Origin of the sequence: Paenibacillus sp. O199 (assembly GCF_001636635.1) — a bacterium.
Classification (GTDB): domain Bacteria; phylum Bacillota; class Bacilli; order Paenibacillales; family Paenibacillaceae; genus Paenibacillus; species Paenibacillus marchantiae.
This window is the reverse complement of the sequence record NZ_LGRP01000002.1, coordinates 173,015-230,685: the sequence shown is the minus strand read 5'-3', so window position 1 is coordinate 230,685 and position 57,671 is coordinate 173,015. Positions and strand designations below refer to the sequence as shown.

General features: G+C 47.6%; 49 protein-coding genes (2 of these 49 running past the window's edge). 18 read left to right on the top strand and 31 right to left on the bottom strand.

The genetic code is table 11. From position 1 onward, the window contains the following. A protein-coding gene (locus A6049_RS04295) for a sensor histidine kinase (protein ID WP_063563423.1) crosses the window boundary here: on the top strand, positions 1-189 show its final stretch. The gene continues 960 nt to the left of window position 1, outside the view; only the last 189 of its 1,149 coding nucleotides appear in the window; its start codon lies off the left edge, out of view; it ends in the stop codon at positions 187-189. Next, complete coding sequence (locus tag A6049_RS04290) at positions 186-785, top strand: response regulator transcription factor (RefSeq protein ID WP_063563422.1); 600 nt, start codon at positions 186-188, stop codon at positions 783-785. Before A6049_RS04295 ends, A6049_RS04290 begins: the two co-directional genes overlap by 4 nt. A 148-nt stretch (positions 786-933) precedes the next feature. Here the strand turns inward: A6049_RS04290 and A6049_RS04285 are convergent, their stop codons facing one another. The 3 genes from A6049_RS04285 to A6049_RS04275 all read right to left on the bottom strand — a co-directional run bounded on the left by A6049_RS04285 (position 934) and on the right by A6049_RS04275 (position 3,542). Further along, the gene (locus A6049_RS04285; protein ID WP_063563421.1) at positions 934-1,842 is read right to left on the bottom strand and encodes a hypothetical protein; all 909 of its coding nucleotides are present in this window, start codon (positions 1,840-1,842) and stop codon (positions 934-936) included. Between the two features lie 60 nt (positions 1,843-1,902). Continuing rightward, positions 1,903-2,643: a polysaccharide deacetylase family protein gene (locus A6049_RS04280; protein ID WP_063563420.1), complete on the bottom strand. Its 741-nt coding sequence runs from the start codon at positions 2,641-2,643 to the stop codon at positions 1,903-1,905. A gap of 395 nt (positions 2,644-3,038) precedes the next feature. Continuing rightward, on the bottom strand, positions 3,039-3,542 hold the full coding sequence (locus tag A6049_RS04275) for a ferritin (protein WP_063563419.1): 504 nt from the start codon (positions 3,540-3,542) through the stop codon (positions 3,039-3,041). Between the two features lie 174 nt (positions 3,543-3,716). Here A6049_RS04275 and A6049_RS04270 point away from each other — a divergent pair, with 174 nt between their 5' ends. Beyond that, on the top strand, positions 3,717-4,979 hold the full coding sequence (locus tag A6049_RS04270) for an amino acid permease (RefSeq protein WP_063563418.1): 1,263 nt from the start codon (positions 3,717-3,719) through the stop codon (positions 4,977-4,979). A gap of 55 nt (positions 4,980-5,034) precedes the next feature. Here the strand turns inward: A6049_RS04270 and A6049_RS04265 are convergent, their stop codons facing one another. From A6049_RS04265 to A6049_RS04250, 4 genes are all read right to left on the bottom strand, one after another. Further along, entirely contained in the window at positions 5,035-5,157 is a 123-nt protein-coding gene (locus A6049_RS04265; RefSeq protein ID WP_090805800.1) for a dihydroorotate dehydrogenase, read from the bottom strand. Between the two features lie 99 nt (positions 5,158-5,256). Then, positions 5,257-5,514 (bottom strand): YolD-like family protein, encoded by a 258-nt coding sequence (locus A6049_RS04260; protein WP_063563416.1) that lies wholly within the window; start codon positions 5,512-5,514, stop codon positions 5,257-5,259. Between the two features lie 162 nt (positions 5,515-5,676). Further along, positions 5,677-7,371 (bottom strand): DUF11 domain-containing protein, encoded by a 1,695-nt coding sequence (locus A6049_RS04255; RefSeq protein ID WP_063563415.1) that lies wholly within the window; start codon positions 7,369-7,371, stop codon positions 5,677-5,679. Beyond that, the gene (locus A6049_RS04250; RefSeq protein ID WP_481852216.1) at positions 7,368-14,069 is read right to left on the bottom strand and encodes a DUF7507 domain-containing protein; all 6,702 of its coding nucleotides are present in this window, start codon (positions 14,067-14,069) and stop codon (positions 7,368-7,370) included. The genes A6049_RS04255 and A6049_RS04250 overlap by 4 nt, the downstream gene beginning before the upstream one ends. 235 nt (positions 14,070-14,304) lie before the next feature. Between A6049_RS04250 and A6049_RS04245 the strand changes: the two genes are divergently transcribed. Beyond that, complete coding sequence (locus tag A6049_RS04245; RefSeq protein ID WP_063563413.1) at positions 14,305-15,423, top strand: GGDEF domain-containing protein; 1,119 nt, start codon at positions 14,305-14,307, stop codon at positions 15,421-15,423. 98 nt (positions 15,424-15,521) lie between these two features. Here A6049_RS04245 and A6049_RS04240 read toward each other — a convergent pair whose 3' ends face one another. Together A6049_RS04240 and A6049_RS04235 are read right to left on the bottom strand one after the other, a co-directional pair. Continuing rightward, a complete protein-coding gene (locus tag A6049_RS04240; protein WP_063563412.1) occupies positions 15,522-16,043 on the bottom strand; it encodes a hypothetical protein in 522 nt (173 codons plus the stop codon). Positions 16,044-16,095: 52 nt separating this feature from the next. Beyond that, positions 16,096-17,742 carry a sensor domain-containing diguanylate cyclase gene (locus A6049_RS04235; RefSeq protein WP_063563619.1) on the bottom strand — a complete coding sequence of 549 codons (1,647 nt, stop codon included), beginning with the start codon at positions 17,740-17,742 and terminating at the stop codon, positions 16,096-16,098. A 303-nt stretch (positions 17,743-18,045) separates the two neighbouring features. On the opposite strand from A6049_RS04235, the gene A6049_RS04230 reads away from it, so the two are divergent. From A6049_RS04230 to mnhG, 6 genes are read left to right on the top strand one after another with little or no spacing between them, the layout of a single operon-like run. Beyond that, on the top strand, positions 18,046-21,000 hold the full coding sequence (locus tag A6049_RS04230) for a Na+/H+ antiporter subunit A (RefSeq protein ID WP_063563411.1): 2,955 nt from the start codon (positions 18,046-18,048) through the stop codon (positions 20,998-21,000). Between the two features lies 1 nt (position 21,001). Beyond that, a complete protein-coding gene (locus A6049_RS04225) occupies positions 21,002-21,340 on the top strand; it encodes a Na(+)/H(+) antiporter subunit C (protein WP_024631879.1) in 339 nt (112 codons plus the stop codon). Next, complete coding sequence (locus tag A6049_RS04220; RefSeq protein ID WP_063563410.1) at positions 21,333-22,811, top strand: Na+/H+ antiporter subunit D; 1,479 nt, start codon at positions 21,333-21,335, stop codon at positions 22,809-22,811. The genes A6049_RS04225 and A6049_RS04220 overlap by 8 nt, the downstream gene beginning before the upstream one ends. Before the next feature lie 6 nt (positions 22,812-22,817). Then, the gene (locus A6049_RS04215) at positions 22,818-23,294 is read left to right on the top strand and encodes a Na+/H+ antiporter subunit E (protein ID WP_063563409.1); all 477 of its coding nucleotides are present in this window, start codon (positions 22,818-22,820) and stop codon (positions 23,292-23,294) included. After that, positions 23,294-23,578, top strand: a complete 285-nt coding sequence (locus A6049_RS04210; RefSeq protein WP_063563408.1) for a Na(+)/H(+) antiporter subunit F1 — start codon at positions 23,294-23,296, stop codon at positions 23,576-23,578. The genes A6049_RS04215 and A6049_RS04210 overlap by 1 nt, the downstream gene beginning before the upstream one ends. Then, positions 23,562-23,954 (top strand): monovalent cation/H(+) antiporter subunit G, encoded by a 393-nt coding sequence (mnhG, locus tag A6049_RS04205; protein WP_063563407.1) that lies wholly within the window; start codon positions 23,562-23,564, stop codon positions 23,952-23,954. The genes A6049_RS04210 and mnhG overlap by 17 nt, the downstream gene beginning before the upstream one ends. 138 nt (positions 23,955-24,092) lie before the next feature. Here the strand turns inward: mnhG and A6049_RS04200 are convergent, their stop codons facing one another. From A6049_RS04200 to A6049_RS04175, 6 genes are all read right to left on the bottom strand, one after another. Further along, entirely contained in the window at positions 24,093-25,265 is a 1,173-nt protein-coding gene (locus A6049_RS04200; protein WP_095205960.1) for a rhamnogalacturonan acetylesterase, read from the bottom strand. 40 nt (positions 25,266-25,305) lie between these two features. Beyond that, on the bottom strand, positions 25,306-26,325 hold the full coding sequence (locus tag A6049_RS04195) for an alpha/beta hydrolase family protein (RefSeq protein ID WP_063563406.1): 1,020 nt from the start codon (positions 26,323-26,325) through the stop codon (positions 25,306-25,308). 210 nt (positions 26,326-26,535) lie between these two features. Beyond that, on the bottom strand, positions 26,536-28,797 hold the full coding sequence (locus A6049_RS04190; protein ID WP_063563405.1) for an MMPL family transporter: 2,262 nt from the start codon (positions 28,795-28,797) through the stop codon (positions 26,536-26,538). 41 nt (positions 28,798-28,838) lie between these two features. Beyond that, the gene (locus tag A6049_RS04185) at positions 28,839-29,993 is read right to left on the bottom strand and encodes a type III polyketide synthase (protein WP_063563404.1); all 1,155 of its coding nucleotides are present in this window, start codon (positions 29,991-29,993) and stop codon (positions 28,839-28,841) included. Between the two features lie 212 nt (positions 29,994-30,205). Further along, positions 30,206-30,826 (bottom strand): flavin reductase family protein, encoded by a 621-nt coding sequence (locus A6049_RS04180; RefSeq protein ID WP_063563403.1) that lies wholly within the window; start codon positions 30,824-30,826, stop codon positions 30,206-30,208. A gap of 151 nt (positions 30,827-30,977) precedes the next feature. Beyond that, a complete protein-coding gene (locus A6049_RS04175; RefSeq protein ID WP_240321304.1) occupies positions 30,978-31,973 on the bottom strand; it encodes an iron-hydroxamate ABC transporter substrate-binding protein in 996 nt (331 codons plus the stop codon). Positions 31,974-32,232: 259 nt separating this feature from the next. On the opposite strand from A6049_RS04175, the gene A6049_RS04170 reads away from it, so the two are divergent. Continuing rightward, entirely contained in the window at positions 32,233-32,826 is a 594-nt protein-coding gene (locus A6049_RS04170) for a hypothetical protein (RefSeq protein WP_063563402.1), read from the top strand. 131 nt (positions 32,827-32,957) lie between these two features. On the opposite strand, the gene A6049_RS04165 is transcribed toward A6049_RS04170, so the two are convergent. Further along, positions 32,958-34,193, bottom strand: a complete 1,236-nt coding sequence (locus A6049_RS04165; protein ID WP_063563401.1) for a multidrug effflux MFS transporter — start codon at positions 34,191-34,193, stop codon at positions 32,958-32,960. Between the two features lie 41 nt (positions 34,194-34,234). Further along, a complete protein-coding gene (locus A6049_RS04160; protein ID WP_063563616.1) occupies positions 34,235-34,981 on the bottom strand; it encodes a GTP pyrophosphokinase in 747 nt (248 codons plus the stop codon). Positions 34,982-35,368: 387 nt separating this feature from the next. Here A6049_RS04160 and A6049_RS04155 point away from each other — a divergent pair, with 387 nt between their 5' ends. Continuing rightward, a complete protein-coding gene (locus A6049_RS04155) occupies positions 35,369-36,094 on the top strand; it encodes an alpha/beta hydrolase family protein (RefSeq protein ID WP_240321303.1) in 726 nt (241 codons plus the stop codon). Between the two features lie 133 nt (positions 36,095-36,227). Further along, positions 36,228-36,953 (top strand): YoaK family protein, encoded by a 726-nt coding sequence (locus A6049_RS04150; RefSeq protein WP_240321302.1) that lies wholly within the window; start codon positions 36,228-36,230, stop codon positions 36,951-36,953. Positions 36,954-36,980: 27 nt separating this feature from the next. On the opposite strand, the gene A6049_RS04145 is transcribed toward A6049_RS04150, so the two are convergent. Beyond that, positions 36,981-37,877, bottom strand: a complete 897-nt coding sequence (locus tag A6049_RS04145; protein WP_063563398.1) for a LysR family transcriptional regulator — start codon at positions 37,875-37,877, stop codon at positions 36,981-36,983. Positions 37,878-38,015: 138 nt separating this feature from the next. Here A6049_RS04145 and A6049_RS04140 point away from each other — a divergent pair, with 138 nt between their 5' ends. From A6049_RS04140 to A6049_RS04130, 3 genes are all read left to right on the top strand, one after another. Continuing rightward, positions 38,016-38,720 (top strand): O-methyltransferase, encoded by a 705-nt coding sequence (locus A6049_RS04140; RefSeq protein WP_063563397.1) that lies wholly within the window; start codon positions 38,016-38,018, stop codon positions 38,718-38,720. A gap of 77 nt (positions 38,721-38,797) precedes the next feature. Next, positions 38,798-40,129, top strand: coding sequence for an MFS transporter (locus A6049_RS04135; protein ID WP_063563396.1), 1,332 nt, complete (start codon positions 38,798-38,800; stop codon positions 40,127-40,129). Between the two features lie 26 nt (positions 40,130-40,155). Then, positions 40,156-40,488, top strand: a complete 333-nt coding sequence (locus tag A6049_RS04130; protein ID WP_063563395.1) for an AbrB family transcriptional regulator — start codon at positions 40,156-40,158, stop codon at positions 40,486-40,488. Positions 40,489-40,566: 78 nt separating this feature from the next. Here A6049_RS04130 and A6049_RS04125 read toward each other — a convergent pair whose 3' ends face one another. From A6049_RS04125 to A6049_RS34340, 10 genes are all read right to left on the bottom strand, one after another. Beyond that, complete coding sequence (locus tag A6049_RS04125) at positions 40,567-40,770, bottom strand: hypothetical protein (RefSeq protein WP_063563394.1); 204 nt, start codon at positions 40,768-40,770, stop codon at positions 40,567-40,569. Between the two features lie 76 nt (positions 40,771-40,846). Continuing rightward, positions 40,847-41,110 (bottom strand): YkgJ family cysteine cluster protein, encoded by a 264-nt coding sequence (locus A6049_RS04120; RefSeq protein ID WP_024631858.1) that lies wholly within the window; start codon positions 41,108-41,110, stop codon positions 40,847-40,849. Positions 41,111-41,139: 29 nt separating this feature from the next. Next, positions 41,140-41,994, bottom strand: a complete 855-nt coding sequence (locus tag A6049_RS04115) for a hypothetical protein (protein ID WP_063563393.1) — start codon at positions 41,992-41,994, stop codon at positions 41,140-41,142. A gap of 274 nt (positions 41,995-42,268) precedes the next feature. After that, positions 42,269-44,281, bottom strand: coding sequence for a PTS system trehalose-specific EIIBC component (gene treP, locus A6049_RS04110; protein WP_063563392.1), 2,013 nt, complete (start codon positions 44,279-44,281; stop codon positions 42,269-42,271). 29 nt (positions 44,282-44,310) lie between these two features. Beyond that, positions 44,311-46,032, bottom strand: coding sequence for an alpha,alpha-phosphotrehalase (gene treC / locus A6049_RS04105; RefSeq protein ID WP_063563391.1), 1,722 nt, complete (start codon positions 46,030-46,032; stop codon positions 44,311-44,313). 312 nt (positions 46,033-46,344) lie between these two features. Continuing rightward, positions 46,345-47,697, bottom strand: coding sequence for a C4-dicarboxylate transporter DctA (gene dctA, locus A6049_RS04100; RefSeq protein ID WP_063563390.1), 1,353 nt, complete (start codon positions 47,695-47,697; stop codon positions 46,345-46,347). A 239-nt stretch (positions 47,698-47,936) separates the two neighbouring features. Continuing rightward, complete coding sequence (locus tag A6049_RS04095; protein WP_063563389.1) at positions 47,937-48,629, bottom strand: metal-dependent hydrolase; 693 nt, start codon at positions 48,627-48,629, stop codon at positions 47,937-47,939. An 89-nt stretch (positions 48,630-48,718) separates the two neighbouring features. Further along, positions 48,719-50,410, bottom strand: a complete 1,692-nt coding sequence (locus A6049_RS04090) for a glycoside hydrolase family 13 protein (protein WP_063563388.1) — start codon at positions 50,408-50,410, stop codon at positions 48,719-48,721. A gap of 120 nt (positions 50,411-50,530) precedes the next feature. Then, positions 50,531-50,989 (bottom strand): VanZ family protein, encoded by a 459-nt coding sequence (locus tag A6049_RS04085; RefSeq protein ID WP_095205957.1) that lies wholly within the window; start codon positions 50,987-50,989, stop codon positions 50,531-50,533. 43 nt (positions 50,990-51,032) lie between these two features. Continuing rightward, positions 51,033-51,167, bottom strand: coding sequence for a hypothetical protein (locus A6049_RS34340; protein ID WP_274566570.1), 135 nt, complete (start codon positions 51,165-51,167; stop codon positions 51,033-51,035). A gap of 291 nt (positions 51,168-51,458) precedes the next feature. Between A6049_RS34340 and A6049_RS33175 the strand changes: the two genes are divergently transcribed. Together A6049_RS33175 and A6049_RS04075 are read left to right on the top strand one after the other, a co-directional pair. Then, positions 51,459-51,647 (top strand): hypothetical protein, encoded by a 189-nt coding sequence (locus A6049_RS33175; RefSeq protein WP_063563387.1) that lies wholly within the window; start codon positions 51,459-51,461, stop codon positions 51,645-51,647. Positions 51,648-51,661: 14 nt separating this feature from the next. Continuing rightward, on the top strand, positions 51,662-52,471 hold the full coding sequence (locus A6049_RS04075; RefSeq protein WP_063563386.1) for a CPBP family intramembrane glutamic endopeptidase: 810 nt from the start codon (positions 51,662-51,664) through the stop codon (positions 52,469-52,471). A 111-nt stretch (positions 52,472-52,582) separates the two neighbouring features. On the opposite strand, the gene A6049_RS04070 is transcribed toward A6049_RS04075, so the two are convergent. From A6049_RS04070 to A6049_RS04060, 3 genes are all read right to left on the bottom strand, one after another. Further along, positions 52,583-55,015, bottom strand: coding sequence for a glycogen/starch/alpha-glucan phosphorylase (locus A6049_RS04070; protein WP_063563385.1), 2,433 nt, complete (start codon positions 55,013-55,015; stop codon positions 52,583-52,585). A gap of 362 nt (positions 55,016-55,377) precedes the next feature. Then, positions 55,378-56,481, bottom strand: coding sequence for a glucose-1-phosphate adenylyltransferase subunit GlgD (gene glgD / locus A6049_RS04065; protein ID WP_063563384.1), 1,104 nt, complete (start codon positions 56,479-56,481; stop codon positions 55,378-55,380). Positions 56,482-56,508: 27 nt separating this feature from the next. Next, on the bottom strand, positions 56,509-57,671 hold the 3' portion of the coding sequence (locus A6049_RS04060; protein WP_063563383.1) for a glucose-1-phosphate adenylyltransferase. Its footprint extends 7 nt past the window's final position; the window shows 1,163 of its 1,170 coding nt (coding positions 8-1,170); its start codon lies beyond the right edge, outside the window; its stop codon occupies positions 56,509-56,511.

Sequence of the window (57,671 nt, the reverse complement as noted above, 5' to 3'; positions counted from 1 at the left end):
AACGGAGTTGGAATCGAACGTACCCGCAAGCAAGAACGGCGCGGTACCGGAATCTTGGGAATGAAAGAACGACTTGAATTTGTGAACGGTTGTCTGGATATTCGTTCCGGAGCAAACATGGAAGGTACAGGCATTGTCATCCATGTTCCCAAGCTGGTCCGCAAACCGATAAAGGAGGTTGAACAATGATCAGGATCGTAATCGCCGAAGACCAGCGTATGATGCTGGGGGCCTTGTCTTCCCTACTCAATCTGGAAGAGGATATGGAAGTGGTAGGTCGTGCAAGCAATGGACAGGAAGCTCTTTCTCTCGTTAGGGAGCTTACACCAGACATCTGTCTGATGGACATTGAAATGCCCGTCAAAAGTGGCCTGGAGGCCGCTGAGGAACTGAAAGGTATGAGCTGTAAAGTCATTATTTTGACAACCTTTGCCCGGACCGGATATTTTGAACGTGCTTTGAAAGGCGGTGTACGCGGTTATCTGTTAAAGGATAGCCCGATCGAGGAACTGGCCGAATCAATCCGTCAGGTCATGAATGGGAGACGTATTTTTGCACCCGATCTGGTGGACGAGGCTTATGTACAGGAGAACCCGCTGACCGAACGTGAAAATGCCGTTCTCGGCCTGATGGCAGACGGTAAAAATACAAAGGAAATAGCCGGACATTTATTTATTACTACCGGTACGGTGCGAAATTACATCTCTATTATCCTCAACAAGTTAAATGCAAGTAACCGCATTGAAGCCATCACTCGTTCCAAAGAAAAAGGGTGGTTTAAATGAAAGTACCGCTTTAACCCAATGAAACATAAATAAGCAAGGTACACCTTCCCATCGGGTGCACCTTGCTTATACAAGGATAGGCTGGCCTGGAGTACTCACTCCGGTCCAGCCTATTTACTTTTGGAACCTATTTTAGTTCCCTACTATACTATTTTACAGAAACAACCATGCCCAAAGCTTCCAGTGGCACCTGCTCGGTCTGGAGCTGATGAATCTGCTTGCCATCTTGCCAGGAGATCGTTACATTAACGCTTTTACCACCGCTTGGGTACTGCACGTTCACGAATCCTTTATCCTTTGGTGCAGGCAGTGTATGGGATTCCAAGTATTCCACCATTCTCTTCGCAATCCCCGGATTATTCATGTTATCTTGGGAAACGGATCGAATTTGAAGCGTCCATCTACCTTCTGTCCATGTCAGATACTGACTGCCCGCCGCGCCTTCAGCCACACCCTTGATGTCATGTCCCAGATCCACAGTCATGTCCTTAGGAATGTCTTTCAAATCTGTCTCAGGGAAAATATCCGTACTGTTCGGGTCTTTATACGTCTTCACTTCATAGGATGCCAGAACAGGTACCTTGCTGCCAGAGGCCGTCAACGAAGCATCGTTAACCGCAACAGACTGGTCAGTGGAATAAAAGTTAATGTGGAACGCATCTGAAGTATTCGATGTGATCGCTGCAGTCAGATGTTTTCCTTTTTCCAAGGGAAATGAAGTAGGTAACGAAGCGTTCTTCATCTTCAGATGACTGCGAATGTCCTTAATGACATCGTTCGCACTTTTCTGGGTTTGATCGTTACTGCCCGTTTCCGAATTTGATGTCCCGCTTCCCGCAGAACCTTCCGTCCCCGTTGTTTCCGTTGTATCTGTTCCGCTATCTTTCGTTCCATTGGAGAAATCGGCTCCTCCACTGCCTGACTGAGCCTGTTCGCCAGCCGCGGGGGACGTGTTGTCCACTGATGATGGTTTGGTATCCTGACCACCACACCCCGCAAGAGCAAGCAGCACTGCTGTTGTCACAGGAATCGTCATCCATAATTTAGGTTTGCTCATGTTGTTGTCCTCCTTGAAGCCGTTATTGGAATCAGCTTACATTGTTGTCTCGCCTGAATTTTAACGTTTGTCATTCCAGAAATTCACGGGCTGCACTTTCTTGGTCAGCACTTCAAACTGGTAGCCTTCTGCTTTCAGTGTTTTTAACACTTGCGGAAGTACTTTCAATGTCGCTTCCTGGTCATGCATCAGGACCACAGGGGTGGTTCCGCTCTTTTGCACATTATGAATCTGCTTCATCACACTGTTGTAGACTTTCTGGTGATCCTTCTTGTATTTCCAATCTTCGGAGTCAACATTCCAATCCCACAGATGGAATCCACCCTGACCCAGTAGAACATTGCGATATGCCGGTTTGAGATACGGTTTGCTGCCGTATGGAGTACGAACGAGACTGGTTTTGACACCTGCCACTTTATTCAAGCTTTCATTGGCCTGCTGCATTTCTTTCAAGCCGCTGTATGCGGATTTATAAAATTTACCGGGAACATGCGTTACGCCGTGTAAGCCCAGTCCATGTCCATCTGCAACAATACGCTTGGTGGCCTTCTGAAACTTCTCCATCTGAGGTCCAAGCATGAAGAATGTCGCCTTGGCATTGTACTGATCCAGAATATCCAGTAATTGTCCCGTGTGGGCGGTCGGCCCATCATCGAAAGTTAGATATATGATCTTGGAGCTCGCTTTATTTCCAGCATTCTTGGATGCGGATGATGTAGCTGAAGCCGACTGCGGCAATAGCAATGGAATGATCAATAGAATAGCAAGTGCGGTGATGAATGTTTTACGAATATGTAGCATAATAAAAGTCTCCCTTATGTCTTGTATTTCCCCGGGTGTCTATATTTCTCTCAGTGCAGCCCTTGGCGATAATCCTAATACTATCAAAAAGAGTGCGTCCCATTCTCGCTTCAAATGCTACGTTCGAGTTACACTTTTGTCAGATTACCCAAAAAAATAAAACGAATTTGATAGATTTGCTCGAAAAAGAACATCCGTCGGGATAGATCAATGTTGACATATATTCTATTAACCCAAATTGTGGTTTCTGATAGATTCATTTCTGGAATTTATATGAAGAGAACAAAGAAGCTTAAAATGGTACAACAAAAAAGCCTGCCCGAGAGCAGACTTTTCATATGTAGATCGATTTACTTGTCGTTCGGATCAATCCTGTTGCTTTGCTTAGTCCCCTCTTACTCCGCAGGAGCTGTGAATGAACGTTTACCAAATTCGGCGTCCAGCATGTAGAAAGCATTGCTATCTTTTTCGATACGGCGCAACTTCTGGATGATATTATCAAACAGAGCTTCCTCTTCGACTTGCTCATCGATGAACCACTTCAAGAAATACATCGTGGCATGTTCACGCTCATTCAGGGCAATGTCAGCCAGATTGTAGAATTTCTTCGTGTTTTGCTGCTCGTGTGCATATCCGTGTTCAAACACATCCAGCATTGAAGAATATTCATTCTTCGGCTCTGGCAATGCAGCAAGAGTAGCGCGTTGTCCGCGGTCATTCAGGAATTTGTATATTTTCATGGCGTGGAACCGCTCTTCCTCTGCTTGTACGATGAAGAAGTTGGCAAATCCGTCCAAGCTTTCGCTGGAACAGTATGCGGCCATCGCCTGATATACGTGAGCCGAATAAAATTCGAAGTTCATCTGTTCGTTCAAAGCTTCTGTCAACTCTTTACTCATTAGGGATACACCTCAATCTTTCTCTAGGGATAGTTTTATTTTATCATAACGTCCGCACGACCGATATCGAAATTTCTACAAAATTCGCCAATGACTGATTGCCTCTCTTCCTATATAATTACATAGTTCTCGCTCTAAAATCATTTCTTTCTGGAAGGCAGGCCATTTTATTTCATGAACACATCTTCTTCGCAGCTCAAAAAAACGATAGGTATGCCGCAAGCTGTTGCGCTTTATATAAGTGCAGTTCTCGGTTCAGGTGTCCTGATTGTACCCGGACTTGCTGCCGAACTGGCAGGACCAGCTTCACTTCTCGCCTGGGGAGGCATGGTGCTGCTGATTCTCCCACTCGCCCTATCCATGGGATTACTCTCAGCCCGATACCCGGACGCAGGCGGTGTATCCCATTTCGTCACCCTCGCTTTCGGACAACGGGCAGGAGCCGTGGTTGGCTGGTTCTTTCTAATGTCCGTTCCCATCGGTGCTCCCGTGGCTGCCCTTACAGGTGCAGGCTACATGACGGCTGCGCTGGGACTCGGGGAAGGATATAGAACAGCGATTGCCGCCCTCATGCTGGCGGCTGGACTGATCATTAACATCGTGGGCATGCAGGTTGCCGGAAAGGTACAGATTGGCGTTGTGCTAGCGATTATTATCGTGCTAGTCATGGCATTTGTATTTGCTATTCCGAATATGCAATCCATACATTTCACACCATTTATGCCAAGTGGTTGGGTCAGCGTGGGTCAGGCTGGGGCCATTCTGTTCTGGTGTTTTATCGGTTGGGAAGCTGTATCTCACCTGTCTGAAGAATTTACTGATCCACGCAAGGCAGCTATCAAAGGCGTAACCATTGCTGCCATCATTGTAGGTGTGCTCTATTTCCTGACTGCACTGGCGACAGTCGGAACCCAAAGCTATCTTCATGGCGGAGCTGATGTCTCTCTCGTATGGATCATTAGTCAGGCTCTCGGTTCCTGGGGTGGATTACTTGCTGGGCTAACTGGCATATTCATTTGCACCGCTACGGTCATTGCGTATGCTGGTGCCGCATCCCGTGTCGCCTATGCACTGGCAAGACAAGGATCCGCCCCGCAATGGATGTCCCGCTTATCCAGTCGGTACCATACACCAATTGCTGCAATCGGCTTCCTGGCCATCTGCTTCACTCTCGTGTTAGGCATATACGGATCAGGTCTGGTGTCACTCACCACACTTATTCAGTTGCCTAATGCAACGTTCATTCTCACCTATCTTGGTGGATGCGCAGCCGGAATACGCTTACTCAAGGGAAGTCGTACTGGGGTAACCATCAGTTGGATTTCCTTTGTGGCGACAGCCATTGTGTTCCCTTTTGCCGGGTGGGCCGTTCTCTACCCTGTGGTGATCGTCGTTCTGTACGGACTTCTCAGCCGCAAACGACAACACAAAATATAAACAAAAAAAGCTCTGCCGCGATGGCAGAGCTTCCTTTATTCATCTGGAATAATAATTATACCAGGAATGCTTTGGAGATGATAACCAACAGGATAAACAAAACCAGAATGGCACCTACAGAAGTAAAACCTCCGTATCCGTAGCCTCCTCTTGCTTCTCCACCTAATACTTCGCTCATTGACCGTACCTCCTCTGCAACAGGTATGGGTTATCTTATGCAGGGAGAATGGATTTGACAGGGCGGATGCCCTGATTCAGATCCTGTTTATCATCTTTTTCAAAACCGTGGAGAATCAATGCGCATAATATCCAGGAACGGCACTTTGGCCGTAAATTCTTCCTCTGTATACTCCACATGCACTAGCCGGGTACGTGAGTCCAACTTCACAATCACCCCATGAACCTGATCTTCCTTGCCCCATACGGTCAGCAACACTTCCGAACGTTCTTGATACGCCTCAACCAGTTGGTTCCCCAGCTCTTCCAGTTCAAACTCATCCCGGGTAGGTCTTTTTGCAACTTTTGCTTTTGCCAATGTAGCGGCCTCCTCTATAGCTAATCCGACACCCGAATCCACGGGTTATTTGCCGAGGTCATATTTAATTAGTATACCATTCATTCACCTTCGTGTAATGTCATGACTCCATAAAGAAGCAAAAAATCCCTTACATTTACAGGAAAAAGCTAGTATCCCCCTTCATTCATCGCCATCTTCAACAATAATGGTGTATACATTCGAAATGGACTGTCCTGAATGCCTCTGACCGTTCCACTCGTAGGTATACATTGCAGTTACGGTACCCTGCTGGATTCCCAGTTGCTCAGCGGAGGATATTTGTGCAATGTAAGTGACCCATTTCTCCGCTCCAGGTTCCATCTCACCCAAATGTAAAAATCTTGGTGATGAATACTCTGAAATGATCGCTCGATCCCGTACTTCTTCTTCCCCAATCCATTTGGCACCTGGAGGGAGCACATCAGCCAACTGCACCCGCGCGGGCCAGGCCCCTGTGTTGGTCACATGTACATGAAAGGTTACATTTCCTCCCCTTTCGATCAAGTCTGGCTTCACTTCCACATGAACCGAGATGATAGGAAACTTCAACTGAATGACAGCCGTATTGGAGGAAATTATTCGTTGCACAGAACGCGAATCTGGCAAGCGAAATGTATAGATCAGGCGAGCCTGATTCATCAGTTCGAAGACTGCAGGTACACCCCGCTCCTGCTCTGTGAGATGCACTTCAAATTGGATATTAACCACGGAACGTGCAGTCAACGTTCCCAGATTGATGCCTTTGACTGGATTTGTTCCAAGCCGTTTCACACCGTTCCACCCCAGGCTCCCCTCAACATAGCGCATACCTGGCGGAAGAAAATCCGTCACGATAGCATCTACTGCAAAAGAACCTTCATTGTGTACCGTTATTTGGTATTGAACGGTATCCCCAGGAGTAGCGATGGCTGGATTCACACTTTTCGCAATCGAAATCCGAGGTTGAATGATTTGTAAAGTTGCTACGTTCGAGTATACATTCTCCAATGTGTCACCTGAAACGTACTCTAGTACTGCCTGAATTGTTAAATTCTCAGCTATGCTTCCTCCCGTGACCTGTACTCGAAATTGAATTGGAACAGATTCTTCGGGTAGTACCTCGCCTATCATAATCCCGGAGTCAGGCGTCGTCTCGGGAACAAAAATCTCATTCACAATGACACTTCCCGGAAGAAATTCAATCCCTTTGGGTAATGGGATCGTTACCCTGGCATCGTTTCCTATTATAAAACCCGGGTTACTCACCAAAAGGTTGTAAGTGACGATATCTCCGACAAAGGTTTGCACACGATCTGCATTCAAAACCAACGACAGACTTGACGAGACCAGATTTACTTCTACCACGTTGGATTGCTCTTCTCCCTCAACCATTCGTCCTTCCGGCGTCACAAATGTATAACGTATCTTCGCTTGATTCACCAGTTTCAAGTCCTGAGGAAGACCGACGATGATCACCTGAAAATGAATACGCAACGTCGCTCCAGGTACGATTTCCTGCGCAGGAATCCCTCTCTCCGGTGATACTCCTGGCAGCGGAGTTCCATCCAGGAGTACACTATTGGGGAGAAGTGAAGTTTCCGACGAGAGCGAATCCAATACATGGACCATGGCAGCACAATTACCCGAATTCAAAATTTCAATCAGATAGGTCAGTGTCTGCCCCAGAGCAGCCTCAGCAACGTTGCAAAACTTGTAAACCTCCAGCCTGGGGCCGATCCATGGTGTAACTACCGTATTTGAATAGGCCACCTGTTCCAGTTCAGTCGTACCCGAGCTGAATCGAACCAGTGACTGATTCTGTAGCGTGTGGGACAACGGACCGGAAGATTGGCTCATATCACTACAACCTCCACTCTGAATGTAACGGTAACTGAAGCACCGGCGGCAATTGAACCGAGTGTTATCCCTGTATTCGGATTCCCCGTAGGCCTTGCCACGCCATCCACCGTAACACTTCCCGCTACAAATACGGTGCCTGTTGGTACAGGGTCTACCATAACCACGCTATTGACTACCTCGATGCCACTATTGGTTACCACAACTGTATAGGTGATCACATCGCCGACAACAGCATCAACTGCACTTGTGCTTTTGATCACAACGACATTTGGTGCAGATACAGGAATCACCAGAACGTTGGAGGATACTGTACCCGTCAACTGACGTCCATCCGGCGGATTAAATGTATAATTGGCTACCGCCTGATTGACCAGCTGCTGATTCTGCGGCAATGAATCCACGGTAACTTCCAGAGTGACCGTTACATTAACGGACCCTCCTGGAGGTATCGTCCCAACAACAATCCCTGATTCCGGATTTGCACCTGGCTGTGGAACACCATCAATCAGGACGCTGTTGGGAAGCAGTACTGCTCCATTCGGAATGTTATCCGTAAGTGTCAAATTGGCTGCTAAATTCCCACTGTTGGAAATGGTAAAAGAATAGGTAATGATGTCTCCGATGGTGGCATTGGACGTACTCGCTGTTTTGGTTACAGCAATAATCGGCTGATAAATTGGTGTTACCACGGTATTTGAATAGGCCGCTCCCGAGAATACACCCGATGTGAAACTTACCGATGACTGACTACTCACTTGCGGTGGTGCAGGCAGCGTGTTGACCCGAACCGCATACGAAACGGATACAGATGCTCCAGGTGCCAAAGAACCAAGCGCTATCCCCAGTGTCGGGTTAGCCGTGAGACGTGGAACGCCGTCAACCAGGACACTGCCTGTGACAAAAGTAACAGCCGAACTGATTGGATCGGTTAACACGACATTGTTGACAGGATCAATCCCATTATTGGTTACGACCATCTCATATACAATCGTATCACCCACTACAGCATCAATTACTGGTGTCGTCTTGACGACACTGACATTCGGAGCAGACACCTGAATATTGAGAGAATTGGACGAAAGGCTTCCTCCCAGTGTTCTTCCATCCGGCAGCGTGTAGGAATAGGTTGCTGAGGCCTGATTGGTTATGGCCTGGCTTAAAGGTAGGGTGATGATCACGACCGAGAACATGATTACAGTTGTTGTGGAGACTACACCCAGTGGTATCCCTGAAGCCGGATCGGCTCCTGGTGCTGAAGCTCCATTAATAATGACGCTATTTGGCACAAGTTCTGTTCCTGCCGGAATGGTATCCGTTAACGTGACAGATGCCCCAAAGTTCCCTGCATTGGTAATCGCGATGCTGTAAACGACCGTATCCCCTACCGTTGCTATAGCCTGGTCTCCCGTTTTGACTGCCGACAGAATCGGTTGGTATACCGGGGTAGTGACCGTATTAGAAAATGTGGTAGCTGAAAAAACACCTGATGTAAAGCTCACTGTAGACTGATTGTTTAATACTGCACTGGATGGGAGTGCTGTAACCTGCACACTAAACACAACGGTCACGGTAACTCCAGGCGCGATGGAACCAAGCGTTATTCCGGTTGAAGGATTGACACCCGGTCGAGGAACTCCATCAATAAACACGCTGTTTGCTGTAAGAACAGTACTTGCCGGCAATGCATCCGTAAAGACCACATTGCTGACAGTCGCTATTCCGTTATTAGTTACTGCAATGCTGTACGTCACGACATCACCAACAGATACAGACGTAGATGTCGTAGATTTCACCACATCGACATCGGGAGCCGACACTGAAATGGTAAGTATATTAGACAAAACAGAACCCGTGATGTTGCGTCCGTCAGGCAGCGTAAAGGAAAGAGCAACCGAAGCCTGATTCACCAGCTGTTGCGGGGTCGGCAAAGTATCAATAACTACGGAAAAGGTAACCGTTGTTGTTGCCCCAGCAGCAACAGTGCCTGCCGGAATGCCTGTTGCAGGATTGGCTGCAGGTAATGGCTGACCATTTACAATCACACTGTTCGGAACAAGTATGGTTCCTGTAGGAATATTGTCCGTTAGGTTAATCTGGGCACCATAGTTACCCTGATTGTTGACGGTAATCGTGTAACTGACGGTATCCCCAACGGTAGCATTTCGTGTACTCGCCGTTTTTTGTGCTGATAGAATGGGCTGAAATACCGGTGTAACCACAGTATTGGAGAACGTTGTGCTTGAGAATGTCCCCGAGGTAAAACTCACTGTGGATCGATTGCTTAATTGTCCACTTGGTGGGATCGCATTGACATTGATACTGAAAGTCACAGTTGCAGACGTTCCGGGAGCGAGCGTACCTAGTGATATCCCCCCTGCCGGATTGGAAGCGGTCTGCACTACCCCATTTATAGTGACACTTCCTGCAACAAAAGAGGCCCCCGTAGGAATTGGATCCGAAAACTGAATATTATTTACCGGTGCTATTCCGCTGTTCGTTACCAAAATGGAGTAAGTAACAGTATCCCCTACGGCAGCCGCAGTAGAAACTGTACTTTTAACTACGGCAACGTTTGGCGACGAGACTGGAAACGTCAGTGTATTTGAGGTGGCTGTCCCTGTTAACGTTCGCCCGTCAGGAGGTGTGAAAGTAAAAGATGACGTCGCAAAATTGCTAAGTTGCTGCGGAGATGGAAGTGAATCCACAACAACGGCAAATGTAACAACAGCTGTCGCTCCCGCTGCCACAATGCCTACAGGAATACCCGTTCCTGGTGTTGCTCCAGGCTGTGGTACACCAGATACCACGAGACTATTGGGTACAAAAGTTGTGACAGTAGGAATCGTATCTGTCACTGTAACGTTTGCCTCCAGATTGCCTGTGTTACTGACAGTTACTGTATATATAACCGTGTCGCCTACGGTCGCATTAACTGTATTTGCTGTTTTGATGAGTGAAATTTGCGGTTGTATGACCGGAGTCTGTGTTGTATTGGATGATGATGACCCCGAAAATGAACCGGATGTGAAGCTGACCGTCGACTGATTGTTAATCTGTGAAGGGATCGGCATAGTAATCGTCACCTCAAAAGTTACGGTAACCTCGGCTCCTGGAGCCAACGTACCGATTGGAATGCCGGCGGTCGGATTGGAGAGCGGGAATGAAGTCCCGTTCACAATGACGCTTCCGGGTACAAATGGGGTATTCGGAGGAAGAGGGTTGACATATACCACATTGTTAACGGCTACTGTTCCGTTGTTACGAATAACAGATGTGTATCGAATGATATCCCCGACAACGCCATACTCTACATTGTCACTGTTTACTATCGTTACATTGGGCAAGGATACGGAAATGTTAATGGTGTTCGATAACGAAGAACCGGCAACCGTTCTCCCACTTGGAAGAGTGTAGGCAAATGATGCAACTGCTTGGTTAGTCAACTGCCTTGAATCAGGCAAACTTGTGACCATGGCAACAAAAGTGACCGTTACGTTCGAGCCTGCAGCGATCGGCCCCAAATTAATTCCTGTTACCGGGCTAACACCTGGTGTTGGTACGCCATTAATAATGACACTATTCGTACTGAATACAGCTCCCGCAGGAATCGGATCCGTCAAGGTAACCGTTGCGGCAATATTGCCTGAATTGTTGACCTGAATGGAGTAATTAAAGGAATCCCCTACTGTCAAATTCGAGGTGCTAGCTGTTTTAGCTACTTGGATGACTGGTTGATATATGGGTGTATTCACCGTAACAGACGAAGAAACGCCATTAAAACTGCCTGACGTAAATGCTGCACTTGCCCGGTTGCTGACTGAACCTGTGGACGGAACGGATGTCACTCTTGTTTGATAGGTCACCGTAACGCTGCTTGAACTGTTCAATGCACCGACAGCAATGCCCGAAAGCGGACTTGCATTCCTTGCAGCAGCTCCATTAATAGTGACACTGCCGGAGACGAATTCCGAACCGGTTGGCGTATCCGAGATCACCAGATTTTGTACCGCACTGCTCCCAGCATTTGTTGCAACAACCGTATAGGTAAGTACATCCCCTACGGTAGCGTCCGGCGTACTTACTGTTTTGCTAATCAATATATTGGGGCTTGATGCAGGTATACGAACGACATTGGACAAACTGCTTCCTGAAAGATTTCGTCCACTCGGAAGCTGGTACGTGTAACTAGCGGCCCCCTGATTCTCTAGTGTTGGCGGTGATGGGAGTGTAGTGAGTGAAGTTCGGAACACAATCGTTGATGTTGCTCCTGGCAGCAGACCCCCCAACGTTATTCCGGTTAATGGATTGGTCCCAGGACGCGCAGTACCATTCACGGTTACCGAATCCGGGTTAAATGTCAGGCCTGATGGTATCGTATCGGTTACATTTACTTGAGTCGCTATGGTTCCGTTGTTCGTTACCACAAGTGTGTATGAAATCTGATCCCCTAGTGTCGCATTGGTTTCGCTCGCCAACTTGTTAATGCCGATTGCCGCCTGGTATACAGGGGTTGTAATGGAATTGGAGTTGGAAATCCCCGTGAACGAACCCGAGCTATAAGACACTACGGCACGGTTAACTAACGAACTTGAAGCAGGCAGGGACTGCACATTAACCTGAAACGTCACCGACGCGGAACTTCCTGCTGCCAACGTTCCTAGCGAAATTCCACTGCTCGGATTGGCTGATGGTACGACAGTTCCTCTGACGATCACACTGCCCGCTACAAATGTGGTTCCAACAGGGATAGCATCCGTGAGCACCACATTGTTAATCACTTGGATACCACTGTTGGTAGTAACGATGGTGTACGTAAACGTCTCCCCAACTGCAACATCCGTGACCGATGCCGATTTTACCGTGGTTACATTGGGCAATGTGACGGGAATCGTCAAGGTGTTCGAAGCTACTGTGCCGTTAATAGTCCGACCATCAGGAGAGTTAAAGGAATAGGTGGCCGTGGCTTGATCCACAAGGGTTGGAGGCGTAGGCAAGCTTGTTACGAGTACCTGGAAGGTTACGGTATTTGTACTTCCTGCCGCGAGGCTCCCCAGATTAACGCCAGTCGCGGGATTAGCACCAGCAATCACATTTCCATTTAGTCGGAAGCTGCCCGCTACGTACGAGCTGCCGCTCGGGATGTTATCCGTTAATGTAACGTTGGCAGAAACATTCCCCCCATTGTTCACCTGAAGCGTATACGTGACCTGGTCACCTACTGTGGCGTTGGTTGTGCTCGCCGACTTCACAATGGACAGGTTTGGTGAATAGACAGGAAGTGTAGAGTTATTGGACGGAATGACTCCCGTAATCACTGAGCCCCCTGCCACACTTTGGAACGTAAAGGCGGCATTCGCTGAATTCACCAATTGCAGTATGCTTGCATCCTGGCCAATGAGCGCACGATAGGTTACAACGATACTGTTGGATAGATTTAATGAACCAAGTGGAATGCCGGCGGTCACATCGAGTGTTGGGCGGGACACACCAGCGACCGTTACACTCCCTGGAATGAAGGTGAGCCCTACAGGCAATGAATCGGATAGAACAACGCTGGCCGCACTGGCTGTACCTGCATTGCTGACAGTAACGGTATAAAGAATGCTATCCCCCGCTACCGCACCAGAGGCAACGGATGCTTTGGCCACTGTAATTTTGGGTGCATTGATATCAACCTGAATCGCATTGGCATTGACAATGTATGCATCCCCGGAGGTCGTTAACGTCAACACCGCAGAAGACTGGTTATTGATTAGTCTCGATGACACATCCACATTAGTAATATCCCAGCCTTGACGTCCGCCGATAATATTGGTGCCCGGAGCCCCGTTCGTCTGGTTCCGCGTTCCGAAAGTCCCTGTTGTATTAAGGGTTCCTGTATCGCCGTTGATTTGAGAAGCAAAAAAGTTTGCAGCCAGATTGTTTGGTCCGGACAAGGCAACCGAAGTTGCCGAGGTTGGCCCGAATAATGCCTGATCCCCGGTCCGGTTCGCGTCCCCTTCCTGTGCACTGAACAGGGCTCTGCCTCCCAATGCACCCGAAAGCGGAGTAGCAAATCCAGTCAGTGTGGTAACAACTGGCGCCGATGTAGACTGGACGAGTACTCCACCTGCACGTAAGGACATGTTGCGAAAGGGCAGGCTGGGGTTCTGATAAATGACTCCAAGTGTCCAGCCTGCATGATTGGCTGTAGCATCATTAGTGATGACAATCGTTCCTACAACTGCTCCGGTGGTATATGTACCCGCTCCCCCATTTTGTACAAGCGAAGTAACATTGGCTGAACGCACATAGCCGGCAGCGCCGTTCCCCAGATCAAATTGATTATAAGTAGCTGGATCAGGAGTAACACTGGATGTACCTGCTGGTGTAGTAAACGTAACCGGATTATTGATTGCAGCACTCAGATTGACTGTCCCATTGATGTAACTTCCACCCCAGATCAATTCTGCATACAAGACAGTGCTGCCAGCAGGAAGAACGAGTATTGCCGCTGAACTGTTGCTCTGATACAGGCTCGTGGTTCCTAGCGGATAGGTTCCGTACTGGACGGAAGCGTTGGTTGTCGTAAAAGCTCCAATACTGTCCTGTGTTCCGGGTACTCCGGCTGTGTCCGAACGACTCAGTCCAAGCGTGTTACCTGTAAATGTAATTGCTCCCGTAGCATTAACGGTTGAACGAACGACAAGAGGAATTGATCTCACCTCCCCTTCATCTTAATTGGAATCATATGAATTGGAGCCTTCTTACACAGTCTATGAGCCTATTTCAGATTTTTGTTTGTCCTCTATAAGAACTTTATGCGCTTTTATGTAAGCTTTGTTTTCATATTAAAATTAAATGATTTGCGTTTCGTGCAATGTGTTTTATAATTAAAACATACGAGAGCAATGCCTGTCGTATTATTATGATGCAGTCAGCGGTGATATATTGAAGAGTCCCAACTTACATAGCAACCATATCCCAACCGAGTACGAATTCAAGCATTCCAAATGGATCAAAAAAATGCTTCGTGCTTACTGGGTCGTCGTATTAACGCATGTTGTCATTCAAATAGGCTGCTTTCTGTTTCTCGATTATGATCGCACTCCAGAAGATTTCATGATTCATGTATTATTTTTGCCTACATTAGCCAGCGCTTTCGCCATTCTGATCGCCAGTTGGGTGGAACGCCGTTTCAGTTCGTTCTCCTTCTATTCCATGTCCGTGGCCAGCACAGTGATTGCCTGGACCATCATACGTGTCAATTACGACATTCGCATTATACTGGCCATATGTCTGTTGCCGATCTTTGCTTCGGTACTGTTTTTCAACAAGAAACGGGTATGGACGGTATGCCTCATGCAGATGATTGGCTATGTCATCGTACTCTGCGACCCAGCCTATCGGCTGTACTTATCTTCGTTTGATATGGTTTCCATTCCGGCTTTTCTCATTGTAGGTACATATGTTGCACAATTGATTGTTACGAGCGGCGTCGAGGTACTGGATGATCTTCAGGCCAGTATGCTTGCCAAGCAGGATCTGATTGTGCGAAACGCAATTATGAGCAAGCAGTCCAAGACAGACGGGTTAACCAATCTGTATAATCAAAGCTCCTTTAAGGACTACTATGAAAAAGCGTTTGAGTATGCCAATAATGGCATGAGTCTACATTTAGCTCTGATTGATATTGACAACTTCAAGTCAATTAATGATACATATGGGCATCGGGTGGGAGACACCATTCTGGAGAGAGTCTCTCTGATCATTCAGGAGAACATCACATCAAGCGATATCGCGGCGCGTTATGGTGGAGAAGAATTTGCACTGTTAATGTTTGAGCAACCCTTCGAGCAGGCTTATGCCTTGGTGGAGCAGATCCGCAAGAAAATTGCTCGTCTCGTTCATCTGGAGCTTGAAGGGCAATATATTACGGTAAGTGTCGGACTTAAAAGCTACAGCGCTCATCTGTCCAAGGACAAGCTGTTTGAGGAAGTGGATGCATGTCTCTATGCCGCCAAACGAACGGGGAAAAATAAAACGATGACGTCCCTTGATTTGGTTTAATCCTCCAAAAAAACGCAAAAAAGTAGTGCTGTTCACCGGGAATCCGGCTGTACAGCACTACTTTTTTTAACGCTAATCGTCACTCCGAATATATTGGTTCACTCTGCCCATTCCCAGCGATGTGCATTTTGCTCCAGCTTCGGGTGGAGCTTAACGGCATCTCCATCAATAATCAGACGTACTTCCTTAATCCAATCTTTGAACGAATCAAATGATGCGAACTGATTTGCCATCTCTACCGTGAGGTATAGGAAATGGGGAGCTGGATATTCTTCTGCCATATGACGCAGGGCTGCTTCGATCGGCGTATACTTCTTTCTCTTGCCTTCCCAGCCTTCCACCCGTATGCGGGAGGATGCATACTCCCTTCTCCAGTCATGAAGACGATCTTCCCTTTTGTAAAAAGGCTGCACACCATCCTTGCTCATCCGCTTCACTGTATTCTCATGCAGCGGATAGAGCACAAGTTGCACAAAAGAACGTTTGTCCGCAATAGCAGCGGCGCGTTCAAGCTGTTGATCCGTTACGTGTTCAAATGAATCATAGAAAATCAGCGTGCCTTTCCGGGTAGCCGGGGGCGGTTCATAACCATAGGGTACATTGGTATATTTTCCAGACATCTCATCGCTCCTTGCCTGTATGCGGATCAGTTAACTCTTACTTTATATTATATTATTCTCTAACTGTGTTCTTCAATTCTGGATAGAATGTCATTCTATTTTTGCCCGCACGTTTCGATTCATACAACGCCTCATCTGCCATGCGGATAATTTCACTCGGATTGCCACTGTTCGTAGGATACTCAGCTCCTCCAATGCTGCAGCCGATATGAATTCGCTCATATTCAATAATAAACGGCTTATTCAGGCTCTGGATGATATCTTCTGCATAGGTACGAGCTTCTTCTCTTGGATTGCTTCCCACAGAGCGAAGCACAATGAGGAACTCATCTCCACCAAGCCTTACCGTGATGCCCATATCATGACTGAGACTGGTCAAACGCTGAGCCACTTTCTTCAGCAGAACATCTCCGGTCTGATGCCCAAGCGTATCATTCACACTTTTGAATCCATCCAGATCAAGGTAAAGGAATGTTAATGTGTGATTTTCACTTTCCATCTCCAAGGATTCTTCCAGATAGAGCTCGAGCGCTGTTCGGTTCGGTAGTCCGGTCAATTGGTCGTAATGGGCCAGATTCTGCATAACAACCAGTTCCGAATCTTTATTCGTTAGCGAAGTCAACATATCTCCCAGTGAACGTGACAGTACTTCGATTTCCCTAAAGCCTCGATTTTCTGGAATCTGTACTTGCTCTCCAGCACCAAGCCGATTCGCCACTTGAGTTAGCCGTGCAATCGGGGCCGAGATCTGGCGGGAGATCAGCCAGCCAATCAGTGCAAATAGCACCGTAACCGAGAGCCCTGCCCACACATTGAACCAAAGCATGTCGGTCACGGAAGCAAACGCTGCTGACTTGAGCTGACGAATAACCACCGTCCACCCCAGACCCGGATAGTCCAAATGCCCTTGGCTAGTAGCAAATCCTGTTACATATTCTTTTCCATCCGGCCATTCTTCTATGGACCAGCTGCTTTTGTTCAGTCTTGCCCCTTCAATGCCCGATAGCTTTAAAGGACGACCAATCCATTCTTTTGGACCAAGCAGCACCGTATTTTCCTTTTGACTGACAATAAACATCTCGATGTCCTTTTCCTCATGTTTCAGCGGCTCCAGGACACTTTCCTCCATTTCCTTCGCCCAGGCCCAGCTCAAATGTGCGGCAAGCACGCCAGCAATCTCTCCGTTCTTGTATTTCACCGGGAAGCTGATATCAACAAATTGCAGTGGTTCGCCGGTTGGGTTCGAAAGCAGCTTCGCCAGAAGGACTGCATCATGGACATCTCCGATAAATTTACCCTTGATTCCCTCATGATACACAGGTCGTTCCGATAAATTTTCACCACGCAATATGCCTTCTGTGGAAGCCAGCACTTTTCCTTCGGGATTCATGAATCCAACCCATGAGAATGTGGGAAAGCTATCTTGAAGCTGATTCAGCAGCATCTGCATTTCGGCAGGCTCGAAGCGGTCCTCTAGAGCAATCATTCGGCCCAGAAGATCCAATTCTCCTGAACGCGACCACATGAAGCGATCCAGCTTGTCTGAAGTCTGAGAAGCCGTGCTGATGAGGGCATGACCAATCTCCGTTTCGACAGCTATGGATGATTTTTGACTTAGAATATAACCAATCGTGAGTGTAACCAACAGGGATAACACAGCGAAGGTCATGGTGAGAACAGTTTTAAGCTTGAATGACATAACTTCCTCCAATAAACGGTGAAACCAGCTTGCTTTTTTCAACATCATTCATGCTGTTAAGAACTACGGGATGTCACCTATTCGTTTTCATCTTTATCGGAAATAATGTCTTTTTTCATTATACATTTCCATACAATATGGGAACGCTATTCGCATCGTGTTTCTTCCATTCAAAGAATAGTCACGATTCTGTATATACATACTTGGGTTATGAATATAGAGAGCAAGCATGCTCACAGAGCCATATGAGCACGGTTTGCCACAACAAAGAGCATTAGAAATTCAGTCATTGGGGGTGTAATGTTGAGCCTGCTTCATGTTGCTGTGATTCTGCCTTTTGCCGCTGGTATTGTACTTGCCATGCTGCATCGTTTCTTCCGTAAAATACATATGGGATGGCTGGTTTTACTTGTCCCGGCCCTATTATTTGTTTATTTTGCGAGCCTCGTACCCGCCGTGTCTCAGCGCAATACGGTATCTGGGTATATCCCCTGGATTCCGTCACTGGACATTGGATTTAATCTATATCTTGATGGTCTAAGTTTGCTGCTGACATTGTTAATCACCGGTGTAGGAACACTGGTGGTGCTCTACTCCATTTTCTACATGGATACCAAAGAAGCCTTAAACCGCTTTTATTTGTATCTACTGATGTTTATGGGAGCCATGCTTGGCGTGGTGCTGTCAGACAATATGATTGTGTTGTATGGATTCTGGGAGTTGACCAGTATTACGTCCTTTCTCCTGATCGCTTTTCACTACAAACGTAAAGAATCCACCTCAGGCGCACAGAAATCGTTCCTCATTACTGTATTTGGCGGATTCGCCATGCTTGCCGGATTCATGCTGATGTATCTCATGACAGGCACGTTCAGCATTCGTGCAACCATTACGGAATGGGGACAGATTCAGGACAGTGCACTATTCTTGCCCGCTCTTGTGCTGATTCTGATCGGTGCTTTTACGAAATCGGCGCAGTTCCCGTTCCACATATGGCTGCCTGACGCCATGGAAGCTCCAACACCGGTTAGCGCCTATCTGCATTCGGCAACCATGGTCAAGGCGGGACTGTATGTCGTCGCCCGGTTTACACCCATCTTTGGTGGACAGGGATTATGGTTCTGGCTTGTCACCGGGGTTGGACTGCTCACCCTGTGTTATGGATCATTCCTTGCCGTGAAAAAAAATGACCTTAAGGCGATCCTGGCCTACTCTACCATCTCACAGCTTGGTTTAATCATGTCCCTGCTCGGCGTTGGCTCGGCGGCCATCTATTTCGGATATGGCGAATCCTCCGCGATGTACACGGTTGCCATTACGGCAGCACTGCTTCATCTGTTCAATCACGCTACCTTCAAAGCGGCACTGTTCATGGTCGTAGGCATTGTGGATCATGAGACAGGCACGCGGGATATAAGGAAACTCGGCGGACTTGCTTCATTTATGCCTGTGACCTTTACGGTAGCGCTCGTCGGAGCACTCGCCATGGCCGGAATTCCGCCGTTTAACGGATTTCTGAGCAAGGAGCTGTTCTTCCAGGCTATGGTGGAAGTAACACACCTCCGCATCTTTGGACTCGGATCATGGAGCATACTCTTGCCTGTGTTCGCCTGGCTCGCAAGTGTGTTCACTCTGATCTATGCGCTTATTATTGTGTTCAAAACGTTCCTTGGTCGCACCCGCAGCGAGATTCCTGCCGAGAAGCTGCATGAAGCTCCCGTTGGCATGTTAATTCCTCCGGTTATTCTCGGGATACTCGTGATCATATTCGGTCTATTCCCGAATCTGCTGGCTGGATCATTAATTGAACCAGCGATGGCTGCTGTACTTCCATCACTGTTGAACGGAAATGAACACTTTGATGTTCATTTCTCTCTATGGCATGGCATCACACCAGAATTAATCATGACCATTGGTGTAATCGCCCTCGGTATTACATTGTACAAACTGCTGCCGCGCTGGAGAACGATTTATGAGCATTACCCACAAGGGTTAACGATAAACAATATGTACCATGTCGTACTCGATAACCTTCAGCATTATGCACGCAAATGGACGGAAGCCTATATGAATGGCTCGGTTCGTAACTACCTGGTATACATTTTCTCGTTCACCGTTGCATTGCTGGTTTATGCTTTTTTCCGCTCAGGGGAAAATATCACCTGGAATTTCAAGGGCAACGCCCCTTTTTCTTTCTATGAAGCAGTACTGCTCGTCGCACTGATTGCATCAGCGGTTTCGATCCCTTTTGCCAAGAACAGACTATCCGCAGTCATTATGACAGGCGCAGTGGGTTACCTCGTCACATTACTGTTCGTGCTGTTCCGAGCGCCGGATCTGGCATTGACCCAGATGATTGTCGAAACGGTATCCGTTGCACTGTTTCTGCTCTGCTTCTATCATCTGCCTGAACTACAACGAGGCAAATCAAGCCGCAGCTATCTTAGTGTAAATATGATTGTTGCCATTGCCGTAGGCGTAGTCATGACCTTTGTTGCATTAGCTGCGAGCGGAACCGCGTCACTCGAGAGCATTTCGGAATTTTTCATTCAGGAAAGTTACAATCTGGCTGGCGGCAAAAATGTCGTCAACGTGTTGCTGGTGGACTTCCGTGGTTTTGATACCTTACTGGAGATTATGGTACTTGGGGTAGCTTCGTTGTCCATCTACTCCATGATTAATCTGAATCTTGAAGCGAGGGACCTTGGCGCAAGACTGAAATTCCGCAAGAAAGAACAGACTGAAGAAACCGATGAAGATACGGATGACAAAGCGGACAATACGAAAAAGTATGGCAACCGTGAACGTAGCTCATCAACCTGGGATACCGTACCACTGCAAAGCAACGATGTGTTGTTGCAAACAACGACCAAGGTTGTTGTCTTTATCATTCTGACCTTCGCGCTGCATCTGTTCTTCGCAGGACATCATAACCCGGGTGGCGGGTTCATTGGCGGTCTGGTGACCGCCGCTGGTCTCGTGTTAATTGCGCTGGCGTTCAGTACAGATACTGTACGTAAAGCGTTACCTATCGATTTTCGCACCTTGACAGCCATCGGGCTGGGCATTGCCTTATTGACTGGAGCAGGCTCGTTTTTGTTCGGCGTACCCTTCCTGAGTCAGACCTTTGGTTATTTCGATCTTCCAATACTCGGAGAAACAGAACTTGCAACCGCGATGCTGTTTGACCTCGGCGTATATCTCGCCGTCCTGGGAGTCACCATGAATATCATTCTACAGATCGGGGAGGATCGCTGATATGGAAATATTGATGTGTGTGGCCGTTGGCATTTTGTTTGCAGTCGCCGTCTTTTTAATCTTATCGCGGAGCCTGCTCCGGATCGTGCTTGGCATGTCCATACTCACTCACGGGGTGCATCTACTGCTGATTACGATGTCCCGCCTCAAAACTGGAGCACCACCGCTGCTTGGGGAGCAGGCTGAACGCTACGTTGATCCACTTCCCCAGGCGCTGATATTGACATCCATTGTTATTAATTTCGGACTTACCGCCTTTTTCTTTGTACTTTCCTATCGTTCCTATCTGAAGCTGAAAACAGACGATATGGAAGAAGTAAGGGGGCGTCCTTATGAATAATCTCGTTGTTCTGCCCATTCTACTGCCACTGATTACAGGGGTTATAGCCCTTCTATTCTTCCGGCGGGTAAACATCCAGCGGGTTGTGAGTGTTATTGGCCTTTTGCTGACCGCAGCCGCTTCAACTGTCCTGATTACCCAAGTGACACAGTCCGGCATACAGACGCTCAATATGGGAGGCTGGGAACCACCCTACGGTATTGTACTTGTTGCAGATATGGTATCGGCCTTGCTTGTCGTGGCCGCTTCGATTATTGCACTGGCGTGTCTGCTCTATGCCTTCCGCAGTGTGAATAAGGAACGGGAAGAACATCATTTTTACCCGTTCTTTCATTTCCTGATTGCAGGCGTGAACGGTTCCTTTCTTACCGGAGACCTGTTTAACCTGTTTGTCTGCTTTGAACTGATGCTCATCTCTTCTTATGCACTAATCGTATTGGGAGGTACGGAAAGACAACTACGAGAAACGATCAAGTATGTGTTGATTAACATTGTCTCTTCTGCACTATTTGTTGCCTCTATTGGTTTTCTTTACTCTATTACAGGCACATTAAACATGGCCGACTTGTCCAATCGGATCGCCGAAGTTGGACAGAGTGGAGTCATTACCCTGATCGCTGTCCTGTTCCTGATCGTATTCAGTATCAAGGCTGGACTGTTCCTGTTCTTCTGGTTATCCGGCTCTTACGCAGCCCCTCCGGCAGTGGTCACCGCCCTATTCGCCGGTTTGCTGACCAAAGTTGGCCTGTACGCCATTGTGCGAACATTCACACTGATTTTCTATCATGATCCGGATTTCTTCCATGCCCTTATCGGCTGGATGGCTGGAGCGACCATGGTACTCGGAGTAATCGGGGCGATTTCCTATCGTGACGTCAATAAAATACTGATCTACAACGTGATTGCAGGGGTGGGATTTGTAGCCTTCGGGATGGCTGCTGCCAGCCGTCCTGCACTGGAAGGTCTGCTCTTCTACATGCTGCATGATATGCTCATCAAAACACTGCTATTCCTGCTCGGAGGCGCTCTGATCGCGGTCGCAGGCACCTCCAAACTCGACAATATGGGCGGGCTGATCCACCGCTACCCACTGCTTGGTTGGATGTTCTTCATCAGTGCACTTGCGCTGGCAGGTATTCCTCCGTTCAGTGGATTTCCTGGGAAATTGTTGTTATTTGAAGGCGGGTTGCAGGCAGGTCTCTACGGACTGACAGGCATTGCCGTCCTTTCCAGCCTGCTGATGTTGTATTCGGTTCTTCGCATCTTCATCCAGGCGTTCTGGGGTGAACCGCCGGCAGGCGCAGTGAGAAGACCTTACGCCGTGAACGGCCTGCTCATCCCTGCCGGAATTCTGTTTGTGTTCATCATCGCGATGGGTGTGGGGGCTGAGGGCATGTTCCAACTGACCTCCCGCGCAGGCGACATTCTGCTGCATCCCAATGTTTATATTGATGCAGTCTTGAAGGAGTAGATGCGTATGGCCTTTCAGATTGTACTTAATTTGATCATTGGCTTTGTATGGATGTTTCTGAATAATGAGTGGAATGGGGTTGGCTTTCTCACGGGTTATCTGCTGGGTCTGCTATTGATTGGGAGCATGCGGCGATTCTTTCCACAACGCTTCTATATCGTTCGTGTCTGGGCAATCATCAAGCTGATTGCCTTGCTGTTCAAGGAACTGGTACGGGCCAGTATTGAAGTTATTCGCCAGATTGTAAAGCCGAAGCTTGATATTCGGCCCGGCATATTTACCTATCAGACACAGCTGTCCTCCGACTGGGAAGTTACACTCCTGTGTCTGCTCATCTCACTGACGCCAGGCTCCCTCCCACTTGAAATTTCAGGGAATCAACGCAAATTATTTATACACGCGCTGGATATCAAAGACGAACAGAAAATGAGTGATGATATCAAAAATACGTTCGAAAAAGCCATTATGGAGGTGACACGATAATGTTATCCTCAATGTTGTTCATTTCCTTGCTTATTCTCTCCCTAGCGATCCTGGGTTGTCTGTACCGGGTGCTACGGGGACCATCCATGGCCGACCGGATTACGGCACTGGATACGATCGGTATTAACGTCATTGCCATCGTGGCTGTTCTATCCATGATGCTGCATACCCAAGCTTATCTGGATATTATTCTGTTGATTGGCATACTCGCTTTTCTAAGCACAGTTGCATTTGCACGATATATTGAACGGGGGGCGGTATTCAAAAATGAAGGAGATCGTTGATGGAACCGCCGGAATTGTCATTGGGCTCATTGTCTTGCTGGGAGCATTACTGAGCGCATTTAGTGCATTCGGACTGATCCGACTGCCAGATGTCTATTTACGGGCACATGCCGCCACCAAAAGTACTACACTCGGTGTACTTTGTGTACTGAGCGGAACGTTTCTCTTCTTCTGGTATTTCGATAACTATATCAGTGCTCGGGTATTGCTTGGCATTGTGTTTGTATTTATCACAGCACCGGTAGCCGGACATCTGAACGGACGGGCTGCCTATCGCACAGACGTACCCCTATGGGAACAAAGTGTACAGGATGAACTTGAGCCACTTTTAAAAGGTAAAAAGGTCAACCACGAGGCCAATGATATGATGGAATAGTCACTTGGTTAACAATCAAATCCCCCCGGAACATGCCGTATATTACTTGGCTGTCCCGGGGGGATTTTTGGCTATACGATTCAGTTAAGTCCAATCTATGTTCGAGGAGCAGCGGAACGAAGCTTTATTTTAACCGGATCAAAATCCATTCAGTCCCTGTCTTCTCAGATCAGCAGCAACGATTCGTGCAAGCTGAGCAGCACCATCACGATTCGGATGCAGCGTGTCTCCTGTCATATACAAGGCCAGTGTTGCAGCCGGTCCAATGGAAGTGAAATAAGCCGAACTGAGTTTGTTCAGTTCTACAAGCGTCACGCCCTCTTCCTGAGCCAGTGCACGTGTAGATGCATTGTACCAGCGATTCTCCGCAGTATGCACATTGGCTGAATTGAAATCAGTTGCCCGACCCTGAGGTGTCGATAGAATGACGGTGGCTCCTTTATTTTTGACCTGACGGACCATGTCACGCATGATCTCCTTGAACTCTGCTTCGGTTGTATTGTTCTTGGCATTGGTATCGTTAATCCCTAATTGCAAAATAAAGTAGTCTCCTGGCTTAATATACTTCAAAATTGCTTCCATCTGTCCATCATCGCGGAAACCTCTTGCAAATTGACCACTAGAGGCCATATTGCGAACTTGAAATGTACTGGTATTCACGTAGGAAGGAAAAAGCTGCCCCCAGCCACCCTGTACACTGCTGCTGAGTGGATAGTAATTGCAGACCGTCGAATCGCCACCAATATAGATCGTACGGTTCGTCACCGTCTGATTCGATATTTTCCGGATTTCAAGTGCGCTGAGTGTAAATGCCGTGCCTTCCTTCCCTTCTGTTACCAGTAGATTTAACTGTCCATCCGTCACCGGAATTTGAAATTGATCGGTCGCCCCATTCCCCGTCATATTAATGATCTGGTATACACCTTCTGCCGCCACACTCGATCTTGCAGTATTACCCAGGACCACTTTGACCTCATAGAGACCATTGGACAGATCCACATTAAACGTATTCGTACTCTTCGTGCCAAAGGTGACAAACTGAACGGCATCACTTGCAACGCCCGTTCCAGATGCAGATACATTACGCATATTAGCAGGTGTATTGAATCCATAACCTTTTGCTGAATTGTAGGCCTCCGTTGCTGATACACCAGTGTAACCATTCTCAACTGCACCAGCACCAAAATCAAATTTGTACTCATTCGCCGCAGCTTGGGCGATCTGTCCGCCATTAGCTGCCAGAGCACCTCCAATCAGACTAGTAAACAGGGTAAGACAGAGCAAATACCGCACGGATTTTGACCATTTCATAACTAAACTCTCCTCTCAAAGGTTCATTTGTATGATTGCCTTACAGAACGTTATCAAGCCAGTCATAGGCTTTCGCTCCGCTGATCTCATGGCCTCCTGTAAAAAAGTCTGCATCGAGCCATTTCTGTGCTCCCGCCTGTTCATAGATCTCTGTCAAACGTGCATAGGCTTCTTTTGCTATTGGCAGCGGAAATACCTGATCTTCACTTCCAGTTTCAATAAATAGCGGCCTGGGTGCGATCAGACCTATGATATCCGGCAGCTCTGCTTCCCGCAGAATTCCTGGAATATAATTGTCGAGGCAATGATTTCTGTCCAATATGCTGCCCTGGAAAGTACTAGCGTAACCGCTCACCACAGCCGCACGGCACCGTTCATCCAATGCAGCAGTGAATGCTGTCACGAGTCCACCACCCGAGATGCCCATGCTGCCGATCCGCACTGGATCAGCTTCAGGACGGGTAGTTACGTAATCCAGCACACGCATCGTTTCATAGATTCGGTGCCCGGCCAGGGTCTGCCCAGTCATGAGCAGATGGGCGGCAATTTTGGTACAGGAGCTAGCGCCGGGTGGTGCATCCCGATCCTCCTCCAACCTTCGGTCACCAAATCCAAGCATTTCAGGAGCGGCAACCACATATCCACGCTGTACAAGGGCGACGGCGAAGTCTTTATGCAAGCCAGGCACTCCTCTACGCGGTGAACCGTCGGGTTCCATGCCGGAGATCTCCCGGCTACCATACCCGTGTCCATGGCAGGCTATAATGGCTGGGCGTGATTCTTTGGTAGCGCTTACCAAATTCGGTATCAGCATATAGATAGGCATGCGCAACCCCGCGTAGGTCGTAATCTCAACCCGCTCACGAATGTAGCCATCACATGAGGTGCGTTCGAGCAATACGGGATTCAGCTCCGACACCACGGATGGGAAGCCGCCCAGCCGATCTATAATCCGTGCTCGCAACTGGCTGCGCCATTGCTCAAGAGATTGACCCGTCTGGTACGCAGAGCGTCCACGCGGGCTTGTTTGTTTTTGCAGATAAGATTCAATATCCGACATTACCGTTCATCCCTCCTGTGGATTCAAATGATAGACGTATGTAAGAAAATATATGTTGGACTTGTCCAGTCTATTATAAATCACGGTACAGTCGGTGAATTGAACATTATTGCCTGTTTTGGGCTGAATTCACACTATTTTGATGAAAAAAAGGATATCCTCGCATACCTGATCTTCAGGCTCCGAGAACATCCTTCTTAATCCGGCCTTTTATTCCCTGTGCCCTGGTAGCCACCAGTTCCATCTGCCCATCAGTTTCATAAGTGCAGGTACCAGCACCAGGCGGATAATGGTTACATCAATGAACACCGCCGCTGTAATTCCGATTCCCAGCTGTTTGACACCCGCCACGTCAGCAAACGCAAAAGGCACAGTCACTGCCAGTAGAATCGCCGCCGCCGATGTAATCAGACGTCCGGTTGAAGCCAGTCCTTGCTGTACGGCCAGATCACTATCCCCTGTTCGTCTGTATACCTCCTGGATGCGGGTCAGCATAAATACGCCATAGTCCATCGAAATACCAAAGACAAGCCCAGCAATGAACACGGGAATCATAATGGCAATGGCAGATGGCTCCATGCCAAAATGGCCCTGATTAAAGACCAGTACGAGCACGCCGAATGAAGCAGCCAAGCTGAGCAGATTCATCAGAATGGCTTTGATTGGAATGAGCAGTGACCGGAATGCTGCGAGTAATACGAGATAATTCGATACCACAACAAACACCAGCACTTTGGGCAGTTGACCTGAAACTTCTTGCATGATTTCATGTTGCATGACTGCTTCTCCCCCATAACGCAGAGGTATGAAGGGAATGGAGTTAGCGCTGTCCTTGGCCCTCATCTGTTCGAGCCAGGATGCAGCCTCATCGGAACCCGGTGCTCCGTGAATGGTAGCCACAATACGAATAGAGTAGTCGGACACATATGAACGCAGCCATGCAGGCGGCTGAGATGTGGTTTCTTTCAGTGCCTCACGCAAAGATGATGATAAGATGTTCATTTGAGATTGAATATAAGATTGAGATTGGCCTGAGAGCTTGTCCGGCAGCATGATCCCCCACGCGGACTCAACAGCCACCACATTCGAATCCTGCTGAAGCTCTTGCATTTTACTCAACGCCATTCGCCAATGAAATGTGGTCAACGGCTCTCCCGTTCCACCAATTACAATCTCTACAGCAGATACATTCTTTTGTCCAAAAATACTCTGGATCTGCTCAGTCGCTTGACGAGACTCCATTCTGCCAGGCAAGGAAGAAGCATCCGGAATGGCGATCTCTAACCGGGCAACCGGTAGAACAAAGAGAAGCAGCGCACCCGTTCCAAGCAAGGCCATCCGAACCGGCCGTTTCATAATGATGCCTGACCAGAATGACCAGATCGAACGTGAAGGCAATGATTGTTGATGCTGGCCCTGCTTTGAAGAGATGGAATGCCCGGAATGTTGTCTAAAGATTCGCACAGAATAGAGGGATAGAATGGCTGGCAGCAGTGTTATATTCAGCAGGACCGATATGACGAGCACGACAATGGCTCCCAGGGATACACTCAGAAACATCGGCAGTCTAATCCAGAGCAGACCGAGCAGCCCTAACAGCACACAAGCAGCAGAAAAGAATACGGCTCTGCCTGCTGTTCGCAGCATTCTCTGGAGAACTTCCTCGGCCCTCGAACCTGTTTCTTCGCTATTCTGACCTCGCTGGAGTTCCTCACGGTATCTGCTGAGAATTATCAGAGCAAAGTCTATGCTGAGCGCCATTCCCACCATCGGAATAACATTGATCACAAAGTTGGAGAGCGCCAGATGGTAACCCATTAGGGATGTAACTCCCATTGCCGTTATGACGCCGGACACTCCCATAATGACTGCAATTAGCGCTGCATAAAGACCTCTGAATGCAAAACACAAAATGACGAAGGCAAGCGGCAATCCCACAATCTCTGCCCGTTCCAAATCGCGAAAACTGAGACGATTTACATCCTGCTGTACAACGGATTTCCCTGTTATTTGGATCGTTCCCGTACCGTCTGTTGTAAGCACGGAACGCAGCTGTTCAAGCGGCGGACCCATCTTGTGAGGCGGTACATCAAACGCCAGCAAAGCATAGGCCACATCCCCCCGCAGCATCCGGCTTCCACGTGATTCAAGCGGAGAGATTATGGACGTTACACTTGACAGTGTACTCACCTGTTGCAGACGATTTTTAATCCAGCCCCGGAATTCGACGGGGGTAGTGCCTGTCTTTTTTTCAAATAGAAGAATAACCGGATCAGCAGGAACATGGAACTCTTTCTCCAGAATAAGCTCTACAGCATGAGCATCTCCCTGGTTCAAGTTCAATCCATGATCCTGAACAATACCAGGCAATTTCCATGCCCAGATGGCTGACATCCCGATGACAAACACCCAGCAGAGAATGATGAACCGCGGATATCGGCTAATGAGGACAGCAAGGCTGCGATAACCCATACCCAAGCTCCTCTGCTATCAGATTGGTAATTCCGATTCTTTTAAATTGCGCCTTGATTCACTGTTTCTCTTTCTTCAACGGATGCAGGAACATAAGTAAAAGGAAGCAATTCGGCTGTTAAACCCGGTCCAAATGCAAGTGCAATTCCGCTGGAAGCTTCTTCATTTTTACGATAATCATCGCGGATGGCTTGTAAAACAAACAAAATCGTCACAGAGGATAGATTTCCATAATCCCGTAAAATGTTTCGGCTGTAAGCGACCTGTTCATCTGACAGCTGGTACAGCTTCTGCACCGCATCCACAATACCTCTGCCTCCGGGGTGGATCGCCCAGATTTCTGGTAGATCGCTGCCGTTCAGTAATCGTTCAACCTCTGGACCAAGATGTAAACCCAGCAGCTTCGGAATCTGTGGCGAGAGATACAGATCGAAGCCGGTATTGCCCACTTCCCAGATCATCTCTTCAGAACAGTCTGGCAGCAACACGGAATGCCCGCTACCCAATCTGAACAGTTCTTTGCGTCCTGTTCCGGACAGGCCCACAACACAGGCAGATGCGCCATCACCGAAGAAGGAGGCTGCGAACAGGTCATCCCGCTTAGCGGAAGGCTGAAAATGAAGGGTGCACAGCTCCACACATACGATAAGAACTGTAGCGTCTTTCTCACTCGTCACAATTGAATTTGCTAACTGTACAGCTTTCAGACCAGCGGCGCATCCCTGGAACACAAGCGGAATCCGGTTAATACGTGGCGATAGTTCAAGCTGCTGAATCAGCCGAACATCGAGACCGGGCAGGAATTGCCCTGTGCAACTGACGGTAATGAGATGTGTAATCTCTGAAGTCGAAACGATGGCATCCTCGAGTGCCTGACGCGCTGCCTGGATTCCAAGCGGAACGGCTGCTTCCTTATATTTGGCCATACGTTCGGCTGTGGTCGGAACGTTCTCCGCCTGGGTAAAGGGCAGATAACGGCAAGACTCTACTGGCTCCAGCAGGTTCGGCTCACATGAATAACGCGTCTCGACACCGCACTGGTTGAATATTCGCTTGGCCCATCGTCTGGAATCCGGTTCATGCTCCAGCGCTTGTGCGAGCCGAGCAGACACATCCTTTTGCTCAATGCGGTGAACAGGCAATGCCGTTCCAATTCCTATGATACTTGCGGCTACGGTTCCATCAAGTTGGTTCATCGGCTCCAACCTCCTTATATATAAATGGGTTCTTGTCACATGTGCAGGATATAGTACAAGTCTATTCAGGGCTTGCCCCCTTTATGTTCACGAAACAAGCAAAGGCGGACAACATATGCGAATTCCGCACATGTTGTCCGCCTTATTAAACGACGATTATTATTATCTTATCCGGACCCATTCTTCAATAGATCGTTCAGCCTGCTCCGCTGCTACTCCGGCCTTACCACCGTAAATCTCTCGCCAAGTTTGGCATAGTCATTTCCAGCCAGTCTGCTAATCGGTTTCAGCTGATCCATCAATATATATTTGGTGGCAGGATCATACACGTTCTCACTGAAATGGTATTGTACAATGCGAACCAGAAGCAAATCACTCACAGGTTTTCCCTCATCGTTCGATATCAGTATATGCTGATACAACTTACACTCCATCCGAATGAGTGCTTCCTGTATTGCTGGTACGGAGACCACCGTACTTGGTACAGTCGTTAGATTTGTCCGTTCCAGCTCACTTTCGTGGGGCTCCAGCATGGCAGCAGTCTCGTTCATGTCAAGAGCAATCGATTCATCACAGATATGTACTACCAGTTCTTGCAAGGAAAGCACATTGCGAGCCGTATCTTTCATAACGCCATCCTTGCGACCGATGGATATGGATAATATCGGCGGGTCAGAGCTGACTATATTAAAAAAACTAAAGGGCGCTGCATTAATGACGCTACCATCATGAGAAAGTGTTGTCACAAATGCGATTGGGCGCGGTACCACCGAACCACTCATCAGTTTATAGTTATCTCTGCCCGTCAATTCTCGCGGATCCAAAGTATACATCATTAGCTATCCCCTTCCGTAATTGTAAAACGATACTGACGAGCTTCACTTCATTAGTAATTATATATCGTAAAATGTTGAAATCACAAAAAACTCCCTGGTGCTCATCGCACCAAGGAGTATACACATTCGGATTCGTATTTGATATCTATTATTTTACAATACTGTTCTGAATGTCTTCCATAATTTGAAGGTTCGCTTGAACTCCACTATACAACCAGCTGCTCGAACGGGTAAATTCGAATAAGTTACCATTTTTCACTGCCGGGATGCTTTGCCATACCGGATCTTTCAGTGCTTCTGAACCAGTACCTTCATCACTATTCACAAAGAACAAGTAGTCTACATCCATTTCCGCCAATTTTTCCAGCGAGATGGAAGACCAGTTACCTGTCGCATTAGCAGAGATTTCTTTCACAACTTCAGGCTCAGCAAGACCCAGTTCCTTGTACATCACTTCACCACTGGATACATTGTCACTTACGATGAAGAATTTGCCGCTAACCAACCAAATGGCCGCTGCCGATTTCGTTCCACCTGTAACGGTATTGATTTTTTCCTTGATTTCTGTGGCTTTCACTTCGTAATCATCCAGCGCTTTTTGTGCTTCATCGCCTTTATTCAGAATTTCGCCGATTTTCAGCAGCGCTTTGCGCCAGTCGCTGTTGACTTCGTCGCCAAGTACATAAGTAGGCGCGATCTTGCTGTATTGTGCGTATTTCTCGCCTTCAACCACACTTCCGGAACCGATGATAATCAGATCCGGGTTGAAGCTTGTTACCGCTTCGAAAGGAAGATCGAAGGCAATCGTTGGAATGCCGTCCAGATCTTTTTGCAGATACTCCTGGATTCCGTTGGCTACGGACCATTGGGCAACTGGCTTAACGCCAAGTGTAACCAGATTATCTTCCAGATACGAAGCGATGATACGCTCCGGATTTGCAGGGATTTTCACTTCGTGACCCATTGCATCTGTCAATGTACGTTCTGTCGGAGCTTCTGTCTGTGTCTCTGTCTCCGTTGCTGTATTGTTCTCTCCTGCTGCTGTACCGTTGTCTGCTGGCTTCGATCCGCATGCTGCCAGCCAGATGGACATGACCATTACAGTGATCAGAAGCATGACCATTTTTTTATTTTTCTTAAACAAGTGACTATCCCCTTTCAATATGAACACCTCAATGGAATGAGTTGTTATGACAGACTTAGACGTTTATACATTATTCATGCATATAATACTGGTATGTACTTTTGTCCAATTCCATTGACAATGATAATTGTTATCAACGAAGTTGTCAATGCAGCTTTTGCCTTTTAAGGTCGAAAGCCCTTCATTCGAACAATTCACATTTAGGCGGATGCCGCCATAAGCTAATTCCAGAATACGATGACAGGAAGGATGTTCGTACATGGATTACGTTTATAACACCTATTCAGGATATGATGAGGATCGTTCGTTTCAATTGCCCCCACTATTCCCAGGAGGCGCTCCAGGAGGTCAGCCTGTGCCAGGTTTTCCGGGATCACCAGGTTCCTATCCCCCATTCATTCCCGGCGGAGGTAGTGGCGGTCAACCTCCTTACTTTCCTGGAGGCGTACCCGGTACGGCACCGGGTGTGCCCGCTCAGCTATCACAAGGTAATCTGCCTACCCTTCTAAGCGCTTATCCACGCCCAGTAGGTCAGCCCCCGGCTGAGATGGTTTTTCTGTATAACCTGATCAAAAGCAGCCCTGGTCTTCTACCACTATTTATCCAGCAACAACCACAGAATCTGACACAGGCTGTGCAATTTGCTCAATCAGGAGTAGCAACACCTCGTGATCCTGAGCAACGTGTACTGCAAAATTTCTGTTATAACCGCTGGTCTCTCGTATTCACATACAATGACGTTTACTTAATGTGGCCATCCACCAATCTGTTCGGTTTTGTCATTGGTTACTTCTATCCGTTCCTGACTCCAGGTATTTTGCTCAATACACAGATTTTGTTTGCTCTCTGCTAGATCACGTTCACACATAGAACAAGCGCCCCAGTTGGAGGACAGAACCTTCCAATTGGAGCGCTTTTTTATGGCTACATTATTTCGTATTATCAGCAAGCATTTATCTAATCACAGCAACAATGCAATACATTTCACGCCAGGCGTTTTTCACCCTGACGTTTACCGTTCTTTCCTACCATAACAACGTAAATCAGCAATGCACCAAGATCCGCACAAGCGATTACAATGCCCATTGGCACAGCTGTGCCTTCTCCTCCAAGACCTACAAGCGGAGCGACAATACCACCAAATAGGAACGTCATAACCCCAATAAGTGCTGATGCACTGCCTGCTGATTTCTCTTGATTAGCCATCGCCAGTGAGAAGGAAGCCGTATTAACCAGCCCCACACTGGATACCACGAGAAATAACGGGATCAGGACCGAAATCAGATTACCTCCTGCTAGAATGGCGATGAGCAGCGATGTTCCTCCCAGAGCAGCAGTTATCAGTCCTGCGATCAACAGACGAGTTTCTGATACTTTACCTGCAAGTCTTCCGGCAATCTGACTTGCCAATATGATGCCCAGACCGTTAATGGCGAAGCAGATACTGAACATTTGCGGGGAAATGCCATATATTTTTTGAAGCACGAACGGCGAACCCGATATGTAGGCAAACATACCAGCAGATACAAACCCTTGGGTTAAAGCATATCCCATGAACAGGCGATCCCCTGCAATTTTGCGGAATGTAATCAGCGTCTGCTTCAGTCCTCCGCTAGATCGTCGCTCTGCAGGCAGTGTCTCTCCAAGACCAACCACGACAGCAACTAAAGTCAAAATCCCGATGATACTCAGCAAAATAAATACGCCACGCCACGACGTATACGCAAGCAATTGCCCGCCGATAATTGGTGCAGCAATGGGTGCGACCCCATTAATCAGCATTAAGAGTGAGAAGAAACGTGTTAGCTCCGGCCCGGAATACACATCCCTCACCACTGCACGCGAGATGACAATTCCCGCAGCTCCCGCTGCACCCTGAATGAAACGCAGCACAACAAAAGAGCCCATCGTTGGGCTGACCAGACAGAGTATGGAGGCGATCGTATAGAGAATAAGACCTGCAATAAGCGGCGCACGACGACCACGTACATCACTTAGAGGTCCAGCCAGCAGCTGCCCTGCGGCCAGTCCGACCATACATGCCGTTAGACTGAGCTGGGCATACGAAGTGGATGACTGGAATTCATCGGCCAGTGTAGGCAGTGCTGGCAAATACATATCCAGGGACAGCGGCCCAAAGGCCGACAGTGTCCCCAGAATCAATGCCATACGTACACGGGATGTAGAATTGGTGCTTAATGAAGCTGGTGTACTTTTCATATGAATAACATATTCCTTTCCCTGCGGTAGTTCACGTTTCCTTATTGTTCCCCGTTTCCTAACAGCTTGAGCAGGTTGGATGGTAGTGTGAACTGTTGATTGTTAATGATAATCCGGCGTAGTTCTTCTTCATCCCGCTCATTCTCGGCGTCCTTGATCTCCTGAATCTCCCGGTGCAGTCTCTCCATTTGTTGATCCAGTGCATTGGCAGAGTCTGCTGCACTTTTGAGTTCTTTCGTTAAACGCTCGGGAACATCTTTATTGTATTTATAAAAGATTTTATGCTCCAGGCTCGCCCAGAAATCCATCGCAATCGTACGAATCTGGATTTCCACACACGCCCGCTCCTGTCCATTAGACATGTAAACAGGCACTTCAACCAGAAGATGAAGGCTCTGGTAACCGTTTGGCTTCGGATTCTGGATATAATCTTTCACTTCCAGCACACGCAGGTCACTTTGATTGCACAGCATATCCTTGATCCGGTAGATATCGGAGATAAAGGAGCAGGTAATTCGCACACCCGCGATATCCTTAATATTTTCCTTGATGCTTTCAAAGGTTAACTCGTGATTTTTGCGGAACATCTTGTTCATAATGCTCTCAGGTGACTTTAATCTGGATTTCGTATGTTCGATCGGGCTGTAATCATGCAGGGACTGAAATTCTTCCTTCAGCACCTCGATTTTGGTCTCCATTTGATCCAAAGCAAATTTATAAATCATCATAAATCTCGTAATTTCATATTTAAATTTCTTGAATTGATCAATCGGATGTGGAGCGTTCATCATGGTTTTCTTCCTTTCTTCGTGCACACTAAAGTTAGTTTTATAAATACGAGGACAGAGGTCAATTCACATGTCTCCTGAACCATTATAAATCATATGGAGCCAATAAACGAATTTCTCACACCGAACGGCTGTTGCTGGAGGAAAGGTATGGGAACCTCGTTTAGGCGCATCCTAAAGAAGAATCATGGTCAATTGGCACGCCATTTCCGATGAAAGAGGTCGATCCCCCTGCTCTATCATGTGACGTATTCGTCCGATGCGCTTCGGGTAAAAGGCTATTTATGCCTGCCTGACGGCTGCTTCTTACCCGCCTTCTCGCCGTTAGAAAACACCGATAGCAGCTCTGCCTTCCAAGGCTTCACCGTATCGCAAGAATCCATGCAGATGCAACAGCTCGCAAGCCGCTACCCTCCTGTAGAACAACACACCATGGACGGTATTGATGCACGTTGGCCGGTTCTGATCTATTGCCGCGGTGGGTTGGGCAACTATGGTGGGGTAAATACCGCTTGGCTGGAGCAATTTGTCCATAAAGGTTATATCGTGTTCGCTCCATCATATCGTGGTAACGAAGGTGGCGAAGGACGTGACGAGTATGGCGGACGAGATGTCGAAGATGTACACGCCGCTTACCGACTTGTGCAAGAGTGGCCCTTTGCCGATACGAAGCGAATTTCAATGATGGGATTTTCGCGTGGAGCCATTAATGCCGTACATACAGCAACAACCTACAATGAAGGACCTCAGCAGGTACATAAACTGGTGCTTTGGAGCGGTGTCGCCGATGTGGAACGTACCTATCATGAACGAACCGACTTGAGACGTACTTTGAAAAGGGTGCTTGGCGGTTCGCCACGTTCAGTTCCGGAAGCTTATCTCGCCCGTTCTCCCTTGTCGAAGGCACACAAACTCCATTGTCCTGTGCTGATCATGCATGGCACGTCTGATACGCAGGTGAATTACAGTCATGGAACCCGGATGTATCATTGGCTGAAACGTAGAGGTGCCAACGTTACATTTCATGCTTATGGGGGACAGGATCATCGTTTTCAGGAGAGGATGCATGAGGCGGCAGTGAACAATATGTTTGACTGGCTTGCAGCACCTTAGCTGCAGAGTAGGCATGATTTAAACAAGTTTGCTGCTATGGGAAATTGGGCTTGCATCATAAACTTCATTTTGAAGGATCATGCGTTGTGGATGTATACTGGAGGGGTTACGTTTTTGGAAAGGACGGATGATTATGAATCAAAATACCCTCCAAAAGTACGCAATGCTGCTGTTATGCATGTCTGCCGGAATGGTTGATGTGATCGGATACCTGGGACTAGGGCATGTGCTTACAGCCAATATGACGGGTAATATTGTGCTACTGGGGATCGCGATTGCCCGTGCTCAGGAATTGGTTGTGCTGCGTGCACTCCTTGCCCTCATTGGTTTTATTGCCGGTAATGCCATTGCGGCATACATGATCGGACATGTGCAGACGAAAAATGGCTGGTCTTCCCGGGTCACATCTGTGTTCACTGTAGAAAGTATATTGCTTCTGCTCTTTGCCATCGCTATGATCAGTCCTTATTCGGAACAACTATCCTATTTGCTGATTGCCATGCTGGCCACCGCAATGGGGATGCAAACGACTGCGGCACGCCGCATTGGGATTGCCGGTATCTCAACGACCGTGCTTACCAATAATCTGGCCGCCGTGGTTGAGGATGCGGTAAGCATCCTTCAGCGACTGCGACACGCCAATATCCGCTCGCTGGTCAAAGCGCTATCAGCAGATGCATACCTTCGCGCAGGTGCCGTTGTGATCTATTTGGGCGGCGTTATTCTAGCTGCGATGTTGTTCCACCGCGTACCCATGATGGCAGTCTGGATACCTGTTCTGATCGTTGGAGGAGTCACCCTGTATGCACGGTTATACTCCCGAGGAACAACCAAAGCAGCGCCGACGGATGACATTTAAAGTTAGCTCTCATGCCATTATTGAGATTCATTTCATTAATGATGCTTCCTGTCTGATGAGTTCAACCAGATGCTGTGCAGCAGGAGATAACACTTCCCCTGCTCGTGTACAGACGGCTACGGTGTTTTTCAACTGTACACCTCGAACGAATACACGTGCCAACCTGCCCTGTTGTACATCTTCCTTTACGACCAGAGAAGAAATAAAGTTGGCTCCATAACCTGCCTTCACCGCACTAATCGTTTCGTTCAACCCATTGAACTGAAGCGCAATGCGGGGAGCGGCCAGGTTATTTGTTGTGCAGAGAGAGACCAGACGCTCCCGTGTAGCGCTGCCTTCTTCACGCATAATGAAAGGCTCTGCCACCATCTCCCGAAGCTCAATTTCCTTTCCCGCATAGGGATGATCGGGATGTACCACAAACCACATTTCATCTTCAAACAATTCGTCCCAATGAACACCTGAATGTGTAATGCCACTTCCACCATAAACCGCAATCTCGGCCTCATAACGCAGCAGTTGGTCAAAAGCCATCCGAGTATTGGTTGTGCTCACAACCAGATCCACATCCTCGTGCATTTGCTTGAAACGGGCAATCCAGCCCGGAAGCAGAAAATTCGAGGGCAAATAGGTTGCGGTAAGACGAATCATCCCTTTCTTGCCTGCACGAAAATCCTGCACAAAGTTCTCGACATCCTGCTCCAGCATGAACAGACGTTCCGCGTAGCCTGTTAATTGCATTCCAGCATCGGTAAGAACCAGTCTTCTCCCCTCCGAAGCAAATAGTTGAATGCCCAATTCCCGCTCAAACTTCTTCACCTGAGAGGATACCGCTGGCTGGCTAATGTTGAGTTCTTCCGCCGCACGCGTGACTCCTCCATATCTCACGATGGCATGAAACAATCGTAATCCGTGCAAATTCAACCGCAACACCTTCTTCACTTGAAGTATATAATCTAAAGTTATATTAACATACATAATATATATTTTATTTATGTATTTGTTCCCTTTATAGTTGAAGTATGAAATCCAATACATGCAATCGGAAAGGAACATGTAACGATGAACAATGTGAATGGTTCTACTCAACAGCAAACCTGGAGTCAAGTCGACGACTATTTGAACACCTTATTAATCCCCTCGGATCCCCTGCTGGAGCAGGCACTACTTACCAATGCGGAAGCCGGCTTGCCCGCTCATGATGTAGCACCTAATCAAGGGAAATTGCTTCAGCTCCTGCTTCAAATACAAGGCGCAACTCGTGTGTTGGAAATCGGGACGCTTGGCGGATACAGTACGATCTGGATGGCTAGAGCCCTTCCCGAACACGGACGTATCGTCACACTGGAAGCAGATCCACGCCATGCAGAGATGGCACGAACCAACATCACGCGTGCAGGACTTATGCACAAGGTTGATCTTCGAGTAGGTCCTGCCCTGACTACTCTTCCCGACGTTCAGGAAGAGTACAGAGAACCCTTTGATTTCATCTTCATCGATGCTGACAAACCGAGTAATCCAGACTATTTGCGATGGGCGCTGCGTCTGGCTCGTCCGGGAAGTCTGATTATTGGTGACAACATCGTCAGGGACGGTGAAGTTATCAATGCAGACAGTACGGACAACAGAGTTCAGGGCGTTCAGTCTTTCCTGAAATTAATTGCAGATAATCCACGTCTTGAAGCTACCGCACTGCAGACTGTAGGCACTAAAGGCTACGATGGATTCGTGATTGCCCGAGTGCTGGAATCCCCTACTGCAAAATAAACAGTGGTCAATTCTTCCGCAAATCCCCCATTCCTGTTAAACTAAAATCACTGCACAGGCAGACTGGGGGAAACCACTTGAGACTTCTACAACAGATTCATGCTGAAATTCGGGGCTGGTCCCGCAATATTCAATTGTTTTTTCTGGCAAGCATCTTGTATCAGATCGGAAATGGCATGTTCTCTGTCTTGTACAATCTGTACATTCAGGGTCTCGGCTACAATGATACAATGAACGGCCAGATTGTAAGTATTCAATCACTTGCGACAGCGATTATGTTTGTTCCCATCGGACTATGCGGCGATTTCTTCAGCCGTAAGCGGCTGCTGATTACCGGCGCCTTGTTCAGCGGAATATTTCTGATTGGCCGTTCCTTCGATTATTCTGCCAGCGGACTGATCTGGTTTGCTGTATTTTCAGGACTTTTCGCTGGCGTATTTCAGGTACTGGCCATTCCCTTCCTCGCTGAGAATGTGAAAAAAAGTCAACGACTGAAGATGTTCAGCTATTACTCCTGCCTCGTACTCGCTTCTCAGGTACTCGGCAGCTTGGGTGGTGGCATATTTGCAGACCTGCTTCATACGGCTGGCCTTGCCAAAGTCACTGGTTTGCAAACGGTATTGTTCGTAGGTGGGGCAGCTACACTGGTTGCGTTTATTCCGATGTTGTTTGTATCCGAGGATAAGAAGGCACCACAAGCGGATACTCCGGCGCAACCTGTCATTGAATCTGCAACATCTGCAACGGATGGCAAACAGGATGTCGTTCATTCCGCAGTACAAGGCAGCAAGAACGTTACTCTTAGCCAAAAGAAAGATTCCCGTTTGATCGGTCAATTTGTCATAACCCAATTATTAATCGGGTTTGGTTCTGGACTGGTTGTGCCTTATTTGAATCTGTATTTCACCAACCGTTTTTCGGTATCCTTAAGTGCTATGAGTCTGCTCATTTCATTGGGTCAGATCATGACCATTGTATCGATGCTGATTGGACCTACACTTGCGGCCAAGGTGGGAAGTGTTCGAGCTGTCGTCATCTTCCAGGTTATGTCACTGCCCTTCCTGCTGCTGACTGGCTTTACGAATCTACTGCTCATCGCTTCAGTGAGTTTCTTATTCAGACAAGCGCTGATGAATGCAGCTAATCCGATTCAATCCGCCATTCTGGTAGACAGAGTATCAGACAAACGCCGTGGAATCGCCAATTCACTGATGCAGACTGCCTTTATGATCGGATGGGCTACGATGGGACCCGTTCAATCCTACCTGGTAACCACTTATGGCACGTACTGGGGTTACGCGATCACGTTCAGCATTACAGGCAGTTTATACGTGATTTCATCGCTGATGTACTATATGATGTTCAAAGAACCGAAGCCATCTGCCCGTGTTCTTGCCGCGAACAGATAAATGATAACCATTCAATAGGACAGTGGATGAATCAGCTCCCTGTCCTGCTTCGTAATGAGCCAATCCCCGTCCAAGGATCAAGCAGTGTTCTCCTCATTGCAGGTTCGCTTGGCTTGAGCTATATATTAATGAGGATGTTCTCTCTCTCGGCCGCTACATCATTGTTGAGCATGGTACCTGGCGGAATGGATCAGATGAGCATCATGGCCCATGAAGTCAATGCCAACCTATCGGTGGTGTCCGGATATCAGTTGTTTCGCATCTTATTTATATTCTTTATCGTCTCTTCGCTCCTTAAGATGATTCTCATGCATATGTTGAGGAAAAAAGGGGCGAGCACCCATTCTTCGGTCAAGTAAATAGGAAGTGGACACACCAAAGAGAGTATCCGACTGATTTCCAGACTGCGGATACTCTCTTTTATTTGTTTGCTCATTTTATGAATAAACCCGACTATACATCCAACTCACAATGCCCACAGTTACAGCGGCCGCCCCAATAATAAATGCATAATAGCCAAGTTTGCTTTTTGACTCTGAAGTCTGCTTGTCATAGAAGTCTGAGTTTCGCCTGTAGAATCCCATCCACAGTTCTCCAATCATATTCACAACGACCATTATAAACCGTTTGGCAAGTCCCATTCATCCCATACCCCTTTCTTTTCTCAAACCCCTTCCATATTAAGTATAATTATCCTTTTCCATCAAAACAACTCTGTCACGCTGAACTCGGGGCAGTTTCCTGCTCCAGCCAGCTCAATCGCTCAAACGCCTCCTGGTCCGTGCTGCCACACATCTCTTCCGAAGCCTGCAATCCGCTGCATACAGCGGGGCGCTCTTTCTGACCAAAGATTCCGCAGCGATTGTCCTCCGTCAGTTGTACACAGCGCACACCTGCGGGCTTGCCGTCAGCCATCCCGGGTATCGGCGATGAGATAGAAATCGCGATACAGCATGCGGCACAGCCTGTCCTGCATTCCATAATTATTGTCCTCCCTCCATATCTGACATTTAACGTGATCCACGATTCACCCACGTCCACGTTCGAGCCAAACCCTGTGCAATTCTCCGATTCATGGTTCCATTCGAGAAATATCCACCATGACTCAACGGATTCCAGCTCCCAATTACACCGCCAGAGTTAATTTCCACGTCTTCGTTGACCGCTGCCTCATAGGCAGGATCAATAGGTCGCAGTGGGTAACCCAAAATATCATCCCGATCATAAAAGTTAAGCCATTCCCCTTCAAGCCCAGGAAAGTACTGCCCTGCCAACGGTGAAGGTACCTGAATCGGCCGGCTAAAATCATGATATCGTAAGCTCCATAATGGCAATGTCGTTCCAAAGGAATAAAAGCTTGTTAAGGTATCTCCCCGTTCCAATGCGGAAGTAACATCCACGATGGAGGGCGTTCGACTAGACGGATATTGCAGATCATAGAAAAAATTACTTGCAATCACAGCTCCCAAACTATGTGCAATGATACAGAGTGGAGCTTCTGGCCCATTCCGTTGTGCAAGTGCGTGCATCGCCCGATTCAGCGTATAATGTACCGCATCATAGTTATGCCCTTGATTTTCCACAGGTTGATACGCGACGGCATCAGCCAGATAATGTATAACAAATCGACGCAACACTTGATAGTTCAATCCCTGAGAGCTGACAAGCTGCTGAAACAGCGCCTCTTCCCGATCCTCAAATACGTCAGCCCAAAATACGGGCTCAATATCCAGCATCTGTTTGGCTGCTCCCGGCAAAACCATAACCTGATCCAATTCCTTATGCAATCGCGAAATCAGTGTATCCGCATAATTTTCCTTTTGCATACCCAGACCATGAATGACCATTACCGCAACACGAGTCATGGCTCTCCTCCTCCGTCCATTGACTAGCCACTCTCTTTGAACCATATGAACTTCTCAACCTGAACATGCATAGTCCTAATGAACAAGCTTTCCGATCGTTGCAAACATGAGATTTTGCCACATGTATCCTAGATACAGTTTACCACGTAACCAATAAAAAAAACGAAATCCATAAAGAGTAAACCCATACAAATTGGTATGTGATCAGCTTGGTCTCGGTATCGAGATGAAAAAAGAAGCTGCGAATATCGCAGCTCCCCATTTGTTCGTGTACTTAACCTTTCAGATGTACCTTAAGCACACCGTTCTGATTGGATGTAACATCACCTGTAGTGACCTCCACCCGATCAACCATGTCCTGACCATCTGGAATAATGATTGGCGTTATGAGCGGATATCCCGCAGCTTCAATCACTTTACGGTCGAATTCAAGCAACGTTTGCCCGGCTCTTACCTTCTCTCCAGTTTCAACATGCATGTTAAAACCTTCGCCTTTGAGCGATACCGTATTAATCCCGACATGAATCAGAATCTGCAAGCCACTCGCGTGCTCAAGAATGACAGCATGTTTGCTCTTGATGACATGGGCAACCTGAGCATCAAACGGGGCAACAACCTGATTGCCAGAAGGTTCAATGGCAACCCCTTCACCCATTTGCTTCTCTGCAAACGCCGGGTCAGGTACTTGTTCAAGCGGAACAGCTTTACCTGTTAATGGTGCCATGATTTCCAGTGTATTCACAGGCTCATCCGCCACCTGAGCAATACTGCGTGTGCGTGGCTCTGCAACTGCATTTGTTGTAGTTGTGCTAGAAGCTGATTTCGCTGTAGGTGTTTGACCACCAGCTACAGTAGCTTGATCTGCGTTGCGGTCTTCTTTTCTCAACTTCGCTCTTCCGAAAATAACAGTCAATACGAACGGAACAACCAGTACAATCGCCATACCGATGAAGAATACTCCCCATTTGTTCGGGAAAATGGACAAGAATCCAGGTACGCCACCTACACCGATAGAGGTTGCCTGAACATTATTCATCGTAAGCAGTACACCGCCGATCGCAGAACCGACCATACCGAAGATAAACGGATAACGATAACGGATATTCACCCCGAAGATCGCCGGCTCGGTTACCCCGAGGAAGGCTGAAACGGATGAAGTTGCCGCAAGTCCTCTCATTTTCTTCTCACGAAGCACGAGCATCATAGCAAGTGCGGCAGAACCTTGCGCGATATTGGACAGTGCCAGCATCGGCCACAGGAACGTTCCGCCTTGGCTACCAATCAGCTGTACGTCTACCGCTAGGAACGTATGGTGCATTCCTGTAATAACGAGCAATGCGTATAGTCCACCGTAGATCAGACCACCAAGAGCCGCATATGAATCGTAAATATAGATCAAGCCGGATGTAATTCCATTCGCAATGGCAAATGTAACTGGACCAATGATTGTAAATGCCAGGAATCCCGTAATCAATAAAGTGACAGGTGCAACTACAAGCAGTTTGATCGAATCATGCACCCTTTTGTTCAGGAAAATCTCCAGCTTGGCAAGCAGATAGGCGGATACCAATACCGGCAGAACCTGCCCCTGATAACCGATCTTCTCAATATGCCAGCCGAACAGATTCCACGTAGGCACGGTGCCTTCGTTGACTGCATTGGCGTAGCCATAAGCACTCAGCAGATCGGGATGTACCAGGATCAGACCAAGTACAATCCCGAGCAACGGACTGCCGCCGAACCTTGTTACAGCGGACCAACCAATTAACGCAGGCAGGAAGGTAAAGGCTGTGCTCGCAATGGTGTTAATAATAGATGCGAGATCCTTCCATGCCGGATATACATCCACCAGTGATTTTCCATCAAAGAATATGCCTGGTCCTGTCAGAATGTTATTAATACCGAGCAAGAGACCGGCCGTGATGATGGCTGGCAGGATCGGGATGAAAATGTCCGATAGTGTTTTGATCGCACGCTGAATCGGGTTTTGCTTTTTACCCGCAACAGCCTTCACGTCATCCTTGGAAGCACGTTCGCCCCCGGTAATCTGAATCATTTCATCATACACTTTATCCACAAGCCCAGGTCCGATGACCACCTGGAATTGTCCTTGAGAGGAGAACTGGCCTTTGACCAGATCGTTCTGTTCCAGACTTTCCGTATCTACTTTACTTTCGTCGTATAGGGCGAACCGGAGGCGTGTGACACAATGCGTTGCAGCTTCAATATTATCTTTGCCGCCGACCGCGCGAACGATCTCCTCAACCTGTTTTTTATCAATTGCCATATTGTCACTTCCCATTTATATAATGTGAATTAGTCCTGTTGCGGTACAAGCCACATATAGGATGAATACGGGCTCAGGGAGATTTCTTGCTCGAGTGCAGGCGATACCTCCGTATTGCCAATCAGCAGCTCTACGGATTTACCCGCAATGTGGTCATTCCAGACGGCTTCAGAGAAAGCAAATTTTACGTCCCGCTTGCTGAAGTTCGATACCACAAGCAGCGTCTCGCTTCCATTGGTCCGCGCGTATGCGAATACATCTGGGTGTGCATCGTCCAAACGTTCATACAGACCGTCGGTCAGCACACCAACCTGTTTGCGCAGAGCAATCAGCTTGCGATAATGATAATAGATCGAATTCGGGTCAGCCATCTGCTGGGCCACATGAATCGACGGATATCGTTCGTCCACTTTGATCCACGGTGTACCCGTTGTAAATCCTGCATTTTCGCTTCCATCCCATTGCATCGGTGTACGGGAATTATCCCGTGAACGCTCTTTCACAATTTGGAATGCTTCCTCGGCGGATTTGCCCCGTTCTTCCTGAAGCAGTCGGTACATATTGGTCGATTCAATATCACGGAACTCGCTAACGTCATTCCAGACCGGATTCGGCATCCCGATCTCTTCACCTTGGTATACGTAAGGTGTTCCCTGCATGCCATGTATTGTCGTAGCGAGCATTTTGGCACTCTCAGCACGATAATTTCCATCATCAGCGAAACGAGACAACGCCCGCGGTTGATCATGGTTGTTCAAGAACAACGCATTCCATCCCCCACCTGCCTGCATACCTGTCTGCCACTCACTAAACAGTTGTTTCATCGCTTCAAAATCGTAAGGCATCAGTTCCCACTTCTGTCCATTCGGATAATCCACTTTCAGATGGTGGAAGTTAAACGTCATGGAGAATTCCCGGGAAGCAGGGTTCGAATATTTGATGCAATGCTCCAGCGTAGTGGAGGACATCTCCCCAACCGTTACCATATTGTGTGGTCCAAACACCTCTTCATACATCTCTGTAATGTACTCATGCACACGTGGTCCATCGGTGTAGAACTTACGTCCGTCGCCTGGGGAAACGCTACCATCATCGTCGGGGAAACGCTGGTCCTTTGAGATCAGATTGATGACGTCCATACGGAAACCATCTACACCCTTCTCCGCCCAGAACTTGATCATGTCCCGTACTGCCTTACGTACCTGCTCGTTCTCCCAATTCAAATCAGCCTGTGTTTTGTCAAACAACGTCAGGAAATATTGTCCTGTCTGCTTATCAAACTGCCATGCAGGTCCGCCGAACTTGGATTGCCAGTTATTCGGCACACCGCCGTCCGGAGCAGGGTCTTTCCAAATATAATAATCGCGATATGGGTTATCCTTGGAAGAACGTGATTGCTGGAACCACTCATGATCCGTAGAAGAGTGATTCACCACGATATCAATCATCAGCTTCATGTCACGTGCCTTCAGACCTTTAAGCAGTTCGTCAAAATCTTCCATCGTACCAAAATCAGGATTAATCCGATAATAGTCCGCTACGTCATAACCGTTATCATGCTGTGGAGAGACATATACGGGCTGCAGCCACACGATATCAATACCGAGATGTTGCAAGTAATCCAGCTTTTCGGTCAATCCCCGAATGTCTCCGGTACCCGATCCAGTTGTATCGTTGAAACTCTTGGGATATACCTGATACACCGTGGAAGTCTTCCACCACGATGATGAAGTTGTGTTGGTTGAACTCATGTTAACGCCTCCAATAAATTGTATTGCTTATGTGGTTCTCTTGGCCTAACTCCATTTATATATTACATAACTAAACATGTATATACAAGTTGAAACTTCAATATGCTATCTTTTTCCTCTTCTACACATTCCCCATTAATGATTCCTCTGTAACAATTATTTTGAATCTTGCGTTCGAGAACTCCATGATATCTGTATCTTAAACGAAAAAACCGTCTGTTATCCCATGATTTCATGCGGGTAAACAGACGGTTCATATTCAAAGATATGATGAGTTAAAAATTCATCCGGATCTCGTTTAATTCCTTTTTCTTACAGTATGTCCGTTGAAACCATTCCTTTTCCCTGTTCCCTTTTGTTCAACTTCACCGAGGACAAGGATGCTTGTTCTTCTCTCTCCAGCTCTTCTGCACTAATCTCCCCGGAAAGCACCGCCCGCATACGTTTTTGGTCCAACAGCCCTTCCCATTTCGCCACGACAAATGCCGCAACACAGTTGCCCATCAAATTCGTGAATACTCTCATGGTATCCATGAAGCGGTCTGCACCTAGCAGTAAGGCAACAGCCGCTACCGGGAATGCATTCAGGGCTGCAGCTGTAGCAGACAGAGCAAGGAATGCGGAGCCAGGTACACCCGCCATACCTTTGGAGCTAAGCATTAACACCAGTAAAATCGTAATCTCTTGTCCCAGTGTCAGATCAATGCCAACCGCCTGAGCCAGAAAAACCGTCGCTAGCGATAGGTAGATCGAGGCTCCGTCCAGATTGAACGAGTACCCTGTCGGGACAACGAGACCGACGACAGCACGGTCACATCCTGCCTTGGTCAACTTGTCCATCATGCGGGGCATAACGACTTCCGAGGAACCTGTACCAATCGCAAGCATCACTTCGGAACGTGTATATTTTACAAATTGCAGAAAGTTCAGCCCTGTGATCCACCAGGCAGCCAGTGCAAGCATCACCAGAAACAGTAACGCTGCTCCGTAACAGGCAATAATCAGCAAACCGAAGGAGGAGAGTGTGGATGCCCCATACGCTCCAACCGTGTACGCCATGGCGCCGAATGCTCCGATTGGTGCCAGTTTCATAATGTACCCAATAATGCGGAACAAGATTCCCAATACATTTTCAATCAACGTCAGCACATTCTCCTTCGCCTTACTTTCCGTTGCTGCCAAGGCTACCCCAAACAAACAGGCAACGAGCAGCACTTGCAACAATGCATTTTGTGCAAAAGCATCTACAACACTTGTTGGAATAATATTCATAATAAAGTCGACCAAATGTGGCAGTTCAGAGCCATTGGTTTTGGCTTCGATGCCACTTGCATCAAGGGTCGAGGAGTCCACATTCATGCTTGCACCCGGACGAAGCAGATTGGCTGTGCCAAGTCCAAGGACGAGGGCAACCGTCGTTGCGATTTCAAACCACAGAATGGCTTTGAATCCAATGCGTCCAACCGATTTCAGATCACCGATTTTGGCAATGCCTGTCACGATAACCATAAAGATTAATGGAGCAATGATCATTTTGATCAACTTGATAAAACCTGTTCCGAGCGGCTGCAGCAGACTACCCAGATCAGGCCACAGAATGCCTACACCAATCCCGATGATAACCGCTACAATAATTTGAAAAAACAATGATTTCACGAATGACATGAACGCTCCCCCTGTTTTTAGGTCAATTCGGATTTCCATTTGGTTTCCGTGTAATTTTTTATAACATTTGAGCATGAACTTCAACAATGGAATTTCACGGTTTTTGTCATTCAGACCAACTATGGAGTACTAAATTGAACTTGAAACCGAAAAAGACGAATATCACGTCAGTTATCTTGACGTGATATTCGTCTTTAGCTTTGTATACCTTTTATGACTGAACAGTGATTAAAAGAGCATTACAGGGTAAGGGATTGCCCCGGTGCCAGCACACGGCCTTCCAGACCTTTGGAAGCAAGCTGCTCCACAAACTTCTCGGCATCCTGACGAATCACCGGGAACGTATCATAATGCACTGGAATTGTCAGCTTGGCATTGAACCATTCAGCGGCCTGCAGAGCATCTTCCGGTCCCATGGTGAAATGTCCACCAATAGGCAATAGTGCTACGTCGATATCATGGCGGTCACCAATCATTTTCATATCACCGAACAGACTAGTATCTCCGGCATGCAAAATGGTTTTGCCACCAATGTTAATAATATATCCTGCAGGCAATCCTGCGTACATAATCCGTTGTTCCTCTTCCAGTACGATACCGGACGTATGGAAAGCCTGAATCATTTTGGCTTGCGCAAAGCCAAGATCCACCGTTCCACCCATGTTCATGCCAAGGGTGTCCAGGCCTTTCCATGACATATATGTAGCCAGTTCCACAATCGCAACCACCTTAGCATTGTTAGCCTTGGCGATGGGTTCAGCATCCAAAATGTGATCCATATGTGCATGTGTCAGTAAAACGGCATCGGTCTTGATGTCTTCCGGTTTGGTGACAGCAAGTTCATTGCCACGCAGGAAAGGATCAATGATCAACGACTTCTCTTCTGTGCCCAGTTGTACACTGGAGTGTCCGTGGTAAGTAATATTCAACAACTTGGTATCCTCCTGACATATGCGTTCGTTTGGTTTGATTTTCAACCCATATTATAATTCAAAACTCTTCGCCAAAGCAAAATGATGTCTCATCTCTGCATTCGATAAACCCGTGCTTCATATGGCTGAAGAAGTATCGCACCCTTATCGGTGGAATATCGTCTGCTGACATTGCTAATGACCGTCTTGGCATTTTCATCGTTCCAACCCTCAGGCCATTGCATCTCAGGCTCATGTTCACGGAAATTCAGAATAACAAGCATCTGCTCATCATCCAGCGTCCGGGTATAGGCATAAATATCGGGATCATTGGGCAAAAGCAGCTCGTATTCCCCATAGATAAGTACTTTATGTTGTTTGCGAAGAGCGATTAGTTTACGGTAATAATGCAAAATGGACTGGGGATCACGTTCGGCATCCTCCACATTAATCTCAGGATAATTCGCATTCACCTGAATCCATGGCTCACCATCGGTAAATCCGGCATGTTTCGTATCATCCCACTGCATCGGTGTACGGGCATTATCACGACTCTTGCGCCAGATCGCTTGCATGACTTCATGTTTCGCTCGCCCTTGTCCAATATGCTGCCGATAATAATTCATCGTTTCAATATCCCGATAATCCTCAATATTAGGGAAAGCAACATTGGTCATGCCGATTTCTTCCCCTTGATAAATGTAAGGCGTACCCTCAAGGGTGAGCATCCAAGTAGCCAGCATCTGGGCAGAGCGCACCCTGTACTTTCCATCATCACCGAAACGGGATACCGGACGCGGCTGGTCATGATTGCCCATATAATTGGCATTCCAGCCTCTGTCATGCAGCACGGTTTGCCAGCGGCTCATAATTTCTTTCAGCTCGGGCAGCTTCCACTCTCGATAGTTCCATTTGCCGATTCCAGATGATTGAGCGTCCACAAACATATGCTCAAACTGGAACACCATATTGAGCTCATTCCGATCTGTCCCAACATAAGCCAGCGCCTGTTCCGGTCCAAGCCCGGAAGTCTCTCCAACAGTCATTGGACCATACGGCTTCAGGATCATGTCGTTAAGTTTATTCAGAATCGAATGCACCTGCTCGAGGTTGGAAAAAAGCTGGTACGCAGGAACGACCGGCAGATTATCCGGATTATGTGCGCTGGGTAACCCCTCCGCCTTGCCGATATGCGCCACCGCATCGAAACGGAAACCATCCACACCCTTTTGCAACCACCAATGCACCATCTCATACATCTCTTCTGCCATCTGTGGATTGTTCCAATTCAGGTCAGGCTGGTGTTCTGTATAGAGATGCAAATAATATTCATTCGTCTCCGGATCAAGCTTCCACACAGATCCCCCAAAGTAAGACTCCCAGTTGTTTGGAACCTGACCATTTTTGCCTGAACGCCAAATATAATAGTCCCGTTTCGGGTTCACTTTCGATGAACGTGACTCGGCAAACCACGCATGTTCATCCGACGTATGATTCAGTACCAGATCCATCATGATCTTGAGACCGCGCTTGTGCGCCTCAGCCAGCAAACGGTCAAAATCCTCCATCGTGCCATACTTACGTAAAATGGAGTAATAATCACGGATATCGTATCCGTTATCATGACCAGGTGAATCGTAGATTGGACAAATCCAAATTACATCCACGCCCAGATCAGTCAAATAATCGAGCTTGTCATATATCCCCTGCAAGTCACCCTGACCGTCCCCATCCGAATCTTTGAAGCTGTTGGGATAGATCTGGTACACCACACTCTCTTTCCACCAAACGATATAGACCACCTCGCTTTCATCACTCTTTACTATATAACCCGTTAGTATGTTTTATCCGAAATGTCCCTCTTATAAACAGAAAAGATCCATGAACACAAAAAGACCCGATCATTAACTGCTATTCGCAGTTCATTTTCGAGTCCTTCTCTGTGAGAAGATGAATAAGGCAAACCCTATGTATCCAATCCAGGCACCCACTGTATTCAAAATAATGTCATCGACATCAAACGAACCAACACGGGTAATCAATTGCATAATCTCAACAGCTAACAAAAGTAAGACGACAATACCTGTAAATGGTAAAAACTTTCGGCACCTGCGGAATAACCAGGGAATCCATATCCCATGCGGGATGAACAAAACAATGTTCCCGAACAGATTCTTCACCCAGGCTTCCGTATGGTATCTGTTCTTCTGAAAAAGAAGAGGCTTGATTGTCTCTAATGGTACCAGATTATATTGATAATTCACGCCAGGCGTTCTCCCGCTGACAAAGAGCAAGTTACCCATAATCAACACATATAACAATGCCATACATGCGACGATTGTGAGCATCCACCTGGAGTGGAGCCACGAACGTTCGTTCATTGTCTGAATTCCTCCGACCTTTTTTCCCGCGGAGCGGTAAGGTCTATTTTAAAGGGATATAGATCTTCATGTCCAGCTGCTCAGGCGTGGAGTTCCATACATCCACCGTGAACCCGGCATATAAACCGCCAGGAATTTCAATGGGAAAATAGCTAGGCTTCAGTACTTTTTTTGTCATTTTCCATGCTGTTCATCAAGAGAGGAAATATAATATGTTTTTTTACTAGAGCAAGCCCTTCAACTGTCTGCCTCATCCTACCCCATCGTTACCTAAACAGAACCTAAACTACAGCAGTGAAAATTTAGCTGGTTTTTATCCATTTCGTTAGCTTCTATTTAACTTGGGCAACTAGAATTGTAAATGAGGCAGCATTGAAAATATGTTCCTCGTAACCGTAGCTTCCGTTGGATTTCTGGATCATTCGAAGAATTAACACAGAGAAAATAAAATTTACGAGAAGGAGGACGCATGATCCTAACCATAAAAGCGCTCGTTGAAGGTAGGGGGGATGAACGGCTGGACGTTCGCAACCTTTGTATTAAACTCCGCAATATTGTCGGCACTGTTTCCAAAGACTTAGCGGGACTATATCTTGACTCAATCGAAGTTAGAATCTTAAAAAAACAAGAGCAAATGAAAAAAAATATTAATGTATAGTGGGAGTGTTTATCATGTCAATTAATAGGGACAAGCTGCAAGAAACTTTGGACCCTGCCCTTCGGGTTCGTCCCCGCGTAGGATGGGCGGTTCTCACATATTTCCTCTACAGCGCCGTTTTTTACGCGATCTTCTTGCTCAACGGCATCGACTACACTCGAGTGGGTGAGAGTGAGCGAACCCTTCTTCTCTGGTATATAGCACCGCTGTCCGGCGGTGCGGTGCTGACCATCACAATGGTCACGATCTACGGTTGGTGGCGTCCTAGCCTGGTTGAAAGGCGGCGTCTTTCTCGATGGACAATGACTCTGCCGATTATCATGATGGTCATCGCGATCGTGAACATGCTGACCGGCGATTTCAGCCGGGTCACCCCCCTCATGTGGCTGTATCTCATTTTCGGCAGTATCATGGTTGGCTTCAATGAGGAGATGATTAACCGAGGTCAGTTAATTGTTGCTCTGCGCAGCCGATTCGGCGAAACCGGGGTCTGGCTGCTCTCAACAGCGATGTTCGCAATCTTCCACCTGCCGAACATGTTCTGGGGCATCGGAGCGGGTGCCCTGTTCCAGGTAGTGATCGCTTTTGGCCTTGGTTCGATCTTCTATCTTGCTCGGCGGTCTACCGGATCACTCGTGGCCTCCATATTCCTGCACGGGTTCTGGGACTTGAGCGTCTTCTCAGCGAATGGCGCATCGGCGTTACCCATCGCTGGTTTACTAGCTCCGTTGTTGGTGATCGCTGCAGTGATCACGGTTCCGATCATCCTTCGTCGTGAAAAGCGGCGCGATAACGCACAAAGTGTGTCACGACCAGTCGGCTGATTCATACAAAAATCCCCTTGTGCAATAAGGAGTGATCTCTGATGAAGGTATATGAACCCAACAGAGATCAACCTAATGTACAAGGGGATTTCATTGTTAAATACTACTTATTTAACCTTTCCAGTGTCCGGACACCGGATGAATGCCCCAGATATCAGTCGCATACTCACTGATGGTGCGATCACTGGAGAAAATGCCGGAATGAGCCGTATTCAGCACTGCCTTGTGTGTCCAGCCCGATACATCGCGATACGCCGAATCAATGGCAGCATGCGCATCGGCATAGGCAGCAAAGTCACGTAACACAAAGTACTCGTCACCATGGGCCAGCAAGGAATCATAGATATCCCAGAATTCACCATCACGCTCACAGAACACTCCCGGGTGTACCAGCTGCTCCACGACCTCACGAATTCGCTCATCTTGCTGTACAATCTCATTCGGCCGATAACTGCCGGATCGGTAATATTCAAGCACCTCGTCTGCACTCAGACCAAAGATAAACATATTGTCTTGACCGACCTGCTCTGCCATCTCGACATTTGCGCCGTCCATGGTACCAATGGTTAACGCTCCGTTCATCATAAACTTCATGTTCCCCGTACCGGAGGCTTCCTTACCTGCGGTTGAAATCTGTTCGCTGACGTCCGCGGCTGGAATGATTTTCTCGGCAAGAGAGACCGAGTAGTTTTCTAGGAAAAATACCTGTAAACGATCTTTCACAGCAGCATCACGATTGACCGTATCTGCCACCGTGTTAATCAACTTGATAATTTTCTTGGCAAAATAATAACTCGGCGCTGCCTTAGCTCCAAAAATAAATGTACGTGGCACGATATCAAACGAAGCATCGCTCTTGAGACGGTTATACAAATGCATAACATGCAGAATGTTCAGCAGCTGCCGTTTGTATCCATGCAGCCTTTTCACCTGTACGTCAAAGATGGAATCCGGATTGACCGCCTTTCCGGTATGATCCAGGATGTACGCGGCCAGTCGCTCCTTATTATTACGTTTAATGGAATGGAACTGCTGCTGGAATGAAGCATCGTCTGCAACGCCTACCAGCTCATTCAGTCTGCCCGGCTCCCTAATCCACTCACTTCCAATCGTATCTGTGATCAGATTCGACAGCTTCGGATTGGCATGCATCAGCCAGCGGCGATGGGTAATGCCATTGGTTTTGTTATTGAAGCGCTCGGGATATAGAGCATAGAACGGAGCCATCTCCCGTTCCTTCAATATTTCGGTATGCAATGCCGCGACACCGTTGACGCTATGACTGCCCACAATCGCCAGATGAGCCATTCGCACCTGATCATTCGCAACAATCGCGAGATGCTGAATACGATCTTGGTCTCCGGGATAACGTTCGAGCAGCATCCCGCAGAAACGTTTGTTAATCTCTTCAATAATCATGTAGATGCGCGGCAGCAGCTTGCTGATCATGGCTACAGGCCACTTTTCAAGCGCCTCACTTAGCGTTGTATGGTTGGTATACGATACGGTGCGGGTCGTAATATCCCACGCTTCATCCCATCCATAGCCTTTGACATCAATCAGAATGCGCATCAGTTCGGGAATCACGAGTGTTGGATGCGTATCGTTGATATGGAACGCCACTTTATCCGGCAATCGATCATACGAAAGCTCCAGCTTATTAAATGTACGCAAAGCACTCTGTACGCCTGCCGAGCACATGAAATATTGCTGTTTCAGACGGAGCAGCTTGCCCTCGTATTGGGAATCATCCGGGTACAAGAACTCCGAGATCGATTCTACCGAACGGCTGTAATCCAGATATCCGTAATAGTTCGAAGGGGTATCGAGTGAAGTCTCCCGCTTGGGCTCCGCACTCCACAATCGCAAGGTGTTTACATGGGGCTGGCCATAACCAATCACAGGCACATCATATGGTACAGCTACCACTGATTCGGCATCCTTCGTGACAAATTGATAATGCCCATCCTGTTCATAAGCCTCCACACGGCCCCAGAACTGCACTTCCACCTTTTTGTCCGGACGACGCACTTCCCATTCATTGCCCTTCTCAAGCCAATTATCGGGTAATTCCACCTGATTGCCGTTAATAATTTTTTGCTCAAACAAGCCATATTTATATCGGATTCCGCATCCATGTCCTGCATAGCCAAGGGAAGCCAGTGAATCCAGAAAACAGGCCGCGAGTCTTCCCAGACCTCCGTTGCCAAGCCCTGCGTCCGCTTCCTGTTCTTCCACTTCTTCCAAAGAGAAACCCAATTCAGCCAGACTGTCACGAACGAGTTCCAATTCATTCACATTTAACAGGTTGTTGCCGAGCAGACGTCCAATCAGGAATTCCAGCGAGAAGTAATAGACCTGTTTATCCTGGCGCTGCTTAAACCCCTGATTCGACGCCGCCCAATCTTGACCCGCATATTCGCGGATCATGCTTCCAAGTACGTGATAGACATCCTCCTGCGTTGCTTCTGCTAGTGGTTTGCCCAATTTGCTGACCAGATTGCGTCTAAAAATACTCTTGAACGTTTCCTTGTTGTCAAACAAAAGAAGGTTCCTCCCGGTGAAATCCTGTAGGATGTGGCGGTTCACACTTGTTTCTTACACATGAGTGCTACACCTTTCAAAGCTACACTTTCGGCTAAGAGCCCGTTCCGGTTACGAATCGTTCTTCCGATCGCTGTTGTCTCTCAAATTTCTTGATGAACCTTATAAAAGGTTGAAATTTGGAGACAAAGGCGAACGCTGACGCTTCTTCAGAATCGATTTCGTCACCTCCACTGCGTTAGCACATATAACCGTAGCTTTAGCTGTGGCTCCCATGCTTCAAAGAAACATGAACCTTAAATCCATCCTACAGGATTTTTATTTTATATATATTTATAGATGATATCGGTTAAGTGTTGATATTAGATAATAGTACTCTTCGCCAGAATATAAGGGTTCGACGGGTCGCCGATCAGCGTCTGGCCGCCGCTTAGCTTCACATCTTTGTCGAGAATGACGTTCTCCAGAACGGCGCCTTCTCCGATGTAGCATTTTTGCATAATAATGGAGCCTTTAATTTTGGCACCTTTCGCCACATGCACCCCACGGAACAGGATGCTGTCCTCCACTTCCCCACCCACAATACAGCCGTTCGCGAGCAAGGAATGTTTGACCTCAGCAGAGTCCAGGTATTTGGCAGGTGCCTCGTATTTAATCTTGGTTTGAACAGGCTGTTCCTTGAACAGCTGCTCATACAATCCGCTATTCAACAATTCCAGACTGTTGCGGTAATAGCTATCAATCGAATTGATCACGGCATGATAGCCATCATAGGCATATGCAGCAATGTTCAAGCCATCCGGATTTTTCTGAATCACATCACGGAAGAAATGGCTTTCGCCATGAGCGATGCAGCGCTGCACCTGGCGCAGGAACAGTTCTTTTTCCATAATGAAAATTTCTGTATATATATTCGGGTGATCGGCGCTTTGGTGAATGTCCACCACATTACCGTTCCCGTCATCTTCAACTTTGACACAGGCGTCATGTTCAGGCAGCAGTTTATCCACTTTTTTGCAGACCAGCGTTACATCCGCGCCCTTGCTTATATGGTACCTGTACACATCCTGCAGATCTGCTTTGGTTACGTGCCGACTACCTGCATGGACAACATATTGCCCTGAACCCCGGCGGAAAAAATCGAGATTATTGTGAAAATGCTGCAAATCCCCTTGTGACGTATCGGTCGGATCGTTCCAGTCCGGTGGCAAAATAAACATGCCGCCATGCTTGCGATCCAAATCCCACGGCTTACCGTCTCCCAGATGATCCATGAGTGAACGGTACTTGCGACGCACAAATACACCGATACTCTCAATGCCAGCATTCATCATATTGGATAATACAAAATCAATCAGACGGTAACGCCCGGCATAAGGCACCGCGGCTCCGCAGCGAAAGTACGTCAATTCCTTCAATTCCTCAAGCTCATGGTCAAGGTTAATAACTCCGATCAATGGTTTCATCGCATGCACCGTCCTTTGGGGTTTAGATTAGGCTTTACTTGTCATTCCCTCGAGAAGCTGACGTTCCAATTCTTCCTGATCGACCAGCAATATATCACTCTCATCCTCAGGGGCGGGTGACAGATGTAATCCATCCGGGATCACCAATCCTTCGGCGATAATAGCTTTGTGAATGCGTACATTTTGACCGATCTTCACTTTTGGCATGATCACTGAATCGGTTACGGAACTGTTCTCTCCCACCTCAATACCGTAGAACAACACCGAGTGTTTAACCTCACCATGTACCACACTACCTTCACTGATGATGCAATTCCGTACCTTCGCCGATGGTGAAATATATTGCGCAGGCTGATTCGGATTACGAGTATAGATACGCCAGTCCGGGTCGTTCAGATTAAACGGCGTTTCCTCATCCAGCAGGTCCATATTGGATTCCCACAGACTGTGGATTGTACCGACGTCCTTCCAATACCCTTCAAATGGATAAGCGTATAGTGATTTTTCATTTTCAAGCAGCAAGGGAATGATATCTTTGCCAAAATCATAGGAGGTGGATGCCTGCTGTTCGTCCTGGATCAGGAAGCGTTTCAGTACATCCCACTTGAAGAGATAGATACCCATGGAAGCAAGCGTGCTCTTGGGTTCAGGAGGTTTTTCTTCGAATTCATAGATGCGATAATCATCGTGGGTGTTGAGCAACCCGAACCGGCTGGCTTCTTCCAACGGAACGTCAATGACCGATATGGTGCAATCTGCATCCTTTTCTTTATGGTATTGAAGCATTTTCTCGTAATCCATTTTATAGATATGATCCCCTGACAAGATGAGCACATGCTCAGGATCAAATTGTTCGATAAAATTCAGGTTACGGTAGATGGCATCCGCCGTACCACGGTACCAGTTACTGCCGTCTTCACGTTCATGAGGAGGAAGTACATATACCCCGCCATTTTTGCGGTCCAGATCCCAATCACTGCCAATGCCGATATAGGAGTGCAGCACCAGGGGTTCGTATTGGGTTAATACACCGACTGTGTCGATGCCAGAATTGGAGCAATTACTTAGAGGAAAATCAATGATGCGGTAGGTTCCGCCAAAATAAACAGCAGGCTTGGCCAGTGATTTGGTCAATCCCTTTAATCTTTTGCCTTGCCCTCCAGCGAGCAGCATCGCTACAACTTCTTTTT

Coding starts and splice junctions, on each gene's coding strand:
- A6049_RS04290 (WP_063563422.1), top strand. CDS start 186: ATGATCAGGATCGTAATCGCCGAAGACCAGCGTATGATGCTGGGGGCC.
- A6049_RS04285 (WP_063563421.1), bottom strand. CDS start 1,842: ATGAGCAAACCTAAATTATGGATGACGATTCCTGTGACAACAGCAGTG.
- A6049_RS04280 (WP_063563420.1), bottom strand. CDS start 2,643: ATGCTACATATTCGTAAAACATTCATCACCGCACTTGCTATTCTATTG.
- A6049_RS04275 (WP_063563419.1), bottom strand. CDS start 3,542: ATGAGTAAAGAGTTGACAGAAGCTTTGAACGAACAGATGAACTTCGAA.
- A6049_RS04270 (WP_063563418.1), top strand. CDS start 3,717: ATGAACACATCTTCTTCGCAGCTCAAAAAAACGATAGGTATGCCGCAA.
- A6049_RS04265 (WP_090805800.1), bottom strand. CDS start 5,157: ATGAGCGAAGTATTAGGTGGAGAAGCAAGAGGAGGCTACGGATACGGA.
- A6049_RS04255 (WP_063563415.1), bottom strand. CDS start 7,371: ATGAGCCAATCTTCCGGTCCGTTGTCCCACACGCTACAGAATCAGTCA.
- A6049_RS04240 (WP_063563412.1), bottom strand. CDS start 16,043: ATGTCTGGAAAATATACCAATGTACCCTATGGTTATGAACCGCCCCCG.
- A6049_RS04235 (WP_063563619.1), bottom strand. CDS start 17,742: ATGTCATTCAAGCTTAAAACTGTTCTCACCATGACCTTCGCTGTGTTA.
- A6049_RS04225 (WP_024631879.1), top strand. CDS start 21,002: ATGGAAATATTGATGTGTGTGGCCGTTGGCATTTTGTTTGCAGTCGCC.
- A6049_RS04220 (WP_063563410.1), top strand. CDS start 21,333: ATGAATAATCTCGTTGTTCTGCCCATTCTACTGCCACTGATTACAGGG.
- A6049_RS04215 (WP_063563409.1), top strand. CDS start 22,818: ATGGCCTTTCAGATTGTACTTAATTTGATCATTGGCTTTGTATGGATG.
- A6049_RS04210 (WP_063563408.1), top strand. CDS start 23,294: ATGTTATCCTCAATGTTGTTCATTTCCTTGCTTATTCTCTCCCTAGCG.
- mnhG (WP_063563407.1), top strand. CDS start 23,562: ATGAAGGAGATCGTTGATGGAACCGCCGGAATTGTCATTGGGCTCATT.
- A6049_RS04200 (WP_095205960.1), bottom strand. CDS start 25,265: ATGAAATGGTCAAAATCCGTGCGGTATTTGCTCTGTCTTACCCTGTTT.
- A6049_RS04195 (WP_063563406.1), bottom strand. CDS start 26,325: ATGTCGGATATTGAATCTTATCTGCAAAAACAAACAAGCCCGCGTGGA.
- A6049_RS04190 (WP_063563405.1), bottom strand. CDS start 28,797: ATGGGTTATCGCAGCCTTGCTGTCCTCATTAGCCGATATCCGCGGTTC.
- A6049_RS04185 (WP_063563404.1), bottom strand. CDS start 29,993: ATGAACCAACTTGATGGAACCGTAGCCGCAAGTATCATAGGAATTGGA.
- A6049_RS04180 (WP_063563403.1), bottom strand. CDS start 30,826: ATGTATACTTTGGATCCGCGAGAATTGACGGGCAGAGATAACTATAAA.
- A6049_RS04170 (WP_063563402.1), top strand. CDS start 32,233: ATGGATTACGTTTATAACACCTATTCAGGATATGATGAGGATCGTTCG.
- A6049_RS04165 (WP_063563401.1), bottom strand. CDS start 34,193: ATGAAAAGTACACCAGCTTCATTAAGCACCAATTCTACATCCCGTGTA.
- A6049_RS04160 (WP_063563616.1), bottom strand. CDS start 34,981: ATGAACGCTCCACATCCGATTGATCAATTCAAGAAATTTAAATATGAA.
- A6049_RS04155 (WP_240321303.1), top strand. CDS start 35,369: ATGCAACAGCTCGCAAGCCGCTACCCTCCTGTAGAACAACACACCATG.
- A6049_RS04150 (WP_240321302.1), top strand. CDS start 36,228: ATGAATCAAAATACCCTCCAAAAGTACGCAATGCTGCTGTTATGCATG.
- A6049_RS04140 (WP_063563397.1), top strand. CDS start 38,016: ATGAACAATGTGAATGGTTCTACTCAACAGCAAACCTGGAGTCAAGTC.
- A6049_RS04130 (WP_063563395.1), top strand. CDS start 40,156: ATGAATCAGCTCCCTGTCCTGCTTCGTAATGAGCCAATCCCCGTCCAA.
- A6049_RS04125 (WP_063563394.1), bottom strand. CDS start 40,770: ATGGGACTTGCCAAACGGTTTATAATGGTCGTTGTGAATATGATTGGA.
- A6049_RS04120 (WP_024631858.1), bottom strand. CDS start 41,110: ATGGAATGCAGGACAGGCTGTGCCGCATGCTGTATCGCGATTTCTATC.
- A6049_RS04115 (WP_063563393.1), bottom strand. CDS start 41,994: ATGACTCGTGTTGCGGTAATGGTCATTCATGGTCTGGGTATGCAAAAG.
- treP (WP_063563392.1), bottom strand. CDS start 44,281: ATGGCAATTGATAAAAAACAGGTTGAGGAGATCGTTCGCGCGGTCGGC.
- treC (WP_063563391.1), bottom strand. CDS start 46,032: ATGAGTTCAACCAACACAACTTCATCATCGTGGTGGAAGACTTCCACG.
- dctA (WP_063563390.1), bottom strand. CDS start 47,697: ATGTCATTCGTGAAATCATTGTTTTTTCAAATTATTGTAGCGGTTATC.
- A6049_RS04085 (WP_095205957.1), bottom strand. CDS start 50,989: ATGAACGAACGTTCGTGGCTCCACTCCAGGTGGATGCTCACAATCGTC.
- A6049_RS34340 (WP_274566570.1), bottom strand. CDS start 51,167: ATGACAAAAAAAGTACTGAAGCCTAGCTATTTTCCCATTGAAATTCCT.
- A6049_RS33175 (WP_063563387.1), top strand. CDS start 51,459: ATGATCCTAACCATAAAAGCGCTCGTTGAAGGTAGGGGGGATGAACGG.
- A6049_RS04075 (WP_063563386.1), top strand. CDS start 51,662: ATGTCAATTAATAGGGACAAGCTGCAAGAAACTTTGGACCCTGCCCTT.
- glgD (WP_063563384.1), bottom strand. CDS start 56,481: ATGAAACCATTGATCGGAGTTATTAACCTTGACCATGAGCTTGAGGAA.